Raw genomic sequence first — 56,243 nt, forward strand, 5'->3', positions numbered from 1 at the left:
ACCGGACTTTTAATCACTTTACTATTGCTGCACTTATTAGAGTGGAGTACTGGGAAGCCTTTAGAAAGTTTGTTGATAGTAGCACACTTAATTAATTCAACTACCATTAGTTTGTATGTATTTAACTATTTGTTATATAATAATTTAAAAGCTAATGGGGTGTTAAGCGGAATACTGCTAGCCTTAGCATTACATGTATTCTTCTTATCATCTAACTAAAAATAAGAAATCATAATATGGAAACTAATTTTATAAAAAACATAGACGATAATAATAATAACAACAGTAAAAAAAGAGAAACACTGTATTTGTTTCAGAATATAATAGTAACCGGTCTGTTGGCATTTACCGCTATAGCATTTTTCTTTTACAATAGTTTAGAAGTAGAAAAAGGAATTAAAATCATATTTGCCCCGTTTTTATCTATAGTACCGTTATTGTTTGTACTTAGTATTTTAAAGGATTTAAAAAAAGGTTTTAAGAATGCCGATTATAATAGAGATGAAATTATAAAATTCTCTATGGTTGCTGCTGGGGTTGCTGCATTATTTGTAGGAGTAACGTATCTGTTTTCTAAAATAGATGCATTAGAAATTTTACTGGCCTCTTTAATGGCTGTACTAAGTATTGTATTCTTCTTAAAAAGTAAGATTAAGGATGTTTTGGGAATGGCAATTATTACCGGTATAGCCGAGGGAATAATTGTTTACATGGTGTTTTTATTTTAATAAGTTGCTGCCCGGATAACCTAACCAATCACCGGGCAGCTTCTTTTTTATATAGTTACTCCAAAAAGGTGACCTACTGCAGCACTTAAAACCATAGCAATGGTACCCCACAGTGTAATTCTTAATACTGCTTTTCTTTTTTTTGCACCTCCAGTTTTTGCCGATACGGCTCCTAATATGGCTAGAAAGAAAATGGCGCTAGCATATTGATAATATACCATGTGTTCTAACGGGAAAAAGATTGAAACTAACAGTGGCATTAAAGCCCCAAATGTAAAAGAGGCGCCAGAGGCAAAAGCTGCTTGTAATGGGTTTGCCTTATTTATTTCATTAATACCTAGTTCATCTCTTACATGGGCAGCCAATGCATCATGCTCGGTAAGTTCTTTAGCAACAATCATTGCTGTTTCTTTTTTCAATCCTCTGGTTTCATATATTTTGGCTAAAAGTTGAAGTTCTAATTCGGGTGTTTCTTTAAGTTCTTGTTTTTCTCTTTCTATATCTGATTTTTCAATATCAGTTTGTGAACTTACAGAAACATATTCACCAGCAGCCATAGAGAGTGCACCTGCTACCAAGCCAGCAAGGGTAGCAAGTATAATGGCTTCTCTTTCTGTATTAGCGGCAGCAACACCAACAGCTATACTAGCGGTAGACAGTATACCGTCATTAGCACCTAATACAGCAGCTCTTATCCAATTACTTTTATGAATGTAATGAACTTTAAGGTAGTCGTCTAAATCAGCTTCCATAACAGCATCTAGTTTAATAGTATAAGTTAGTTAATTAGCTTGTTTTAAACTAAGGTGTTTACACTTTATTAGTAGTGAAATTTCAATTTATAATAAGACAAGATAAATACATTATAAAATAAAACATCCCGAAGGGAGGGGACCCTCGGGATGCTTAACAATCACCAAAAGTTGTAATTGCTATCCATTTCCATTCACAACCTCATTCTTAACAACTTTTGGCTTCACTCTAAACTTGTTTCTTCTAGGTCTAAGTTTACCAAACGACCCTATACTAATTTTTCCTTTTTTAGATTTTCTATCTCCTTTTCCCATAGCTATTTATTTTTTTGATTGTTGATCTTTTATAGTTGCATCATCCAAATCAAAATCATTAGTGGCTACGTTACGGTTGCCCGTTGGGTTTGTAGGATTGCTTTGTTCTACGTTTCTTTTAAACTTTCTTTTGTCTTTTATAGTTCCCATATCATTCGTTTTTAATTACATTATAAAAGTACAATTGATAGAGCAGAAACTGTATTAAAGCTTTTCTAAACTATTGTTAATACCTATTAATGGGCAGCATTACTCATGTCTACTTTACCGGCTCCTTTTTTAATAAGCATTACAAATGGTACACATAATAAAAATAAAATACCTAGGTATAAGAAAACATCCATATAGGCTAAAACGGTGCTTTGGCGTGTAACCGACAAATCTAATAGCTGGTATGCTTTATCCATAGCTTCGTTAGGGGCAAAACCTCTACTAATAAACATTTGTTTATAGCCTTGTAGTGTTTGCTGTACTCTAAAGTTAATAGCTGTTATGTTAGGTATTAAATCTACCCTATGCTGTATGGTAATTCTAGTAATAAAGGTGGTAATAATAGCAATACCAAACGATCCTCCTAACTGTCTCATCATTCCTGTAAAGGCAGCACCATCACCAATATCTTTACCTTGTAGGGTAGATAGGGATAGGGTAGTAATAGGTACAAATAATAAACCTAGCCCAATACCTCTTACTACTAATGGCCAGAAGAAGTGCTCGGCTCCAGTATCTGGTGTCATTAATAAGAACATCCATAAGCTATATAGAAAGAAAATGGTAAATCCACCAATAACTAGATATTTCTGTGGTACGCCCCGTTGCAATAATTTACCAATAATAGGCATCATTAAACCGGTGGTAATAGAACTTGGTATTAATAATAAACCAGCATCGGTGGCTGTCCATCCTAAAATTGACTGCGTGTAGATGGGGATAATAAAGGTAGAACCATAAAGTCCGAAACCTAAAATAAAGGTCATAATAGTACCTACCCGCAAGTTGCTATCTTTTAATACTCTAAGGTTTACTACCGGATGGTCGTACACCAGCTCACGCCATATAAAACCAACCATACCAAAAAGAGATACAACACTTAAGGCAACTATTAAAGGTTCTTCAAACCAATCGTCTTGTTGCCCGTGTTCTAATACAAATTGTAACGAACCAATACAGGCGGCTAATAGCCCAATACCTAACCAGTCTACTTGGTTGGCTTTAAGTTTATCACCGTATTTAGGACTTTTTACAAACAGAATAGTTAATATGGTTGCTGCTATACCTACGGGAATATTAATATAAAAAATATCTCGCCAACTGTAATTGTCTACGAGGTACCCTCCTAATGGAGGTCCTAAAGTGGGGCCTACAATTACTCCCATACCGTAAATGGCTTGGGCCATACCACGTTTTTCTATAGGGTAACTTTCGGTAATGATAGTTTGTGCTGTAACTAACAACGCTCCACCACCCATACCTTGAATAAAACGGAAGGCTACTAACTCCCATATATTGGTAGCGTTACCACATAAAAAGGAAGTAACGGTAAAAATAATAATGGAAGCAGCAAAGTAATTACGTCTTCCAAATTGTTTAGAAAGCCAGCCCGTCATGGGTATAATAATTACATTGGCAATGGCATATGCGGTAATAACCCATGCCACATCTGTTAACGTAGCACCCAAACTACCTCTAATATCATTTAGAGCTACGTTAACAATGGTAGTATCTATAATCTCTAACAAGGCGCATAGAATAGCCGTAATGGTAATAATAACCCTTTTAAAGCCGTATTCTACTAAGTCGTTAGGATCTGTAACTTGTGCTTTTACTTCAGACATATCTTATTTTAATTGTACATCTACCAATACATTCATACCAGAACGTAATTTTGCAATTTTTTCAGGTGCATTTTCTTTCGTAAAATCAATTTTTACAGGAAGACGCTGGATAGTTTTTACAAAGTTTCCGGTAGCATTATCGGGTGGCAATAAAGAAAAGCGAGCTCCTGTTGCTGGCGAAAATGCGGTAACTTCTGCATGAAATTCTTCCCCTGGGAAAGCATCTACTTCAATCATTACTTTTTGTCCTATTTTAAGGTCTTGTAATTGGGTTTCTTTAAAGTTAGCTACCACCCATTTGTCTTTCGTATTTACTAAGTAAAATAAAGATTGACTAGGAGATACAAACTGACCAGGTTGTAAGTCTACCGAAGAAAGTTGTCCATCAATAGGAGCAGTTACTACCGTATACCCAACATTTAGTTTTGCAGCACTTAATTGTGCTATAGCAGCTTGTACATTAGCTTCGGCTACGGCTACACGTTTTTCTGCAATTTCTGACTGAGAAATAGCTGCAGAACGTTGGCTGTTAGAAGCTTTTTGTTGGCTTTTTAAAATTTCAAGAGATTTTTCGGCTTCTTGTTTAGCAGCTAATGCTTGCTCGTACTGTTGTTTGGTAATAGATTTTTTGTCGTATAAATCTTGGTAACGTTCAAAGTCATTTTTAGCTCTCCACAATCTAATTTCGGCATTTTCTATATTTCCTTTGGCACTGTTCACTTGAGCGGTACTAGTGCTTACCCCTGCATTAGAAGCGTTAATACTTGCTTTAGCTACTAAAAGTTGACTTTCTGCAGCAGCTAAATTGGCTTTGGCTTGTTCTAATTGTACCATATAATCGGCATCGTCTATCACAAATAGGGTATCACCTTTACTTACGGTTTGGTTATCGGTTACAGCAACCTTTGTAATGTACCCACCAACGTGAGGTATAATAGGGTTCATATTAGCTTCAATTTGGGCATCATCTGTTACTTCATGTGCTAATGAATGCATGAAAGAATAACCTCCGTAAACAAGTCCTATCACTACCAAAACAGAAATGATAATGATAAATTTTTTATTTGTCTTTTTCTTTTGTTCCATGATTTTAAGCTAAAAATTGTGTTGTTAATTTAATTTGGCTGTTAATTGTCCTTGTGCGTTTAATAATTCGTAATAGGCTTTGGTAATATCTGCTTTCGCTATTTCTAAGTCTAATTTTGTTTGTAGTTGTTGTACATCTGCTTCTAGCAGGTCATTTGTATCTACCAAGCCGTTGTCATATTTATCTTTTACAATTCTGTAGTTTTCAACAGCTTGCTCTACCGATTTTGTATATACATTCAACTTTTTAAGTGCTAACTGATAATTTTGCTCTGCGTTTTCAATTTGAATTTTTACATTATCGTTAGCTTGCTCAATGGCATATGCTAAAGAAGAAGCTCTGCTTTTGGCAACTTTAATATCGCTTTTTGCTTTAAAGATATCCGCAATGTTGTATGAAATACCAACACCAACATTTACTGCATTATTAATAGCAACTACATTTTGTACGTCGGCCGCTATATAACCACCTGAAAAGAAAATAGAAGGGTAGTACTTACCTTTGGCTACTTTTACTTGTGATTCTGCAGCTTTTAATTGCATTTCCATAGCCTGAATATCATATCGGGATGTTTGTACATCCGGATTGTTTTCAGCAATACCAAAAGTGTTTTCTGTAGTTTCAATAGTAGTTCCTTCTGGCAATTTTAAGAAAGTGACTAGTTGATAGTTGATGATGTGCTTATTTTTCTTTGCCTCTTCTAAAGCTATTTCAAAGTTAGCTTCTTGAAGTTCTGCTTTCAAACGGTCATTTTTAGCCAATAAACCATTGTTTTCCATGTTGGTAAAATCTACCACACGTTGGTGAGCACTTTTAAGATTCTCGTTCAGTAGCTCAATAGTTTTAGTTGCTTTGTATAAATTAATATATCCGTTAATGGTCATTAAGGCTATATTTTCTTTTTCATTTTTAGCATTTAAAACTTCAGCTTCGTAATTGCTTTTACCAGCTTTAATACTGTTAGATATACTAAAACCAGAGAAAATAGGCATTTGCACAGTAGCCATACCAAACATTAATTGGTTAACATCAGGAGTGCCGCCACCAGACTCTTCACCTGCAGTATCTTGCCCTGTGGCTAATTTAAGGTCTATATTAGCATTGGTCAGGTACATATACTGTCCAGAGATATTAAAGTCTGGATACTGATTGTTTTTAATTACATTTAATTCACTTTCTGCAGTACGTACATTACTATCAGAAATTTTAATTTCAGTGCTGTTTTCTAATGCTAGCTTCACAGCATCTTCAATACTAAGGGGTTTGGTTTGTTGGGCATAAGTTAGACCTGCGGTCAAAACCATGAACGTTAGGTACAAACAATTTTTAATTCTCATACGTTAATAATGCTTTAATGGTTTTTTGTATGTGGTTTGTTAAGGTGTTATAAACAAAGTCATCAATATCTTCTTCTTTAAGATGATAGATAATCATGAACATTTTTTTGTTATAGTAGAAATTAAAGTAACTCCCTATGATGGTTGGCACAATAAGGGGTATTTCAACATTTTTAGAGAAGACACCTATGCTTTGTCCTTCTTTAATAAATTTTTCAATAAGAGTATAGCTTTTTAATTTCCGTTGTATGTGTTTATCTATATTTATATTTCTACATCCGTTGGAGTACTCAAAGTGTAAAATTTTGTGAATGCGTCTTTTGCTATGTATTCTTTGGGTTAAGAGCGCTATCATGGTATCAATTTTATGAAGATGGTCTAAATTGGTATCTTCAATAATTTGAGCTATTTCTTTTCTAAAATCAAAGTTTCTGTATTCCAATAAAGTTTCCAAAAGCTTTTCTTTAGAGCCAAAGTAATAGGATATCATGGCAATATTGATATCTGCCTCTTTGGCTATTTGGCGAACAGAAGTAGCATCAAAACCATGTTCGGCAAAAAGCTTCTCGGCTATTTCTAAAATTTGTATTTGTTTATCACTTAAGTCCATAACAACTTATTTAATCTTGGACAAAGTTAAACAACTGTTTAAATTAAACGTTTGTTTAATTTATGATTTTAAAAAATTTAACAATATAACGTTGTCGTTAATTTTATAGACATCGATTTACTTGTCTAAAAAGTTGATAGCATCCGCCAAGGTTTGAAATTTCTTGATAGCAGGAAGATTGTTATTACCAAAAAATAGTTTTTCAAACATGAGGTTTGTTAAGCTGGTTGAAGAGTTGTAGGTAACTATTAAGTAAGCTTTTATAGTGTATCGGTTTTTAAAAAATCGAATCCAATCTTTAGGAATGATAGAATATTTATAAATACGATTAGATATGTAATAAGGTTGACATCCTTTACCATAGATGCGTTCTGCTATATCGATAACTATTTTTGCTTTTTCCCAATTGAATAGCACCTCTTCATGAATTTCACTAATAACCAAATTATCAAAAAAGTAAAAATCACCAAATTCAAGCTGGTGTTCTTCTATTACCTGTGCATAAATGTGGTGATCTTTAACTTTCAAAATTGATTATGGGGTTTTTATGAGGGAAGTCTTAGGCAAAGATAAAAAAATCTTTAATCTTACCTATTGGGTGGTTGGTAATGTGTTTAACAAACGCCGACCCAATAATACCTCCCTTAGCATAGGTGGTAGCCTGTTCAAAGGTTTCTTTATTGCTTATTCCAAAACCAACTATTTGTGGTGTTTTCAAATTCAAATTGTTTATTCTTTCAAAATAAGCCTTCTGTTGTTCTCCAAAAGTATTTTTGGCTCCAGTAACACTGGCAGAACTTACCATGTAAATAAATCCGTTTGAGATACTGTCAATATAGCGTATACGTTCGTCACTAGTTTGTGGAGTTATTAAAAAGATATTGGTAAGGTTATATTTCTCAAACAGGCTTTTGTACGCTTCATCATATACATCTACCGGAAGGTCTGGTATAATAAGCCCATCTATACCTATTTCATTACATTTTTTGCAAAATTCTTCAACACCATATTGTAGCATAGGATTAAAGTAACCCATAATAATTAAAGGTATGTTTACGGTACTTCTAATATCCTTTAATTGCTCAAACAATACCTCACTGTTCATACCATTTTTTAAGGCTTTGGTAGAACTTTCTTGAATGGTAGGTCCATCCGCTAATGGGTCACTAAAGGGTAATCCTATTTCAATAATGTCAGTCCCTGCTTTTTCAAGGTTTTCTATAATGCTTTTTGTATCTGTTAAAGTAGGATAGCCCGCTGTAAAGTAGATAGATACTAACTTTTTATTTTCTTGTAATTTTTGTTGAATTCTATTCATAATGAAATTCTTTATGCAATTTTTTTAAAACGTTTTGTTGTGCTGTAGAAAGGTCATCTACAGTAAAGATAGAAACTCCTTGTGCTCCTTTTTCTTTTGTTAACCGTATGGCTTCTTCTAGGTCTTCGGGAGTTTTTAAAGCCGGACTATAGAGTCCTGCAATAATGGGAAAGTCAACACTTTGTACTCCTTGTTCTGTAGCAAAGCCTATCCAATTGATATTTTGTTTATAAAAGTTTTGATACAGCATAGGAAAGGCTATGTCTAAATCCCAATCGTTCCAGGCTTGTCTTACCATTTGTCTAGACATTTCTGGGAACGGAAATACAGCTGCTGTAAGTTTAACTTCTTTTTGGTGTGCCATAGCTGCAATTTCATTGACCAAACTGGTAACAGCATTTAAGCGGTATTGTCTCCATTCCGTGCTTAGTTCTGGGTGTTCCATAGTTATAGGGTCTATGCTAAATATTTCTTTAAAGCCTTCTCTTGCAATGGGGTGATAACCATAATCATATTCGGGCATTTCATGGTCTTGTACCAAACCATATTTTGGTTGCAAATCGGCGCCTAATATTACATCTACATAACGCACATAATCTAAGTGAACAGAAGCTAGGCCTTCAATGGCTAGTAGTTCTTCCGCATTCTTTTTAATGTAGGCTCTTGCTTCTGGGTGAAACGGACTTAACCATTGGTAATAATCTACATAAGCACGGTACTCTAAAGAGTTGTCGCCATTTCTGTTTACTGCATACCAATCAGGGTGCTTGTTTGCAATAGTGTCGTTAGGGCGGTTAAGGGTCCACATCCAGGCGTGTACTGCTATATTGTGTTTATTGGCAATAGGAATAATTTGTTTCAGTATGTTTGGTTGTGCACCTACCTGTATTTGACTTATTCCTAAGGAATCATAATGATTAAATTTTTGTTCCCATTCCTCTTTATTAAAAGTATTACCAGCATGCACCCAACTAGCAAAAACAAAATTGTCTTCAGCAGTAGAAGTTTCAATAATAGGTTTGGTTGATGAGGTATTACAACCAATCAATACTAAGAGAATACCTATTTGTAATACTATTTTTTTCATGCCTTTATCAGTTTTAAAACGCCTTCTTCATTAATAACATAAATACTAGAAGTATCCGTATTAGTCACCTTAAACTCAAAACCAAACTGCGTTTTTGTAAAAATGGCTACTACTTTTTTATTACCATCATAGGTAACTTCATAGGTTTTTGTGAAACCTGGAGTTTCTCTGTTCAGTTTTTTCAAACTACCATAGCTAGCTTCTCTAAATAGTGCATAGGTGGCTTGTTTTATTTTTAAATCTTGCTCTGGAGTATAGGTGATTTCTTTTGCTGAGGTTTTCTCTGTAAATTGTAAATATCCCCATTTTTCAGGTTCGTGCATGTTAATCACCTTTTGGTTACTCCATACCCAATTGTATTCCGGTAGATATTTACCATGTACCTTTTTGCGCTCATATTTTCCGTCAATCAAATCAAAATCCCATTCTACTCTAGAGAAGTTGATACGCCAAAAATCGCCTTCTTTAGGTATATTACCACTACCTTTGAGCTCATTAATAGCTTTTAAGGGAATAGCCATTTCAACTGTCCATTTGGTATCTGTATCGGTTGCATTGTTAAGTGTGCCATAAACTTTAACAGCTGACTTCAGTTCTTTTAAATCCCAATGGTTATTAGGTTTTCCACTAACACGATAAGGTTTGTCTAAATGCAAGTCCCATACGGTATTGTTCGCGTTTATTTCTATCTCACCATAGTTTTTGGTGGTGTTAGATGGGTCTATAAACACCTCAAAATCGTTGTTGTAGAATATAATCGTATCGCGCTGTTTTAAAGTGGCCCAAATATGAGGTTCCTCTAATTCAGCATACAAATATAAGTACGTATCATCCCATAGCATTTTAACTTTGGTGTCGTACTTAGGTTTTTTAATTCCTTCAATATCTATAAAACTACTTGTAAACCTGGCTTCTTTCCAAGCAGTTTCGTCAGCAATGCCATCAATTATTATATTGCTTTTAGCTTTGGTAACTATATAGTGATTAGGAGTTACCATCAGGTTAGAAACATCTAATGTTTCTACTTGTGCATAACTTGTTACAGACCAACAGAAAGTACAAACTAAAAGGCTATTTAAAAGATGTTTCATTATAGGTTGAAATATTTAATATAGGTATCTAAATCTTTATCGCCTCTACCAGAAAGATTTATAATCACAATATCATCTTTTTTAAATTCTTTTTCTTTAAGAACAGCAAAGGCGTGAGAACTTTCAATAGCAGGTATAATACCTTCTAGTTTGGTAAGTTCTAAACCAGCTTGCATGGCTTGGTCGTCGGTAATGGCAATAAACTCAGCTCTACCAGTTTTAAATAAATGAGCATGCAACGGACCAACACCAGGGTAATCTAATCCTGCAGAAATAGAATAAGGTTCTGTTATTTGCCCATCTTTGGTTTGCATTAAAAGGGTTTTACTACCGTGAATAATACCTTCCTTCCCTAAAATAGAAGTAGCTGCACTTTCACCACTATCAACACCATGCCCAGCAGCTTCTACAGCAATAAGATTTACTTTTTCCTCATCTAAAAAATGATAAAACGCCCCAGCTGCATTACTACCACCACCTACACAAGCAATCACATGGTTAGGGAATGCCGTATTTTCTTGTTCTAAAAGCTGTTTTTGTATTTCTTCTGATACAACACTCTGAAATCTTGCCACCATATCAGGATACGGATGAGGGCCCACAACTGAACCGATAATGTAGTGCGTATCTACCGGGTTGTTAATCCAGTCTCGTATAGCCTCATTGGTAGCATCTTTTAATGTTTTACTACCCGATGTTGCTGGTACTACTTTAGCCCCTAGCATTTTCATTCTGGCAACATTGGGAGCTTGCCTAGCAATATCAATTTCCCCCATGTATACAATACATTCTATACCCATAAGGGCACAAACAGTAGCAGTAGCCACACCATGCTGTCCGGCACCGGTTTCAGCAATAATTCTATTTTTGCCCAAACGTTTAGCCATTAATATCTGGCCTATGGTATTGTTTACTTTATGAGCACCTGTATGGTTAAGATCTTCTCTTTTTAAATATATTTTAGTATTATATTTTTCAGATAGTCTTTTTGCAAAATAGAGCGGGGAAGGTCTACCTACATAATCTTTTAATAACTGATGGAACTCTTTTTGAAAAGATTCCTCTTGCATTATTTTTAGATAGTTTTGGCGTAATTCTTCTACGTTAGGGTATAACATTTCAGGAATATAAGCTCCGCCAAATTCTCCATAATATCCTTTTTCATCTACGTGATAACTCATAAGTTTTATATTAAGTTAACGGCTGCAAGTTCCGTTTTAAATTTTTTTAAAAGTTCAATGTTTTTTAATCCTGGTGCTGTTTCAAATTTACTATTTACATCTATAGCAATACATTTTTCAGATGCGGGTAAATTAAAAAAATCTTTAAGATTAAGTAATGATTCTATTCCAATACCACCACTTAAAAAATAAGGTTTGGTGGCATTATAGTTTTTTAAAACACTCCAATCAAAAGTGTATCCGTTACCCCCTGGTAGTTTTCCCTTGGTGTCAAATAAAAAATAATCTACATAAGGTTCATAAGCCGTTAACTTCGTAAAGTCAAAATCATCTTTTATTGAAAACACTTTTATAATTTGGGTATTGTGTAATACAGTTTTTAAGTATTTACAAAATTCTACAGACTCATTACCATGTAATTGAATAGCCCTTAATTGATGTGTGTCTATTCTATCTATGATAAACTCAACCGGACTATTCACAAATACCCCTGTTTTCATAATTGAATCTGGTAGAGTAGGTGTTGTTTGAGTAACGTAACGACTCGATTTATCGTAAAAGATAAAGCCCATATAATCTGGGTTTAATTTAGATAGCTCCAGAATATTATCGTTATCTCTCATACCGCAAACCTTCAGTTTCATGCTTCAATATTTTTAATGAATTCAGTGGCACTTTTTCCTGGGTTTTCAGTCTTCATAAAATTCTCTCCAATAAGAAAACCTTTAAAACCATAAGGCTGTAGTTGCTTAATAGCTGCAACACTACTGATGCCGCTTTCAGAAACCTTTACAAAATCATTAGGGATGTAATTAGATAAGTTTTGGCTAGTTTCTAAATGAACCTCAAAGTTTTTTAAGTTTCTATTGTTAACTCCTAGCATATCAATACTAGGCATTACCGACATATCTAACTCTTCTTTATTATGTACTTCAAGCAGTACTTCAAGTCCAAGGGATTTTGCTGTTTTAGATAATAATTCTATTTGTTTTCTGTCTAGTATGGCAGCTATTAATAAAATAACATCAGCTCCGTAGGCCTTCGCTTCTAATAGTTGGTATTCATCTATTACAAACTCTTTTCTTAAAAGCGGTAATAGGGTAGCAGCTCTGGCAAGTACTAAATCATCCAACGATCCTCCAAAGTATTTACCATCTGTTAATACAGACATACCACAAACTCCTGCTTGCTCATAACCCATAACTACGTCGGCTACATTTAAGGAGTGGTTGATAACCGATTTAGAAGGCGAACGTCTCTTATGTTCGGCTATAATACCACTATTACTTTTTCGTAATGCTTGTGCTAATGAAATAGTTTCTCTTTCAAAAAGAGTTGCTTTCTCTAAACTTGATTGGGGGATGATAGATTTTTTTAAGGCTACTTCCTTTCTTTTATCTATCACTATTTTATCTAGAATATTCATGGCGTTTTTAGTTTTGACTTAGGGTTCTAAGGGTTTCAAAAGATGCAAGTGCTTTACCCGATAAAAGCGATTCTTTAGCTATTTCAAAACCTTCTTTTGGAGACAGCTGTTTTACGGTAGCTATTGCAGTACCGGCATTGGCACATACTACATTCATTTGAGCATCGGTTGCATTACCTTTTAATACATTCATAAAAATTTGAGCAGTACCTTCAATAGTATCCGCTCCTTTTATAGCTTCTTGTGAATGTGCTTTTACTCCAAAATCTTCAGCTGTTAGCATTTGCTCAGCATTATTGGTAATCGCTTTAGTGACTCCTGTTAAAGATATTTCATCGTACCCATCTAAAGCGTGTAAAATGGTATAATTTTTATCTGTTTTTTGATAAAGATAACTATATAATCTGGCTAGTTCTAAGCTAAAGACACCTACCATTTGATGTTTAGGAAATGCTGGGTTAATCATGGGACCAAGCATGTTAAAGAATGTTTTAACACCAAGTTCTTTACGTATTGGTCCAACATTTTTCATAGCAGGGTGAAACAATTGTGCATGCAAGAAGCAGATATTAGCTTTTTCTACCGAACGTTTTAGAAAATCTACGTCACTCGTAAATTTAATACCTAAGTGCTCCATTACGTTACTAGATCCACATTTAGAAGACACTCCGTAATTACCATGTTTTGCTACATGTACACCAGCACCTGCCGTAACAAAGGATGATAAGGTAGAGATATTAAAGGTATCTTTGCCATCTCCTCCTGTTCCACAAAGGTCTATAGTTTCATACCCTCCAAGGTCTACAGGTATGCAAAGTTCTAAAAGGGCATCTCTAAAACCTTCTAGCTCATCTGTAGTAACGCTACGCATCATGTATACTGTTAAAAATGCAGCTATTTGACTGGTATTGTAGGCTCCGTTAGATATATTTACCAACACATTTCTTGCTTCTTCTTTAGAAATGGTTTCGTGATGTATAAGTCTATTTAATATTGTTTTCATGACATTTTTTGTATTTAATTAGTTTCAAAAGTTTTATCTGTTTTACATGTGATTAAGAACTTTGAAGCCAATTTTCTAATATTTTTTTGCCATGTGGGGTTAGTACCGATTCTGGGTGATATTGTACACCACTTACATCATATATGGCATGTCTTAACGACATGATTTGGTTGTTTTCATCTATAGAGGTGATTTCTAAAACCTCTGGTAGTTGTTCATTAGCTACTACCCAAGAGTGGTATCTGCCTACTTCAATTTCTCTAGGTAAATCTTTAAAAAGTACATCTTCTTTAGTTATGGTTACTTTTGTAGCTACTCCATGATAAACTTTGTTGAGGTTGGTAATGCTACCACCAAAAACTTCACCAATGGCTTGTAGGCCTAAGCATACTCCAAAGATACTTTTAGTAGGCGCATATTCTTTTATGATTTCTTTTAAAAGTCCTGCTTCGTCTGGTATTCCAGGCCCTGGAGAGAGTACTATTTTTTCAAAAGGTTCAACTTCATCTAAGGTAAGTTGGTCATTTCGCTTTACAGTAACATTGCAACCAAGGTCTTCTAGGTAGTGTACCAAATTGTAGGTAAAGCTGTCGTAATTATCTATCACTAAAATGTTCATTGTCTTAAATTTCTTTTGCTATTTCAATAGCCTTGGTTAATGCTCCTAGCTTATTATATACTTCTTGTAATTCTGATTCCTCGTTAGATTCCGATACCAAACCAGCACCTGCTTGGTAATGTAATTCATGGTTTTTGCTTAAAAATGTACGTATCATAATGGCATGGTTAAAATTGCCTTTAAAATCCATAAACCCGATGGCACCACCGTAAAAATCCCTATTGGTTTTTTCGTACTTCTCAATTAGTTGCATAGCCATGTGCTTTGGCGCTCCACTTAATGTACCAGCAGGGAAAGTGTCGGCAACCACCTGCATGGTTGGTATTTCAGGTTTTTTAGTTCCAGTAACTTTAGATACTAAGTGGATTACATGTGAAAAGTACTGAACCTCTTTATAAGTATCAACGGTAACATTGGTTCCGTTTCTGCTTAAATCATTTCTGGCAAGGTCAACAAGCATTACATGTTCTGCATTTTCTTTTTCATCAGCGGCTAATTTTTTAGCCAATTCAGCATCCTGAACATCGTTACCTGTTCTTTTAAAGGTACCGGCAATAGGGTGTATTTCTGCAATATTGTCTTGTACTACTAATTGTGCCTCTGGTGAGCTACCAAATATTTTGAAGTTACCGTAATCAAAATAAAACAGGTAAGGAGAAGGATTAATGCTTCTTAAAGCTCTGTATACGTTAAATTCGTCTCCTTTAAATTTTTGAGAAAAACGTCTGCTTAATACCAGTTGAAAAATGTCTCCTCTGTGGGCATGTTTTTTAGCAAGTTTTACGTGTTCTTTATATTCTGCATCAGTTAAAACAGAAGTAGGATCCCCTTCTGGTGTAAAGTTATAGGTAGTAAAATTACGTGCATTCAAGAGGGTTTCTATTTCTGCAATATTGTTTTCTTCTTCATAGCAATGCGCAAAAACATAAGCCTCATTTTTAAAATGATTAATGGCAATGATGTTTTGATATACAGAGTAAAAAGCATCAGGGATATTTAAAGAAGCTGGTTTTTTAGAAACCGTTACATCTTCAAAGTATTGTACTGCATCATACGCTAAATAACCAAACAAGCCATTATTTATAAATTTAAAAGTAGTTTCTTCTGCTTCAAATTGACTTGCAAAAGAGTTGATATGAGCCGGTACATTTACATGTTGGTCAATGCTCAACTCTTCTGAAGTACCATCAGGAAACGATTTTCTAATCTCATTATTCTCTAGAGAAATAGAAGCGATGGGATTAAAACAGATATAAGAAAAACTATTATTATTAGCGTGATAGTCACTACTTTCTAATAATATACTATTAGGGTAATGATCTCTAATTTTAAGGTATACACTTACCGGAGTAAGGGTGTCTGCCAGTAGGTGTTTGTAGTGTGTTTTGAGTTTAAATTTTTTCATTTTCGTTCATTTTTGACATAAAAAAAAGGCTTGTCGTGAAATTGACAAGCCTTTTAAAATATATTGTAATACTTATATAGGTGCTTTGCTCACGACTTTTGACGTAAGTTTATCCACCACCAAGTATTTGTTAATCTAATGTTCATTTTTGTTTTTTGTATAGTCAAAGATAGAAAGGTTCTTTTAAATAACCAATAGAAAAATATATTTTTAAACAAACAAACCGCCTTTAAGGCGGTTTGTTGTAACGTAAGTTTTATTAAAATGGGGGAAAAGGCTAATAAAAATTGATTTTTGGGGGCATCAATATTTTTTAGAATTGTAAGTCAACAACTAAGTCAAACTCATCATAGATAGTTTTATCTCCTAAACCATCAAAGAAACTACCAGATCCGTATCTTACATCATACTTAGAACGGTCAACTTTTAAGGTTGCAGTAGCTTTACTTCCGTATACAGACATATCAAAAGTAATAGGCTCTGTAGTTTTCTTAATAGTTAGGTTACCAGTTACTTTATAGCTGTTTTTACCAGTAGATTTCACTTTAGTAATAACTAACTTAGCAGTTTTGTAAGTGTCAGTACCAAAGAAATCTGCAGATTTTAAGTGACCATCAAGTTTACCTTTCATATCACCTTCTAAATCGGTAGCTCCGATAGTAGTCATATCAACAACAAACTCACCACCAGTTAATTTATCACCGTCAAATTTTAAAGTACCACTTTTAAGGTCAATAGTACCTTCGTGAGATCCTGTTACTTTGTAACCTTTCCAAGTGATTTTACTTTCACTTGCTTTCACTGTTTTTGTTTGTGCACTTACAGTAACAACTGCAACTAATGCTAAAGCTAATGCTGCTAACTTTTTTCTCATCGTTTTGTTTTTAAATTAATTTAATTATATAGTTGTAAATAAATCCTCTGTTGATTTTCTAACTTTTGCTGCATCTTTAGTTACGTCTTCTTCGCTTCTGTAACCAAGGGTAGCGATAACAGCAGTATGTAAACCTTTTTCTTTTAAGCCTAAAACATCATCAAAACCATTTGCATCAAAACCTTCCATAGGGCATACGTCAATTTTTAGCGTAGCTGCTGCAGATAAAAGGTTCCCTAGAGCAATATAAGCTTGTTTAGCAGACCAAGTAGCTTTTACTTCTTGTGGTAAGGCAACAACAGCACCATTTATCATTCCGCTAAATCCTTCTAAATTTTCTAAAGGCACGTTTCTAGTTTCACTAACAAGTTTCATGTAAGTATCTACATCTGCCGATGTAACATCAGTCTTAGCTGCAAAAACAAAAAGGTGAGAAGCTTCAGTAATTTGTGGTTGGTTGTAGCCAACAGCTCTCAGTTGTTCTCTTACTTCTTCGTTTTGTACATCAAAAACTTCATAAGGCTGCATTCCGTAAGAAGAGGCAGTTAATCTTACAGCTTCTTTTAAGATGTTAAGGTTGTCAGTGCTAATTTTTTTTGAGGAGTCAAATTGCTTAGTAGCATATCTCCACTCTAAACTTTCAATATAAGTACTCATAGTTATGATCTAAATTTTTCTAATAATTTATTTAACGTGTCTAATTCTTCTTCATTTAATTTATTGGTAAAATGTTCTTCATGTGCCTTTACTAAAGGGTCTAAAATTTTTAATAATTCTAAACCTTTGTCGGTAATAGAAACATCCATTTTACGTCTATTGTCTTTACAAACTCTTCTAGTTACCAGTTCTTTCTTTAAAAGTTTATCTACTAACCGAGTAGTGTTACTTGTTTTAGCAATCATTCGTTCTTGAATATCAGACATATTAAGAGCGTTTCCTTTTTGACCTCTCAAAATGCGTAAAACGTTAAATTGCTCGGTAGACATATCGAAGGGTTTCAGTGCTACGTAAAACGTTTCATTCAATTTAGAATTTGAATACATTACATTTAGTATCACTTTTTTTGAAATATCAACGTTTTCCGATTTTATGATTTCTTCGATTCTCATTTGTTGTTACAATATTTGTATATACAAATGTATGTATATTTTAGATACGAAAACTAAATGATATGTTAATTTTTTATAATTAGCAGTAATATCATCAGTATCAGTTATAAAGTAATAATAAAGTTTTGATAGAAATCTTGTGACAGTGTAACTTGAAAGAAAAAATATGCAAACATTTCTACAGAATTGGGGTGAAGCTGCTTATACAAGTGCTGGCTTTTTTTGGATGTCTGTGTGGGCATTCATGTTGGGTTATTTAATAAGTAGTTTTATTCAGGTATTTGTAACTGAGAAGCGCATGCAAAGTGCTATGGGACAAAAGGAATCTAAAGGAGTACTTTTGGGAAGCTTGTTTGGCTTTATAAGTAGCTCTTGTAGTTTTGCAGCATTAGCCTCAACAAAATCGTTATTTAAAAAGGGCGCTAGTTTTGTTTCTTCTATAGCGTTTTTACTAGCATCTACCAATTTAGTAATTGAATTGGGAATCATCATTTCTATTTTCTTAGGATGGCAATTTGTAGTTGGGGAGTATGCCGGTGGAGTTTTATTAATTCTAATTTCTTGGTTGCTTATTAAAATTATTAAACCTAAAAAACTAATAGAAGAAGCACGTAAGAATTTAGGAGAAGTAGATGAGGATAATAACAATAGTAAGACCTCTTTTTCTGAAAAAGTCCAATCTGAAGAAAACTGGGCTAAAGTGGCAAAGCAGTTTGGTATGGAATGGAAAATGGTTTGGAAAGATGTTACTGTAGGTTTTACAATTGCAGGAATTGTAGCTGCTTTTGTACCTGATTCATTTTTTCAAACCCTATTTATAAATACTGGAGGAGAAAATACAGATTATGGTTTCTTTACCATTTTAGAGCATATTGTTATTGGTCCGGTAGTGGCTTTTATTACGTTTATAGGGTCTATGGGTAATATACCTTTGGCTGCCTTACTCTTTGGTAAGGGGGTAAGTTTTGCAGGTGTTATAGCGTTTATATTTAGCGATTTGGTAGTGTTTCCGGTACTGAGAATCAACGCTAAGTATTATGGGTGGAAAATGGCTTTATTTATTATGTTATTATTGTTTGTATCTCTTATTGGTGCTTCGTTGGTACTTTATTACGGTTTTGAAGCCTTTCAATTATTACCAGACCCATCACAAGTGACAATAAGTAGTCAAGAGTTTTTTAAAGTAAACTATACCTTATTCTTAAATATAGGCTTTATACTACTGTCTGGATATTTATTTTACTTGGCTCATGTGAAGTATAAAGACATGATGTATATGAAAGAGATGGCTCCTAAAAGTAAAGTTTTAGAGCAGGTTTTAAGGTATGCTGCAATAGTTTGTTATGTTTGGTTAATTGGAGGGCTTGTTGTTAAAGTATTTATAAACTCTTAATAATCTAGGTTTCACCTTGTTTAAAATATTTAATTTTAACACTTATAGATAAAATAAGCTGGAAAATGTAAGTGATATTACTTTGGATTTTAGATGGGTAAATGCTTCTTATTCTAGTTTTTGTGTAAAATTATATAATGATAAAAAAAATACGTTCTATCACTTTTTTAATGCTACTAACACTAGGCGCATTTTCGTGTGATTCTAAACCAGAGCATAAAGAGAAGGATAATAAAACGGCTTCTGAAATAACAGAAACGAAACCAGAGGAATCTACAGACTTACCTAAGTTAATCAATAGTGGTGATAAGGAAATTAGAGTCATGAACTTCTCTGAACTTCAAAAAGAAGTACTAAGTGTGAATGACGATAAAACTTATGTAATAAACTTTTGGGCAACTTGGTGTGGTCCTTGCGTTAAAGAATTGCCACATTTTGAAGAGTTAAACGCTAAGTATGCTGTAGATAATGTAGAAGTTATATTGGTAAGTTTAGATTTTCCTAATAAGGTAGAAACCCAATTACTACCCTTTTTAGCTAAAAAGGATATTCAAAGTAAAGTGGTGTTTTTAAATGATACGCATATGAATGAGTGGATTCCAAAAGTATCAAAAGATTGGTCAGGGGCAATTCCTGCCACCCTTATTTATAATAAGGATAAACGAGCCTTTTATGAACAATCATTTACCTTTTTAGAATTAGAAGAAACCGTAAAGAATTATTTTTAAGATATGAAAACATTTAAAATATTAGCAGGACTTTCCTTAGCCATTCTGATAATGGCTTTTGTGCCAAAGTCAATTAAAGAAATTGGCAAGTCGAACGGATACCAAATAGGAGATGTAGTAACTACTTTTAAACTTAAAAATGTAGATGGTAAAATGGTTTCTTTAGATGATTATGCATCTAAGAAAGGTGTGATAGTAGTTTTTACTTGCAATAGCTGCCCTTTTGCTAAAGCATACGAAAGTAGAATAATGGATTTAGATAAAAAGTATGCTGCTAAAGGGGTGCCGGTATTGGCTATTAACCCAAACAATCCGAAAGTAAAACCAGAAGATAGTTTTGAAAACATGCAAGAACGTGCCAAGACTATGAATTATACATTTCCTTATTTATTAGATGAGAAACAAACCGTATATCCTCAGTTTGGCGCTACCAAAACGCCGCATGTGTTTTTATTACAGAATACAAAAGAAGGAAGTGTGGTAAAATATATAGGAGCAATAGATGATAATGCGTTTGATGCAACCCAAGTAGAAACTAAGTTTTTAGAAAATGCAGTAGATGCAATGTTAAGTGGAAAAGCAATTACTACCGAAACTACAAAAGCGATAGGATGTACTATTAAAGTGTAACAACTATTGATATTTAAGTAAGAGAATAGTATTTTTGATTAAAACAAAAATTATGAATTTATCACAAGAAGAGTGGGCAGAGCAATTTAAAAATGATGATAATGCCTTTTTATTAGATGTTAGAACTCCTGAAGAGTTTGAAGATACACATATACCTGGGGCTACCAACATAGATATATATAAAGGACAAGGATTTATTTATGAAGTTGATGAATTAGATAAATCTAAGAACTTTTATGTGTATTGCCGTTCTGGAGCACGAAGCGCAAAGGCTTGCCAAATATTAGAAGAAATGGGTATTGAGAATACGTATAATCTTTTAGGAGGTATCATGGAGTGGGAAGGCGAAACTGAATAAGGAAAACCACATAGAATAGAATAAAAAAATCCCGTATTTACACGGGATTTTTTTATTGTGGTATCTATGAAAGAAGATTTTCTACATTTTCTCTGGAAGTTTAAGAAACTTGATTTTACGCAGTTAAAAACAACTGAGGGATGCAATCTTTATATTGAACGTTTTGGAACTTACAATACCTTGTCGGGTCCAGATTTTTCTAATGCTATAGTAATTATAGATAGGCAGTATTGGGCTGGTACTGTAGAAATGCATTTAAAGTCTTCAGACTGGTTTGCGCATGGACACGAGAAAGACCCTGCTTATAACAATGTAATACTTCATGTGGTATGGGAGCATGATGTAGAAGTATTTAATAGTAACAACCAAACCTTACCCGTATTAGAATTAAAGCACTACACCAGTTTAGGTATACTTAACGATTATCAAAAGTTACTTTACCATAAATATCATTTTATCAACTGTGAGAAACAGTTACAACATACAAACGATTTTGTGCGCTCATCATGGTTAGAACGTTTGTACTTTGAAAGATTGGAAGAAAAGTCAAAATTAGTAAAGCAGCTACTTAAAGAAACAGATAACAATTGGGAGGCCGTTCTATTTCAAATGTTAATGAAAAGTTTCGGAGGTAATATAAACGGAGCATCGTTTTTGTCTATAGCACAGAGTGTAAACTTCTCCCATGTACAAAAGTTGTTTCAGAACCCAGTACAGTTAGAAAGTGTATTTATGGGACAGGCAGGGTTGTTGTCGTCTGAAATTCCATCTGCTTATGAGAAGCTTCTTAGGAAAGAGTATGCCTATGTAAAGCATAAATTTGGTTTAAGTAATACAGGAGTTTTACCTCCTCAGTTTTTTAAATTAAGACCTTATAATTTTCCAACACTCAGACTATCTCAATTAGCACAATTGTATCATCAGCATCAGCAGTTATTTTCTTTGGTGATGAGTTTAGATAAAATCTCAGATTATCATAAAGTGCTAGAAGTGCCAACTTCTGAGTTCTGGGAAGACCATTATACGTTTCAAAAACAGTCGAAAAGAGTAAAGAAAAAACTTTCTTCAAATTTTATTCAGTTATTAATAATAAATACGCTTATACCTTTACGGTTTAGTTTTATGAAGTATAAAGGAGAGGAGGATATGGAAAAATTGATGAATTTAATGATGGCACTACCAGCAGAGAAAAATGCGGTAGTTGCTGGATTTAAGTCTTATAAATTAAATGTTCAAAATGCTTTAGAATCGCAATCCCTAGTTCAGTTATATCATCAGTATTGTAAAGCCCATAAGTGTTTACAATGTTCTTTAGGGGTGAATATTTTAAAATAAAATTTGAATTTATTAGTATCTTTACCCGTATGAAATGGTTTGATAATATTAAGTACTTTTTTGAGAGAAACGGTTTTGAGGTTTCCACTAGGTTTGCAGAGCGACTTGGAATGAAGGCTAAAAATGTACGTTTGTTTTTTATCTATCTAACGTTTGCCACTTTTGGAATTTGGTTTGCGGTGTATTTAACCTTGGCTTTTTTATTAAAGTTAAAAGATCTTATTTATACAAAACGTACTTCTGTATTTGATTTGTAATATATGTTTAAACTTTTTAGAGCCAGACTTTATATTGCAATCTCCCTATTTCTGACAATGATAGTTAGTGGGGTAGTGGGGTATCGTGTTATTGCCGGATACTCATGGGTAGAGGCAACTTGGATGACTATAATTACGGCATCTACCGTTGGGTATAGTGAAATACGACCTACCGATGAACCTACCAAAATATTTACCGTTGTTTTTATTGTTTGTAGCCTTTTTGTTATCGCTTTTGCAGTTTCTGTAGTTACTGAATATTTACTGGCACGTAGTACGATCTATAATGTTAAACATCGACGCATGAAAAAGAAAATTGACTCTTTAAAAAATCACGTTATAATTTGTGGATATGGACGAAATGGGAAGCAAGCTGCTGAAAAATTAAAAGCTTATAAGCGTCCGTTTGTTATTGTAGAAAAGAACGAAGAGATATCTAACCAAATACCAGACGATGTATTGTATATTTTGGGTAACGCCAATGAAGATGAGCTGCTAAAAAGTGCAGGAGTAGAAAGAGCGGCTTGTTTAATCTGTGCTTTGCCCGATGATGCCTCCAATTTGTTTGTGGTACTATCGGCTAGGCAATTGAATAAAAACATGACCATAGTCAGCAGGGCATCAGATGAAAATTCTTTGCGTAAATTAAAGTTAGCAGGAGCAGATAAAACCGTGATGCCAGATAAAATAGGAGGAGACCACATGGCAGCAATGGTAGTTTTGCCAGATTTGGTTCATTTTATGGATCAGTTAGCTTTTGATGGTAAATCAAATATTAATTTAGAGGAAATTTCTATTGATGAAATTTCAAAAGGGCAAGAAGCTAGTTCTATACTAGATTTAGATATTCGTAAAAAAACAGGGTGTAATGTGATAGGTTATAAAAAACCGAATGGAGAATATATAGTAAATCCTGAGAGTACGCAACTACTTGAAGCTCATTCTAAACTTATAGTTTTAGGTAGACCAGAACAAATAGTGAAATTAAATGAACTGTTCAGGATTAATTCCAACGAATTTTATCACAATTAAGACGTTTAACTTGATTATTGGTTAAATTTTTAAGAAATTGCCACCATCTTTTAAGTAAATTTAACTAAAAAATATAATAGAGACTGATTTTATGAAGAAAAAACTTCTAACCTTTCTACTAGCAATACTTCCAATTTTAAACTTTGCTCAGGAAAGCTCAACAGAGAATGAATTGAGTACCTCAGAAAAAATAGACGCCACTTTTAAGAGTTATACAGGTTGGTTTGTTGAAGGTATTTTTTCAGAAATTAAATTTGGTTCTGTCGATGCCAAAGTTACTTTAGATTTAACTAACGAAACACCAGATAACTACTCTAGAGAAATAGTAGGTGATACCTTATTTGTAAGTAATATTTTAATGCCTAGTGCAAAAATAGCAGAGGAAGTAGAAACAACAGCTCAAAACGTTACCGTTAAAGAGGGTGCTGTTTTAGCAATACCTACTGCTGCCTTGGCACAAACAAGTGAAGTAACGGTAGACGCTTGGTCTCCGTATGCTAAAATTCCTTGGGTGTTAATTGTATTGATTGGTGGAGCATTGTTCTTTACAATTTACTTTAAGTTTATCAATTTTACTGGGTTTGCAACCTCTATTAGAGTTGTACAAGGTAAATATGAAGATATAGAAAAGCATGGTGTAGATACCTTATATGGTGAAGATACTACACAAGATGAAGCTTTAGAGGCAATTGAAGAAGATGGAGCAGATGGAGAAGTTTCTCACTTCCAAGCATTAACTGCTGCATTGTCTGCTACAGTTGGTTTAGGTAATATTGCAGGGGTTGCTGTAGCATTGTCTATAGGTGGTCCTGGGGCTACCTTTTGGATGATTGTTGCCGGATTATTAGGGATGGCTTCTAAGTTTGCCGAGTGTACTTTAGGAGTTAAATATAGAGATGTAGGACCTGATGGTACTGTATACGGAGGACCAATGTACTACTTAACTAAAGGATTAAAAGAAAAAGGAGCTGGAGGTTTTGGTAAAGTATTGGCAATTATATTCGCAATCTTTGTTGTAGGAGGTTCGTTTGGTGGTGGTAACATGTTCCAAGCAAATCAGGCAGCTGCTCAGTTTGTGAAATTATTAGGTACTGAAAATGAAAATGCCGGAATGTATTTTGGTATGGTAATGGCAGTTATTGTTGCTGTGGTTATTATTGGAGGTATTAAAAGAATTGCTTCAGTAACCGAAAAAATTGTGCCATTTATGGCTGGTATCTATGTAGTGGCATCTTTAGTAATTTTAGGATTCCATTTCGATCAGATAGGTGATGCATTTGGACTGATATTTGAAGGAGCATTTTCAGGTTTAGGAATTGCAGGTGGACTTATAGGGGTAATGATTCAAGGTATTAGACGTGGTGCTTTCTCTAACGAGGCAGGTGTTGGTTCTGCTGCTATTGCGCACTCTGCTGTGCGTACCAAGTATGCAGCTAGTGAGGGTATTGTAGCTTTATTAGAGCCGTTTGTAGATACTGTAGTTATTTGTACAATGACAGCATTGGTTATTATCATTACTAATTTTGATGGTTCTGTAATGCAGTATGGTGTAGAGGTTAAAGAGGGTGTTGAGAAAACAGCTATAGCTTTTGATAGTGTAATTCCTCATTTCTCTATTGTGTTAACTATAGCGGTTATCTTGTTTGCTTTCTCTACCATGATTTCTTGGTCTTACTATGGTATGCAAGGATGGAAGTTCTTATTTGGTAAAGGAAAAATAACAGATTTAATCTATAAGATTTTATTCTTGATGTTTGTTGTGGTAGGTGCTTCTATTAGTTTAGGTGCTGTAATTGACTTTTCAGATGCTATGATTTTTGCTATGGTTGTGCCTAATATTATAGGGGTAGTGTTATTATCTCCTGTAGTAAGAAAAGAGCTTAACAGATATTTAAACGCTATACATAAAAAGCATGAAGCATTAGAAGAAGGTGCTGATGATTTAGCAAAATAATAATAAGATATATAATGAGTACAAAATCCCATTTCCAATTTCAGAAGAAAGAGCGAAATGGGATTTTGCTTTTAGTGCTACTTATAGTGGTTATACAAGCCATTTATTTTGTAGTTAAATTTACAGGTGTTTCCAATGCTTATAATGAAGAAGCTTCTTTAGAAGTTAATGGTTTTATAGATAGTCTTATTCTTAAAGAGCAGCAAAAGAAATATACCATTCAACCATTTAACCCAAATTATATAACCGATGCAAAAGGATATACCTTGGGTATGTCAGTAGAAGAAATTGATAGGTTACTCTCTTTTAGAGAAAGTAATAGCTTTGTTAACTCGGCAAAGGAGTTTCAAGAGGTTACACAGGTTTCTAATAAATGGTTAGATAGCATATCTCCCTATTTTAAATTTCCGGAATGGACACAAAAGAAATCAGCTTTAAGTACTAAAGAAACAAATACCATAGTATTAGATTTTTCAGAGTCAAATGAAAAGAAGATGGATATTAACCAGGCTTCGGAGGAAGATTTAATAGCGGTTAAAGGAATAGGAAAAGTGCTTGCTGAGCGTATTATAACGTATAGAGTAAAGTTGCATGGTTTTTCTTTAGATGATCAACTATACGAAGTTTGGGGTATTGATGAACCTACAATAAGCAAGGTGTTAGAAACCTTTACAGTTATTTCTAGTCCTGCTATTGAAAAGGTAAATTTGAATACGATTTCTCTAAAAAGACTAACAGAAAATCCGTATTTGACTTACAAAACTGCTAAATCTATTTTAAAATTTAGGAGTAGTCACGGAAATATTACTACATTTGAAGAACTGCTGAACGCTCAAATAATAACAGAGAAACAATTTAGCAGGCTTCCCCTTTATTTCTATTTAACTAACTAATAACCACTACTGCTTTGAAAAATACAAATAGTTTGTACTGTTTATATTTTTGTCTAAAGTAAACATTGATATATGGATATAGATACTTCATTGGATATGAATTTTGAGTATTCTGAAACTCAACAAATGGTTGCAGAATCTGCAAGAGATTTTTCTTTACAGTTTATAAAGCCTCATGTGAGAACATGGGATGAACAACAAATATTTCCCGTAGATGTTTTTAAAAAGGCTGGAGAGTATGGCTTTATGGGAATTTTGGTTCCTGAGCATTACGGTGGTTCTGGTTTAGGATACCATGAATATGTTGCTATTATAGAAGAGATATCTAAAATAGACCCTTCTATTGGTTTGTCTGTAGCAGCACATAATTCACTTTGTACAAATCATATTCTATCTTTTGGTAACGAAGATCAAAAGGCGAAGTGGTTGCCTAAATTGGCTACAGGAGAATGGATTGGTGCCTGGGGATTAACTGAACATAATACAGGTTCTGATGCTGGCGGTATGAATACGACTGCTGTGAAAGATGGTAATGAATGGATTATTAATGGAGCTAAGAATTTTATAACACACGGTAAAAGTGGTGATGTAGCTGTAGTTATTATAAGAACTGGAGAAAAAGGAGATAGTAGGGGTATGACCGCTTTTGTGATAGAAAAAGGAACACCTGGTTTTTCTAGTGGTAAAAAAGAAGATAAGCTTGGTATGCGTGCTAGTGAAACTACAGAACTTGTTTTTCAAGATTGTAGAATTTCAGATGAAAATAGGTTAGGAGAGGTAGGAGAAGGTTTTATTCAAGCGATGAAAATATTAGACGGAGGGCGCATATCTATAGCAGCATTATCTTTAGGTATTGCTAAAGGTGCTTACGAAGCCGCTTTACAATATTCTAAAGAAAGAGTACAGTTTGGTAAGCCAATTAGCGCTTTTCAAGGGGTTTCTTTTAAATTGGCAGACATGGCAACGCAAATTGAAGCTTCAGAGTTACTAATACATAAAGCAGCTTCTTTAAAAAATAAACACCTTCCTGTTACTAAAATTGGGGCTATGGCTAAAATGTACGCTTCTGAAGCTTGCGTAGCAATAGCCAATGAAGCGATACAAATACACGGAGGTTATGGATACACCAAAGATTTTCCTGTAGAGAAGTTCTACAGAGACGCTAAATTGTGTACCATAGGTGAAGGCACTACAGAGATTCAAAAAGTAGTTATCTCAAGAAATATACTTTCCTAAGTACTTCTTAATTTAAGAAGTTATTAACACTATAACGTTTAAGTTAATCCTTTATTGGTTTATAGGTATTTTTGCACTGGTTTATTTTATAAATTCATAAAAAATAAACCAGTATATTATGAAAAAATCAATTTCATTTATTTATTTACTATTCTTAGTGCTCACTTTAAGTTGTAGTAAAAACGATGTAGAATTCGAAGAAGCTGCAATTGACAATCCCTTTGACAAAGAAAATGCTTTAAACACCAATGCGCAGCGCAGTATGGGTTCTGGAGTAATGATGCAGGCCTTTTATTGGGATGTACCAGATGGTGGTACGTGGTGGAATACCGTGTCTACTAAAGTTGCTGATTGGAGTAATGCGGGTATTGATGCTATTTGGTTACCACCAGCAAGCAAAGCTCAAAACGGACCTTTTTCTATGGGGTATGATCCTTTTGATTATTATGATTTTGGTAATTACAATCAAATGGGAAGTACTGAAACCAGATTTGGGTCGTTAACAGAGCTTCAAAATTTAATTACTACAGCTCATAACTCAAACGTTAGCGTTATTGCTGATATTGTAATTAATCATAATAGTGGAGGAGGGTCTGAAGCGAATCCGTTTACAGGCGGGAATACTTGGACCGATTTTCAACCAGCATCCGGTAATTTCCTAAGATCTAGTTATGATTTTCACCCTAATGATTACCATAGCAATGATTATGGTGCTTTTGGAGGCTTCCCAGATTTATGCCATCACAAATCTTATGTACAAGATTGGTTATGGAACAATTCTAACTCTGTAGCAAAATACTATAAGAATACTATAGGTTTTGACGGTTGGCGTTTTGACTATGTGAAAGGTTTTGAGCCATGGGTAGTAAACTCTTGGGTAAATGCTGTTGGTGGTTTTGCTGTTGGTGAATATTGGGATAGCAATGTGTCTACTTTAGACTGGTGGACTAGTCAAGCAAATGCAAGTGCTTTTGATTTTGCTTGTTACTATGCCATGAGAGATGCATTTAGTAATAACGACTTAAATAACCTTAATAATAATATGTTATGGAAGGTAAATGGTAGTAAAGCTGTAACTTTTGTGGCAAACCATGATACCGATGAAATTTTTAACAATAAAATTTTGGCTTATGCCTACATTTTAACCCATGAAGGGTATCCTACTATTTTTTACAGAGATTATGAAGAATGGCTAGATAAGAATAAATTAAATAATTTAATTTGGATTCATAATAACTTAGCTAGTGGTAGTACCGATATTTTACATGTAGATAACGATGAGTATATTGCTAAAAGAAACGGATACAACTCTAGTGGGTTAATTGTATACATTAATAATAGTGATAGTTGGTTAGAAAGATGGGTGCCTACTAATTGGAGTAATACAGTAATTAAAGATTATACAGGAAATTCATCTTGGGAACCTACCACACAATCAGGTACTTGGGTTAAAATTCAGGCACCACCACACGGGTATACAGTATGGTCTACAAAATAATTTAAAAAAATATTTGGTATATTAAAATTATTTCTAATTTTGCACTTCCAAACGAAAGGAGGTGGTAAAGATATGTTGATTATACCTATAAAAGAAGGAGAAAATATAGATAGAGCGTTAAAACGCTACAAGAGAAAATTCGACAGAACGGGAACTATGCGTAAGCTAAGAAGCCGTCAGCAGTTCACGAAACCTTCTGTTGCTAAAAGAGCTCAGATTCAAAAAGCACAATATGTGCAACATTTGAGAGATCAAGAAGAAGTGTAAGCTTTGTCTGCATCATATAATTAAAATCCCGCTATTAGCGGGATTTTTTTGTTTATATTAGTTTGTAAAACATAAAAAAATGGAATCGTTAGAGGCTTTTATTAGGTATTTAAAATCAGAGAAAAATTATTCTCCTCATACCATATTGGCTTATCAGAAAGATATCGAGGCTTTTAAGTTGTATTGTATTTCTACTTATGAAGTGGAAGCTTTGGAAGAAGTAACTTATACTTATATAAGGGGCTGGATAGTTGAAATGGTTGAAGATGGGGTGTCTAATAGAAGTATTAATAGGAAGATAGCTTCTTTAAAAGCATTTTATAAATTTCTTATAAAAGTCAAAAAGATTTCGGTGAACCCTCTGGCTAAACATGTGGCGTTAAAAGTATCACAAAAAGCGGAGGTACCTTTTTCTGAAAAAGAAATAGATAAGGTGTTTTCTATGTTGGCTGAAGATACTTCCTTTGAAGGCTTACGCAATAAATTAATGGTAGAAATTTTGTATGGTACCGGTATACGAAGGGCTGAGTTAATTAATATTAAAGTTTCTGACATAGATTTGACCTCTAGTACTTTAAAGGTTTTAGGGAAAAGAAATAAAGAACGAATAGTTCCGCTGTTGCCGTTTATAATAGAGAGTTTTTATAAATACATGAGATTGCGTGAGAATATTGCAATAGAAGGTGATGTTAATTATTTATTTGTTGTAGAAGGGGGAGTTAAAGTTTCTGAAACGCTTGTTTATCGATTAATAAATAACTACTTTAGTATAGCATCAAGTAAGGTAAAAAAGAGTCCGCATGTGCTTAGGCATAGCTTTGCAACTCATTTATTAAACAATGGTGCAGATCTCAATTCTGTAAAAGAATTATTAGGGCATGCAAGTTTGGCATCAACTCAGAATTATACGCATACAAGTATTGCAGAACTAAAAAAGAGTTATTCAGGCGCGCATCCCAGAAGTAAAAAATAATTTTTTACAGAATATTAAAAATAATGTTGAACTTTAAATGTTGAGAAAATGAAAGTAAACACGCAATCTGTAAATTTCACGGTAGATGGAAAATTAGTCGATTTTATTCAAAAGAAAATGGATAAGCTAGATCAATTTTTTGACAAAGTAATTTGTGCTGATGTCTATTTAAAGGTAGAGAATACCAGTGATAAAGAGAATAAGATAGTGGAAGTGAAGGTGTCCGTTCCGGGCGATGAGTTTATTGTTAAAAAGCAACGTAAATCCTTTGAAGAGGGTATTGATTCAGCAGCAAATTCTTTAGAACGTATTCTATTGAAAAGAAAAGAAAGAGTAAGGGCGAGTGTTTAATGAAAATATTTTTCAAAAAATGTTTTGATTAAAAAAATAAATATATACATTTGCAGTCCGTTAGAAATAGCGGACTTTTTTTATGAAATATGCCGATGTAGCTCAGCTGGCTAGAGCAGCTGATTTGTAATCAGCAGGTCGTGGGTTCGAGTCCCTCTATCGGCTCTAAAAAAGTTCAGGAAAATATTGATAATGTTTGAGGGGAGATACTCAAGCGGCCAACGAGGACAGACTGTAAATCTGTTGGTTTTTACCTTCGCAGGTTCGAATCCTGCTCTCCCCACAATAAACGCGGGAGTAGCTCAGTTGGTAGAGCGTCAGCCTTCCAAGCTGAATGTCGCGAGTTCGAACCTCGTCTCCCGCTCTGAGATTTATTGTTTAAAAGCCGACGTAGCTCAGGGGTAGAGCGCTTCCTTGGTAAGGAAGAGGTCACGGGTTCAATTCCCGTCGTTGGCTCGATGCAAAGCAAAATTTTGAACACTAATATATAACTAAGATTAAAATTATTAAATCATGGCAAAGGAAACTTTTGATCGTTCCAAACCGCACTTAAATATTGGTACTATTGGACACGTTGACCACGGTAAAACTACTTTGACTGCTGCTATTACAACTGTATTAGCTAACGCTGGTCTTTCTGAATTACGTTCTTTCGATTCTATCGATAACGCTCCAGAAGAAAAAGAAAGAGGTATTACTATTAATACATCTCACGTAGAGTATCAAACTGCTAACCGTCACTATGCGCACGTTGACTGTCCTGGTCACGCCGATTACGTTAAAAACATGGTAACTGGTGCTGCTCAGATGGATGGTGCGATCTTAGTGGTTGCTGCAACTGATGGACCAATGCCACAAACTCGTGAGCACATCTTATTAGGTCGTCAGGTTGGTGTTCCAAGAATCGTTGTTTTCTTGAACAAATGTGATATGGTTGATGACGAAGAGTTATTAGAGCTTGTTGATATGGAGGTAAGAGATTTACTTTCTTTCTATGAGTATGATGGAGATAACGGGCCTGTTATTCAAGGTTCTGCTTTAGGAGCTTTAAATGGTGAGCAAAAATGGGTTGATTCTGTAATGGAATTAATGGATGCAGTTGATAACTGGATTGAATTACCTGAGCGTGATGTAGATAAGCCATTCTTAATGCCTGTAGAAGATGTATTTACAATTACTGGTCGTGGTACTGTTGCAACTGGACGTATCGAAACTGGTGTTGCTAATACTGGAGATCCTGTAGAGATTATTGGTATGGGAGCTGAAAAATTAACTTCTACTATTACAGGGGTTGAAATGTTCCGTAAAATATTAGATAGAGGTGAAGCTGGTGATAACGTAGGTCTTTTATTAAGAGGTATCGAGAAAACTGATATCAAAAGAGGTATGGTTATTTGTAAGCCAGGATCTGTAACTCCTCACACTAAATTCAAAGCAGAGGTTTATATCCTTAAGAAAGAAGAAGGTGGACGTCACACTCCATTCCATAACAACTACCGTCCACAGTTCTATTTAAGAACAACTGACGTTACTGGTACTATTACACTTCCTGAAGGAGTTGAGATGGTTATGCCAGGTGATAACTTAACTATTACTGTTGAGTTATTAAGCGCAGTAGCTTGTTCTGTAGGTCTACGTTTCGCTATCCGTGAAGGTGGTAGAACAGTAGGTGCTGGTCAGGTAACTGAAATTTTAGAATAATTCTCTAATATAGAATCAAAGGTGTCTCTTTGAGACGCCTTTTTCTTACGGGTGTAGTTCAATGGCAGAATAGCGGTCTCCAAAACCGTTGATGGGGGTTCGAATCCCTCCACCCGTGCAAAATAAATAAACTAAGAATGGCAGGTTTTGTAACGTATATTAAAGAATCTTACGACGAGTTAAAACACCATGTTACATGGCCTACATGGGCAGAAGGACAGAAGTTAATGGTAGTTGTTGCTGCTTTTTCTGTGATTTTTGCTTTGGCAATTTTTGGAGTAGATAAGGTGTTGGAATTTTTGATGAGTTCTTTCTTCGGTCTATTTAATTAATCTTATAAATTCTTGAACAATGGCAGAGGGTATTGTAAAACAGTGGTATGTAGTTAGAGCTGTAAGTGGCCAGGAAAATAAGGTTAAAACGTATATCGAAAATGAAATTTCTCGTTTAGGCTATGCTGATTATGTAGACGAGGTATTAGTACCTACAGAAAAGGTAGTTCAAATTCGTAACGGAAAAAAAATAAATAAAGAGCGTGTTTATTTTCCAGGGTATATTATGGTGAAAGCTAACCTTGGGGGAGAAGTTACGCATATTATAAAATCTATTACTGGTGTAATCGGATTTTTAGGAGAGGTTAAAGGAGGAGATCCTGTCCCTTTAAGAAAATCTGAAGTAAACCGTATGTTAGGTAAGGTAGATGAATTATCTGTGAGAACGGATAATGTTGTAATTCCTTATAATGTTGGTGAAACTGTAAAAGTAATAGATGGACCATTTAACGGTTTCAACGGAAGTGTTGAAAAAGTAAATGAAGAAAAACGTAAGCTTGAAGTAATGGTGAAGATTTTTGGTAGAAAGACCCCTTTAGAGCTTAGTTATATGCAAGTAGAAAAAATATAATTTTATTATAGAAAAGTGTATTTGCCAATAAATACACTTTTTATTAAATTTTGAACAATGGCAAAAGAAGTTAGTAAAGTAGTTAAACTACAAGTTAAGGGAGGTGCTGCGAATCCGTCGCCACCGGTTGGACCTGCTTTAGGAGCTGCCGGAGTTAACATCATGGAATTCTGTAAGCAATTTAATGCACGTACACAGGATAAACCAGGGAAGACACTTCCTGTTGTTATCACGGTTTACAAAGATAAGTCATTTGACTTTGTAATTAAGACTCCGCCAGCAGCAGTTCAATTATTGGAAGCGGCTAAGATTAAAAAAGGATCCGGAGAGCCAAACCGTAAGAAAGTAGCTAGCGTTACCTGGGATCAGGTAAAAGCTATCGCGGAAGACAAAATGCAAGATCTTAATGCGTTTACTGTAGAATCAGCAATGAGCATGGTTGCAGGTACAGCAAGATCTATGGGATTAACTGTTTCGGGTGATAAGCCTTTTTAAATCTTAAACGACTGGAAAAATGGCAAAATTGACAAAAAAGCATAAAGAGGCTTTAGCTAAAATAGAACCTAACAAATTGTACACTGTACAAGAGGCTTCTAACTTAGTTAAAGAAGTAAGTTACGTAAAGTTTGATGCATCTGTAGATGTAGCAGTACGTTTAGGAGTAGATCCGCGTAAAGCAAATCAAATGGTAAGAGGTGTAGTAACATTACCTCACGGAACAGGTAAAGATGTAAAGGTTTTAGCGTTAGTTACTCCTGATAAAGAGGCTGAAGCTAAAGAAGCTGGAGCAGATTACGTAGGATTAGATGAGTACCTTCAAAAAATTAAAGAAGGTTGGACAGATGTTGACGTTATCGTTACGATGCCTAGCGTTATGGGTAAATTAGGACCATTAGGTAGAATTTTAGGACCTAGAGGTTTAATGCCTAATCCAAAAACTGGTACAGTTACTATGGATGTAGCTAAAGCAGTTGCTGAAGTTAAAGCTGGTAAAATTGACTTTAGAGTTGATAAAACTGGTATCGTTCATGCTGCTGTAGGTAAAGCATCTTTTACTCCTGAGCAAATTGCGGGTAACGCAAATGAATTGATTCAAACATTAATTAAATTAAAACCAACTGCAGCTAAGGGTACGTACATTAAGTCGATCTATTTCTCAAGCACAATGAGTCCTAGTATCCCTGTAGATCCTAAAGCAGTTTAATTGGTAGTTATAAAATTTAGATCATGACTAGAGAAGAAAAATCATTGGTAATTGAAGATTTAACTGCGCAGTTGGCTGAAAACACTACTATTTATTTAGCAGATATATCTGGTTTAGATGCAGATACTACTTCTAAATTACGTAGAGCTTGTTTCAAAGCAGATATTAAATTAGCTGTAGTTAAAAATACATTGCTTGCTAAAGCAATGGAAGCTTCAGATAAAGATTTTGGTGAACTTCCTGAAACTTTAAAAGGTAGTACATCATTAATGTTCTCAGAAGTTGGTAATGCACCAGCTAAATTGATTAAAGATTTTAGAAAAAAATCTGAAAGACCAATCCTTAAAGGAGCTTTTGTAGAAGAAGCTGTATTTGTAGGGGATAATCAATTAGACGCATTAGCTAACATGAAGTCTAAGGACGAAGTTATTGGAGATATCATCGGATTACTTCAATCGCCTGCTAAAAACGTTGTTTCTGCTCTTAAGTCGGGTGGAGGTAAACTTGCAGGTATCCTTAAAACATTATCTGAGAAGTAAAAAACAGTATAGTATATACGCACTTTAATAATTATATATTTTAAAAAATTTAAACGATAGAAAAATGGCAGATTTAAAAGATTTCGCAGAACAATTAGTTAACTTAACAGTTAAAGAAGTAAACGAGTTAGCTGATATATTAAAAGAAGAATATGGTATTGAGCCTGCTGCTGCTGCTGTAGCTGTTGCTGCTGGTGCTGCTGGTGGTGGAGAAGCTGCTGCTGAAGAAAAAACTGAATTTGATGTAGTATTAAAAGCTGCAGGTGGTTCTAAATTAGCAGTTGTTAAATTAGTTAAAGAATTAACAGGTGTTGGTTTAAAAGACGCTAAAGATATCGTAGATGGTGCTCCTTCTACAATTAAAGAAGCTGTTTCTAAAGATGAGGCTGAAGGTCTTAAGAAGTCTTTAGAAGAAGCTGGAGCTGAAGTAGAGCTTAAGTAAGTTTTATAACAGCTGCCAAAGCTGTAAAATTTTGGTTTAGGTCTTGGGATAAGTATCTCCAAGACCTAAACCCTTTTACGTATATAATGATATGCGTTTTATATTTATTCTAATCTAAATTTTGTCCATTGATGTTATTAAATCAGACTGAAAGATTGAGTTTTGCCTCAGCAAAGTACACTCCTGAATATCCGGATTTCTTAGACATTCAAATTAAGTCTTTCCAGGATTTTTTTCAGCTGGATACCAAATCTGAAGAAAGAGGCAATGAAGGTCTATACAATACCTTCAAGGAAAATTTTCCAATCACTGATACCCGCAACCAGTTTGTACTAGAGTTTTTAGATTATTTTGTAGATCCTCCAAGATATTCTATCCAAGAATGTATAGAAAGAGGTCTTACATATAGTGTACCTTTAAAAGCTAGGTTAAAACTATATTGTACCGACCCTGAACATGAAGATTTTGAGACCATTGTACAGGATGTTTATTTAGGTGTAATACCTTATATGACTCCTAGTGGTACTTTTGTTATTAACGGTGCAGAACGTGTTGTTGTATCTCAGTTACACCGTTCACCTGGGGTTTTCTTTGGACAATCTTTCCACGCAAATGGTACTAAATTATACTCTGCTCGTATTATTCCTTTTAAAGGATCATGGATAGAGTTTGCTACCGATATTAACAGCGTTATGTACGCTTATATCGATAGAAAGAAAAAATTGCCTGTAACTACTTTGTTCCGTGCAATTGGTTTCGAAAGAGATAAAGATATTTTAGAAATTTTTGACCTTGCAGAAGAGGTGAAAGTTTCAAAAGCCGGTTTAAAGAGAGTTTTAGGACGTCGTTTAGCTGCACGTGTATTAAATACATGGCATGAAGACTTCGTAGATGAAGATACCGGAGAAGTTGTATCTATTGAAAGAAATGAGATTGTTTTAGATCGTGATACAATTTTAGAAAAAGAGCATGTAGAAGAAATTCTTGAAGCTGACGTTAAAACTATTCTTTTACATAAAGAAGAGAGTCAGTCTGCTGAATATGCCATTATTCACAATACATTACAAAAAGACCCTACGAACTCTGAAAAAGAGGCAGTAGAACATATATACCGTCAATTACGTAATGCTGAACCGCCAGATGAAGAAACGGCGCGTGGTATTATTGACAAATTGTTCTTCTCTGATCAACGTTATAACTTAGGTGAAGTTGGTCGTTATAGAATGAACAAAAAGTTAGGACTTGATATTCCTATGGATAAGCAAGTTTTAACTAAAGAAGATATTATTACCATTGTAAAATATTTAATTGAATTAATTAACTCTAAAGCAGAGATTGATGATATTGACCACTTATCTAACCGTCGTGTACGTACAGTAGGTGAGCAGTTATCAGCTCAGTTTGGTGTTGGGTTAGCACGTATGGCTCGTACTATTAGAGAGCGTATGAATGTAAGAGATAACGAGGTATTTACCCCGATTGACCTTATTAATGCTAAAACATTATCATCGGTTATTAATTCGTTCTTTGGTACTAACCAGTTATCTCAGTTTATGGATCAAACCAATCCATTAGCAGAGATTACACATAAGCGTCGTCTATCGGCTTTAGGACCAGGTGGTCTTTCTCGTGAAAGAGCAGGTTTCGAGGTTCGTGACGTTCACTATACACACTATGGTCGTTTATGTCCTATTGAAACACCTGAAGGACCAAACATTGGTCTTATCTCTTCATTAGGGGTATTTGCTAAAGTTAACAATATGGGATTCATTGAAACTCCATATCGTACAGTAACAGATGGTACCGTAGATTTAAGTAAATTTGATTACCTAAGTGCTGAAGAAGAAGAGGATAAGTTAATTGCTCAGGCAAACATTCCACTTGATGAAAATGGTAAGATAATTGTAGATAAAGTAATTGCAAGAGAAGAAGGTGACTTCCCTGTTGTTGAACCTAGTCAGATTCATTATACAGACGTTGCACCTAACCAAATTGCATCTATATCTGCATCGTTAATTCCATTCTTAGAGCACGATGATGCGAACCGTGCGTTGATGGGATCTAACATGATGCGTCAGGCAGTTCCTTTATTACGTCCGCAAGCACCAATTGTTGGTACAGGATTAGAAAGAAGAGTAGCTTCAGATTCTCGTGTGTTAATAAATGCAGAAGGAGATGGAGAAGTAGAATATGTAGACGCTCAAAAAGTTACGATCAAATACGATAGAACTGAAGAACAACGTATGGTTAGTTTTGATTCAGATTCTAAAACATATGATCTTATTAAATTCCGTAAAACTAACCAAGGTACTTCTATTAACCTTAAACCTATTGTTAGAAAAGGTGATAGAGTTGCTAAAGGTCAAGTATTATGTCAAGGGTATGCTACCGAAGGTGGTGAGCTAGCTTTAGGACGTAACATGAAAGTTGCGTTTATGCCTTGGAAAGGATATAACTTTGAGGATGCGATTGTAATTTCTGAGAAAGTTGTTAGAGAGGACATCTTTACATCTATTCACGTAGATGAGTACTCATTAGAAGTAAGAGATACCAAACTAGGAGCAGAAGAGTTAACAAATGATATTCCTAACGTATCTGAAGAAGCTACTAAAGATCTTGATGAATACGGAATGATTAGAGTAGGTGCAGAGGTGAAACCTGGTGATATCTTAATTGGTAAGATTACTCCAAAAGGTGAATCAGACCCTACTCCTGAAGAAAAATTATTACGTGCTATTTTTGGTGATAAAGCAGGTGATGTTAAAGATGCATCATTAAAAGCTTCTCCATCATTAAATGGTGTGGTAATTGATAAGAAGTTATTCGCTAGAGCTATTAAAGATAAGCGTAAGAGAGCTAAAGATAAAGAGGATATTTCTAAATTAGAATTAGAATACAGCTCTAAATTTGAAGCTTTAAAAGATTTACTTATTGAAAAACTATTTGTTTTAGTTAATGGAAAAACTTCGCAAGGAGTTATGAATGACTTAGGCGAAGAAGTTTTACCAAAAGGTAAAAAGTATACGCTTAAAATGCTTAACTCTGTAGAAGATTTTGCTCACTTAGTACACGGAAACTGGACTACTGATGATGCTACTAATGCTATGGTTGCAGATTTATTACACAACTATAGAATTAAATTAAACGATCTTCAAGGAGCTTTAAGAAGAGATAAGTTTACTATTTCTGTTGGGGATGAATTACCATCAGGAATTATGAAACTAGCTAAAGTTTACATTGCTAAGAAACGTAAGCTTAAAGTAGGTGATAAAATGGCGGGTCGTCACGGTAATAAAGGTATTGTAGCACGTATTGTACGTGAAGAAGATATGCCTTTCTTAGAAGACGGTACACCTGTAGATATTGTACTTAACCCACTTGGGGTACCATCACGTATGAACATTGGTCAGATTTATGAAACTGTATTAGGTTGGGCTGGTCTTAAACTTGGTAGAAAGTTTGCTACACCAATTTTTGACGGTGCATCGTTAGATCAAATAAACGAGTTAACTGACGAAGCAGGTATTCCTAGATTTGGTCATACACACTTATATGATGGAGGTACAGGTCAACGTTTTGATCAGGCAGCTACTGTTGGTGTAATCTACATGCTGAAATTAGGTCACATGGTTGATGATAAGATGCACGCACGTTCTATTGGACCTTACTCTCTTATTACTCAGCAACCTCTTGGTGGTAAAGCACAATTTGGAGGTCAGCGTTTTGGAGAAATGGAGGTATGGGCATTAGAGGCTTATGGTGCTTCTAGTACGCTTAGAGAAATTTTGACAGTTAAATCGGATGACGTTATAGGTAGAGCTAAAACTTACGAGTCTATCGTTAAGGGTGAGCCAATGCCAGAACCAGGATTACCAGAATCGTTCAATGTATTAATGCATGAACTTAAAGGTTTAGGTTTAGACATCAGATTAGAAGAATAAAAAGTTTCAGGCCTTGTGCCTGAAACTTCATTAAATTACACTTAATTCATTATCACCATATACTATGGCTAAAATAAAAGATAAGAATACAGTAAAGAGATTTAATAAAATCTCAATAGGTTTAGCGTCTCCCGAATCAATTCTTGCTGAGTCGAGAGGAGAGGTGCTTAAGCCTGAAACAATTAACTATCGTACTCACAAACCTGAGCGCGATGGTCTTTTCTGTGAGCGTATTTTTGGTCCTGTTAAAGATTACGAATGTGCTTGTGGAAAATACAAAAGAATCCGTTATAAAGGGATTGTTTGTGACCGATGTGGTGTTGAAGTTACTGAGAAAAAAGTACGTAGAGACAGAGTTGGTCATATTAACTTGGTAGTACCAGTTGCACACATTTGGTATTTCCGTTCTTTACCAAACAAAATAGGATACTTGTTAGGATTACCATCTAAGAAATTAGATATGATTATCTATTATGAGCGTTATGTGGTTATTCAACCAGGTATTGCTAAAGGTCCTGAAGGTGAAGAGTTAAAACGTTTAGACTTTTTAACTGAAGAAGAGTACTTAAATATTTTAGATACCCTTCCTCAAGAAAATTTATATTTAGAAGATTCAGACCCTAACAAGTTTGTTGCTAAAATGGGTGCTGAGTGTATTGAAGAGTTATTAAGAAGAATAGACTTAGATAGTTTATCTTATGACTTAAGACACAAAGCAAACAACGAAACTTCTAAGCAACGTAAAACAGAAGCATTAAAACGTCTTCAGGTTGTTGAAGCTTTTAGAGAGTCTCAACGAAACCGTGAAAACAATCCGGAATGGATGGTGATGCGTGTTGTTCCTGTGATTCCACCGGAATTACGTCCGTTAGTACCATTAGACGGAGGACGTTTTGCTACTTCAGATTTAAATGACTTATATAGACGTGTTATTATTAGAAATAACCGTTTAAAGAGATTAATGGAGATTAAAGCTCCTGAGGTTATTTTACGTAACGAAAAACGTATGCTTCAGGAATCTGTAGATTCATTGTTTGATAATACTCGTAAGTCATCTGCTGTTAAAACGGAATCTAACAGACCATTAAAATCACTTTCAGATTCATTGAAAGGTAAGCAAGGTCGTTTCCGTCAAAACTTATTAGGTAAGCGTGTTGACTATTCTGCTCGTTCTGTAATTGTTGTAGGACCAGAAATGAAGTTGTTTGAGTGTGGTTTACCTAAAAACATGGCAGCTGAGCTTTACAAGCCTTTCGTAGTTAGAAAATTAATTGAAAGAGGTATTGTAAAAACGGTTAAGTCTGCTAAGAAGATTATAGATAAGAAAGAGCCGGTAGTTTGGGATATTCTTGAAAACGTAATTAAAGGTCACCCAGTATTACTTAACCGTGCCCCTACGTTACACCGTTTAGGTATTCAGGCGTTCCAACCTAAATTAATAGAAGGAAAAGCGATTCGTCTGCACCCATTAGTATGTACCGCATTTAACGCGGATTTCGATGGTGACCAGATGGCGGTTCACTTACCTTTAGGGCCAGAGGCTATTTTAGAGGCGCAATTATTAATGTTAGCTTCTCATAATATTCTTAACCCTGCTAACGGTTCTCCTATTACGGTACCATCTCAGGATATGGTCTTGGGTCTATATTATATGACCAAACAAAGAAGATCTACCGAGAATGAAACCGTTGCAGGTGAAGGGTTAACATTCTATTCTGCTGAAGAAGTAAGTATTGCTTTTAACGAGAAGAGAGTTAACTTAAATGCTGTTATTAAGGTAAGAGCTAAAGATTACAACGAAGAAGGAGAGCTTGTATACCAAATTATAGAAACAACTGTAGGTAGAGTATTATTCAACCAAGTTGTTCCAGAAAAAGCAGGTTATATTAATCAGGTATTAACTAAAAAATCTTTACGTGATATTATTGGTAATATCCTTAAAGTTACTAGTGTGCCTGAAACTGCTGATTTCCTTGATAGAATTAAGGATATGGGTTATAAGTTTGCGTTTGAAGGTGGGTTATCATTCTCATTAGGGGATATTATTATTCCTCAAGAAAAACATGGAATGATTGCTGAAGCTAACGAGCAAGTAGATGGAATTATGATGAATTATAACATGGGTCTTATTACAAATAATGAGCGTTATAATCAGGTGATTGATGTATGGACATCTACAAATGCGATGCTTACAGAGCTTGCAATGAAACGTATTAGAGAAGATAATCAAGGGTTTAACTCGGTATTTATGATGCTTGACTCAGGGGCTCGTGGATCTAAAGAACAGATTCGTCAGTTAACTGGTATGCGTGGATTAATGGCGAAACCTAAGAAATCTAACTCTGGTGGAGGTGAAATTATTGAAAACCCAATTCTTTCTAACTTTAAAGAGGGACTTTCAATTTTAGAATACTTTATTTCTACGCACGGTGCTCGTAAAGGTCTTGCGGATACGGCATTAAAAACTGCCGATGCTGGTTACCTTACTCGTCGTCTTGTAGATGTATCTCAAGATGTTATTATTAACACAGAAGATTGTGGTACATTAAGAGGTTTAGAAGTAGAGGCACTTAAGAAGAATGATGAAGTTGTAGAATCTTTAGGAGAACGTATCTTAGGTAGAGTTTCTTTACATGATGTATTTGATCCGTTAACTGAAGAGTTATTAATTGCTGCAGGAGAAGAAATTACTGAAGTTCATGTGAAGAAAGTAAACAACTCTCCAGTAGAATCTGTAGAAGTACGTTCTGCATTAACTTGTGAAGCTGAACAAGGTATTTGTGCTAAGTGTTACGGTAGAAACCTTTCAACTGGTAAAATGGTTCAAAAAGGTGAAGCTGTAGGTGTAGTTGCTGCTCAGTCAATTGGTGAGCCTGGTACACAGTTAACACTACGTACCTTCCACGTTGGGGGTACTGCAGGTAACATTTCAGAAGAAAACAAGTTATTTGCTAAGTTTGATGGTCGTGCAGAGATTGATGATCTTAAGACTGTTAAAGGTGAAGATGCTGAAGGAAATGCAGTGGATATTGTAATTTCTAGAACAACAGAATTGAAATTAATAGATGAGAAAACAGGTATTACTTTAAGTACAAGTAACATTCCTTATGGTTCTCAAATATTTATAGATAACGGAGTTAAGCTTTCTAAAGGAGATGTAATCTGTCAGTGGGATCCATATAACGGTGTAATTGTATCTGAATTTGCAGGTAAAATTGCATACGATGGAATTCAACAAGGGGTTACTTACCAAGTAGAGATTGATGAACAAACTGGTTTCCAAGAAAAAGTAATTTCAGAATCAAGAAATAAGAAAATTATTCCTACGTTATTGATTCAGGATGCTAAAGGAAACACGTTACGTTCTTACAACTTACCGGTAGGTGCGCACATTATGGTAGATGACTCTGAGAAAATTAAAGAAGGTAAAGTTCTTGTAAAAATACCACGTCGTTCTGCAAAAGCAGGGGATATTACAGGGGGTCTTCCTCGTGTTACAGAATTATTTGAAGCACGTAACCCATCTAACCCAGCGGTTGTTTCTGAAATTGACGGTGTTATTTCTTTCGGTAAAATTAAAAGAGGTAACCGTGAGATTATCGTTGAGTCTAAATTAGGAGAGATTAAGAAGTATCTTGTGAAACTTTCTAATCAGATCTTAGTTCAAGAGAACGATTATGTTAAAGCGGGTATGCCACTTTCTGATGGATCAATTACTCCAGATGATATCCTTAAAATTAAAGGGCCATCTGCAGTACAACAATATCTTGTAAATGAAGTACAGGAAGTATACCGTTTACAAGGGGTAAAAATTAACGATAAGCACTTTGAGGTTGTAGTACGTCAAATGATGCGTAAAGTTAGAATTGAAGATCCGGGAGATACATTATTCTTAGAAGGACAATTAGCTCATAAGATTGACTTTATTAAAGAAAATGATAGCTTATTTGGTAAGAAAGTTGTTGAAGATGCTGGAGATTCTGGTAAATTAAAACCAGGTCAAATTATTACATTACGTGAATTAAGAGATGAGAATTCTATCTTAAGACGTTCTGATAAGAGTTTAGTTGTAGCTAGAGACGTTATTACGGCTACTGCAACTCCGGTATTACAGGGTATTACTAGAGCCTCTCTACAAACTAAGTCGTTTATTTCTGCGGCTTCGTTCCAGGAGACAACTAAAGTATTAAATGAGGCTGCTGTTAACGGTAAAGTAGATGGCTTAGAAGGTCTTAAAGAGAATGTTATTGTAGGACATAAGATTCCTGCAGGTACTGGTATGAGAGAATATGATAACATCATTGTTGGTTCTAAGGAAGAATATGATGAAATTATGTCTCGCAAACAGGAAATTAATTTTTAAATAGTGTTTTATCATGAGTGAACAAGAAAAAAAACAAGGACAGATTAACATAGAACTTGATGAAAAAATAGCAGAAGGTACTTATTCTAACCTAGCTATCATTAATCACTCTGTGTCTGAGTTTGTAGTTGACTTTATTAGTATGATGCCTGGTACACCAAAGGCAAAGGTTAAGAGTAGAATTGTTCTTACTCCTCAACATGCCAAGCGTTTATTAAAGGCACTTAATGATAATGTTCAGCGCTTTGAGAGAGCTCATGGTGAAATTAAAGATTATGAACAACCACCCATTCCAATGAATTTTGGACCAACTGGTGAAGCATAATCCATAAAATCAAAACCCTGAACTAGCAGTTCAGGGTTTTTTATTTCTATAAATAGCAATAGCTACAATTTTATTAATTTTGTAAGCTTAAAGAGAAAATAATGAAAAGAGTAGTAGTAGGACTTTCAGGTGGAGTAGATTCGAGTGTTACCGCATACTTGTTACAACAACAAGGCTATGAGGTGATTGGGCTGTTTATGAAAAACTGGCACGATGATTCGGTTACTATCTCAGATGAATGCCCATGGTTAGAGGATAGTAACGACGCTATGATTGTGGCAGATAAATTAGGGATTCCTTTTCAGACAGTAGATCTTAGTGAAGAATATAAAGAACGTATAGTAGACTATATGTTTAATGAATATGAAAATGGTAGAACGCCTAACCCAGATGTACTTTGTAATAGAGAAATTAAGTTTGATGTTTTTATGAAAATAGCATTGGGCTTAGGTGCAGATTATGTGGCTACCGGGCATTACTGTAGAAAGGGTATTATCGAAAAAGATGGTAAGGAAATATATCAATTGCTTGCTGGTATAGATAACAATAAGGATCAGTCTTATTTTTTATGTCAGTTATCGCAAGAGCAGTTGGCTAAAACATTGTTTCCTATTGGAGAATTAACGAAGCCAGAGGTGAGAGCTATAGCTGCTGAAGCTGGTTTAATTACAGCAGAGAAAAAAGATTCACAAGGGCTATGTTTCATAGGTAAAGTGAGATTGCCAGAGTTTTTACAACAAAAACTAAAACCTAAGGAAGGTGTTATTGTTGAAGTCCCTGATAGCATAGAAACTTATCATAAGGCAGTTCCAGAATTTCAAACAAAGGAAGAGGAATTAAGCTTTTATGCTGCTAAACCTACCTACCATTTAGCCGATGGTAAAGTAGTGGGGAAACACCATGGTGCTCATTATTTTACAAAAGGTCAGCGTAAAGGGTTAAATGTAGGAGGTACGGTAGAACCTTTGTTTGTAATAGATACTGATGTAGAAGAAAATGTAATTTATACAGGACAAGGTAAAATGCATCCTGGACTGTATAGAAGAACTTTATTTGTGAAAGATGAAGAATTACATTGGGTAAGAGAAGACTTAGCTCTTAAGGATGGAGAAACCATGGAAGTAATGTCTAGAATAAGATATCGTCAACCCTTGCAAAAAGCTATTGTTTACAAAACAGAAGGCGGAGCTTATGTAGATTTTGAAGCACCACAGAGTGCTATTACCGAAGGTCAATTTGTTGCCATGTATATAGCCGATGAATTGGTAGGTTCGGGAGTTATTTCATAAATTGCTGAAAAATATTCATTTTGAGAAATTATTTATTTGTACTTATTTTTTTATTAGGAGCCTATACTACATGGGCACAAGAACATGCTTGGGTATATTTTACAGATAAACCAAATGCGTCTGTTGCTTTGGCTAGTCCGTTATCTATACTTACTCAAGATGCTTTAGACCGTAAAGCGGCTCATAACATAAGTATTGATGTTAGGGATGTTCCTGTAGATGAAACCTATATTACTACTATTAAGAACCAAGCTGGTATTACGGTAATGGCAAAATCTAAATGGATGAATTGTGTACATGTAATAGGAACTCAAAGTGATATCAATGCATTAGAAAGTTTAAGTATTGTAGACAGTGTATTTTTTGCTGATAATAGCTTAAATGCAAAAGTTGCTGCTACGGCTAAAGATTTAGAGCAAACCAATAAGTTTGATCTAATGGAAAATTTTGTCTACGGTAATACAGATAATCAAGTAACCATGCTTAATGTGGATGTGTTACACCAAAACGATTATACTGGTGAGGGGTTGGTGATTGCGGTGTTAGATGCTGGTTTCCCTAATGTAAACACGCTTAACGGTTTTCAAAGATTAAGAGATAATAATGATTTGCTAGGGGGATATGATTTTGTATTAAGAAGTACAGATTTTAATAATCCGTCTTTAAGTCAGCATGGTACTATGGTACTATCAGATATGGCGGGTTATGTACAAGATATGTTTGTAGGTACTGCACCAGATGCCAGTTATTATTTATTTAGAACTGAAGATGCGCCAAACGAGACCCCTGTAGAAGAATCTTATTGGGTAGAAGCAGCAGAACGTGCAGATAGTTTGGGGGTAGATATCATAAACAGTTCTTTAGGGTATACTACTTTTGATGAAGTCAGATATAATCATACCATGGCAGATATGGATGGTAATACAGCCTTTGTAACCAAAGGAGCTAATATAGCCGTAGAAAAGGGTATTTTAGTAGTGAATTCTGCTGGTAACTCAGGTAATAGTAGTAGCTTTTATAGTATTGGAGCCCCTGCTGATGGAAATGTGTTTACTATTGGGGCGGTGGATGCTAATGGTAATTATGCTTCATTTAGTTCTATTGGTCCTAATGCAAACGGAACGGTGAAACCAGATGTAATGGCAAAAGGGGCTGGAAGCGCTATTATCAATTATCAAGATCTTTTAACAACGGCTAGTGGAACCTCTTTTTCATCGCCAATTATGGCTGGTTCTGTAGCTTGTTTGTGGCAGGTAGCCCCAAGTAAAACTAATTTAGAAATTATGCAGCTGGTAAGAGAATCGGCTTCTCTATATAATAATCCAACAGATTTAATGGGATACGGTATACCAGATTTTAGCATGGCAATGAATAATTTATTGGCAGTGAATACGGTAGAAGCAGATTTTAATGTTTACATATATCCTAACCCGGTAGCCGATAAGTTATATATATCAAATAGCAGAAATAGTTCTTTTAGTATTCAAATTTTTAATACCTTAGGGAAACAAGTTTTGGCAGTTACTAATACCAAAGAACCGTTTGTAGATGTGTCTACTTTAAAAAGAGATATTTATATAGTAAAAATACAGGTAGGTGACTTAGCTAAAACAATTAAGCTAATAAAAGAGTAAATGCAACTCAATACCATAACGTCACTGTTTAAGATACACTATCCTATTGTTCAAGGAGGAATGATTTGGGCAAGCGGATGGAAGTTGGCATCGGCAGTTAGTAATGCTGGTGGATTAGGTTTGTTAGGAGCTGGGTCTATGTATCCAGATGTACTTCGAGAACATATTGAGAAATGTAAAAAAGCAACCGACAAGCCATTTGGGGTAAACGTTCCTATGTTATACCCTAATATTGAAGAAATCATAGAAATAATTATTGAAGAAGGGGTGAAGATTGTATTCACTTCTGCTGGAAATCCTAAAACTTGGACTACTTATCTAAAAGATAAGGGGATAACCGTTGTGCATGTGGTTAGTAGTGTAAAGTTTGCCAAAAAAGCAGAAGAAGCTGGTGTAGATGCAATTGTAGCAGAAGGTTTTGAAGCAGGTGGACATAACGGAAGGGATGAAACCACCACATTAACGTTAATACCTATGGTAACAAAGGCAGTTAAGATTCCTGTTATTGCCGCAGGAGGTATTGCTACAGGTAGTGCTATGCTTGCTGCAATGGCTATAGGTGCTAGTGGAGTTCAATTAGGAAGTAGGTTTTTGGCTAGCCCTGAAGCATCATCGCATATAAATTTTAAAGAAAAAGTTGTAGCTGCCAGTGAAGGCGATACGTTGTTAACGTTAAAAGAATTAGCTCCTGTTCGTTTATTAAAAAATAAATTCTTTGAAGAAGTACAAGCACTTTATCAAGAAGGAGCTTCTGTAGAAGCATTAAAAACGCATTTGGGTAGAGGACGTGCTAAACTTGGAATGTTTGAAGGTGATTTAGAAAATGGAGAATTAGAAATAGGTCAGGTTTCTGGTCTTATAGATGATATTAAGCCAGTAGCTGAAATTATTAAAGATCTCATTGCAGAGTTTAAAGAGGCACAGCACCGTATAACATCTATTGAACTTTAATAATTATGGAAAAGGTTCAATTAATTGAATGCCCAAGAGATGCCATGCAAGGCATAAAAGAGTTTATACCTACTGAAAATAAAATACAATATATACAAGCGTTATTAAGGGTAGGTTTCGATACTATTGATATAGGAAGCTTTGTTTCGCCTAAAGCCATTCCGCAAATGGCAGATACCGCTACCGTAATAAAAGCACTCAACTTAACAACTACAAATAGTAAATTATTAACTATAGTTGCAAATGTTAGAGGTGCTGTAGAGGCTTGTAGCATGGATGAAATTACTTATCTAGGCTTTCCTTTTTCTATTTCTGAAATTTTTCAAATGCGTAACACGCACAAGACTATATCAGAATCGTTAAAGACATTGGAAGAAATAAGTAGTTTAGCGTATAAAAATGATAAAAAAATAGTAACTTACCTATCTATGGGGTTCGGAAATCCGTATGGAGATCCTTGGGATGTGGATATTGTAGCAAATTGGACTGACCGTTTACATGAAATGGGAATTACCATTTTGTCTTTATCAGACACCATTGGAGTGGCCAAGCCCGATACCATAAGCTATTTATTTTCTAATTTAATTAAGGCGTATCCGCAAATAGATTTCGGCGCGCATTTGCATACCTCCAAATTAACCTGGTTTGAAAAAGTAAATGCAGCTTTCGAGTCGGGATGTAGAAGATTTGATGGAGCTATACAAGGATATGGTGGGTGCCCAATGGCTAAAGATGAATTAATAGGTAATATGCCAACAGAAAAATTGGTGTCTTACTTTACATCAAAAAAAGTAGATGCGAATATGAGCGCTATGAGTTTTGAAAGTGCCTATAATGAGGCTTCTAAAATTTTTAAAAAATATAGATAAGATACATTTGCCCTTGAATGGTTCGATTTCTGTTCATATTATTGTTATTTCCTCTTCGGTTGTTGGGGCAACAACCGAATTATTTTATTTCAGATTCTTCTGAGATTTATCTTCAATTAGCAAAAGAAGCTACTTTTAAAGATACAGAAAAAGCAATTTCTTATTTAAATAAGTCAGAGAGCTATCTTAGTAAATCTATAAAAAAGCATAGTAAAGAACTATTGGCTGATATTTTATTGACAAAAGGTAGAATTTACTACGTAAAGGGTGAATATGCTGTTTCTTATAGAGCGGGTACTGCTGCCTACCAATATTATACACAGTTACGTAATGAGTATGGAAAGGCTAGAGCATTAAACTGTCAAGGCTTGGTGTTACAAGCCATAGGTAATCATGCTAGGGCATTGGAACTTTTTAAAAGTTCTTTGGATAGTTATGATAAAAGCCCTTTGAAAGATAATTTCTATGCTGTATATGTAAACATAGCTATAAGTCTTATTGAAAAGCGGCAATACAAAGATGCTAAGACCTATTTAAATGATGTATGGGTGTATGCTAAGCGGTCTAAAGATTATCATTACCAACATTTAGCATATAATAAATTAGGAAGTATAGCGTGTTTAGAGCAAAAATATGAAGAAGCTATAGATTATTTTTCGTTGGTGATAACTGATAAAGCAGAACCTACCATTTGGGAAAAGGCTTTTGCATATACGGGTATAGCTGGAGCTTATGAGGCGTTAGGAAAAACCGATGCAGCTTTAAAATATGGGTCTAAAGGGTTAGAATATGCTAAGGTTATTAATGCTAAGTGGGATTTGCAACAGAGTTATGATGTTTTATTTAAGATAGAAGAAGATCTTGGTAATTATAAAAAAGCCTTACAATATAACAAACTAGCCGAAGCTTATAAAGATTCCTTGTACAATCAAATACGTATTAATCAACTCGATTTGCTAGAAATGCATAGAGATGAAGACGAACGTAAAACTTTAATTGCAGAAAATAAATACAAGGATATTACTATAAAGCGAAATAATATAATCATCATATTTAGTATATGTTCTTTATTATTTCTTACATGGATAATGTACCAGAATAAGAAACGGATAACAATAGAAAAAGAATATACAAGATTAATTCAAATTCAGAATGAAGAAGTAGAGGCTCAGAACGAAACTATTCAGAATCATAACAAGATTTTAGTAAAACATAATCAGGCAAAAGATAAGCTTATATCTGTATTTTCTCATGATCTTAGAGCGCCAATAATTTCTATGGAGCAATTATTAGAGTTGATGGTAGATGGAGAGTTTACCGAAGAAGAGACAAAAGATTTGTTAGAAGAGTTGTTACTGCAAGTAAGGTCTACTTCATTTATGCTTAACGACCTTTTAAAATGGGCCAAAATGCAGTTAGATGGTTTAGAGGTAAACCCAGTACAGGTAAATATTGTAAAAAAGGTAGAGGTAATTATTAGTTCTTTTAATTTGAGTTTAAGACGTAAAGAAATTACGATAGTTCATACACCTGAAGAGCTAGAAGAGCCTTACGTGATGGTAGATGAGGCACATGTAAATATTATTTTACACAACCTCATAGCAAACGCAATAAAATACACCGATGTACATAAGAGTATCAAGGTAACTTATACCCAAAGTAATCAACATATTATTATTTCTGTATTGAACGAAGGTATTGTTATATCAGATGAAATGATTGCTCAAATATTAGGTAGTAATAGAACAGTGTCATCAGAAGAAGGTACTATGAAAGAAAAAGGAGAGGGGTTAGGACTACTGCTTATAAAACGCTTTATTAGTGTAAACAATTGTGAGCTAGATATTAAGTCTTATAAAGGTGTGGGTTCAGAGTTTTTAGTTACACTTCCAAAATTTATATCATAAAAATAATCAATAAGGCTTCTGTTTTTATTTAAATGCCTTATATTTGCATGCAATTTATTATAAATTGCATCATGAAATCACACGTAGCAAAATTTGTAGGAGAAGGACTTACTTATGACGATGTTCTTTTGGTTCCTAACTACTCAGAGGTATTACCACGCGAAGTCAGCATACAGACTAAATTTTCAAGAAACATAACCCTAAATGTACCTGTTGTATCTGCAGCTATGGATACAGTTACTGAAGCTGCTATGGCTATAGCTATGGCTAGAGAAGGTGGTATAGGTGTTTTACATAAAAACATGACAGCTGAAATGCAAGCTGCCCATGTTAGAAAAGTAAAAAGGGCAGAAAGCGGAATGATATTAGATCCGGTTACGTTGCCTTTAACTGCTACTGTTAAAGATGCAAAGTCTAATATGGCAGAGCACAGTATTGGGGGTATTCCTGTTGTTGATGCAGATGGAATACTAAAAGGTATTGTTACCAATAGAGATTTAAGATTTGAAAAAAATGATTCTCGCCCTATTGTAGAAGTAATGACTTCTGAAAATCTTGTTACAGCCGGTGTTGGTATGTCTTTAGCACATGCAGAAGATATTCTACAGGAAAATAAAATTGAAAAATTACCAATTGTTGATGATTCTTATAAATTAGTAGGTCTTATTACTTTTAGAGATATTGCTAAATTAACTAAGAAACCTTTAGCTAATAAAGATGAATATGGTAGACTACGTGTAGCAGCCGCTATTGGTGTTACAGGTGATGCTGTAGACAGAGCAGAGCATTTGGTAAATGCTGGTGTAGATGCTGTGATTATTGATACTGCACACGGACATACTAAAGGGGTAGTATCTGTTTTAAAGTCTGTAAAAGAGAAGTTTCCTAATTTAGATGTTGTGGTTGGTAATATTGCTACACCTGAAGCAGCTTTATATTTAGCAGAGAATGGAGCAGATGCTGTGAAGGTAGGTATTGGTCCTGGATCTATTTGTACAACTAGAATTGTAGCAGGTGTTGGTTTCCCACAGTTATCAGCAGTAATGGAAGTTGCTGCGGCACTTAAAGGTACCGGAGTTCCTGTTATTGCAGATGGTGGTGTTCGTTACACTGGTGATATACCTAAGGCTATTGCTGCAGGTGCAGATTGTGTAATGTTAGGGTCTATGTTAGCGGGTACCAAAGAGTCTCCAGGAGAAACTATTATTTACGAGGGTCGTAAGTTTAAGTCGTACCGAGGTATGGGTAGTGTAGAGGCTATGAAGAAAGGTAGTAAAGATAGATACTTCCAGGATGTAGAAGACGATATTAAGAAACTAGTTCCTGAAGGAATTGTAGGTCGTGTACCGTACAAAGGAGACTTGTTTGAAAGTATGCACCAATTTATAGGTGGTTTAAGAGCAGGTATGGGGTATTGTGGTGCCAAAGATGTGGAAACACTTAAAGAGACCGGACGCTTTGTTAAAATTACTTCTAGTGGTATTAACGAGAGTCACCCTCATAATGTAACTATTACAAAAGAGGCTCCTAATTATAGTAGATAATTAAATAGCTTTAACAATATAAAAAAACGGGTACATTAAGTATCCGTTTTTTTTTGTGCTTATCTTTTTAGAAAGGTATGTGTACAAACAAAAAATCCGATTCATAATTGAATCGGATTTTTCTTTTAAGCGAAATATTGTTAAACGTTTATTATTTTACTTTTTCTACGATTGCTTTGAAAGCTTCAGGGTGGTTCATAGCTAAGTCAGCTAAAACTTTTCTGTTAAGTTCTATGTTGTTAGCTTTAACTTTACCCATGAATTGAGAATAAGATAAACCGTGTAATCTGGCACCTGCGTTAATACGGGCAATCCATAATGCACGAAACGTTCTCTTTTTATTTTTACGGTCTCTGTACGAATATTGCATCGCTTTTTCAACCGCGTTTTTGGCAACTGTCCAAACGTTTTTACGTCTACCAAAGTAACCTTTGGCTTGTTTCATTACCTTTTTTCTGCGAGCTCTACGAGCTACCGCGTTTACTGATCTTGGCATAATTTTTTAAGTTTTTTGTAGTAGGCGGTAATAATTGTATTACACTTTGTTAAGGCCTAACTCCAGGGTTAAACAATTTTAATTTAATTGAACCGAAAGAACAATTGATTACTTTAAACGTAATTGTTCTTTAATGCTGTTAACATCATGATCGTGAACTAATCCACTGTGCGTTAACGCTAGCTTACGCTTTTTAGATTTTTTAGTCAAAATGTGACTTTTAAAAGCGTGCTTTCTTTTAATTTTTCCAGAACCTGTAAGCTTAAAACGCTTCTTGGCACTAGACTTAGTTTTCATTTTAGGCATCTTCTTTCCTCTTTAATTATTTCGCTTAAATCTTTATACTATATAAATAGTTTATTTTGGTGCTTTTTTTGGAGCAATAAACATAGTCATACGTTTACCTTCCAATTTAGGCATTTGTTCTACTTTACCAAGCTCTTCTAATTCTTGAGCTAAACGTAATAATAAAATCTGCCCTTGATCTTTATAAACAATAGATCGTCCTTTAAAGAAAACATATGCCTTTAACTTAGCTCCATCTTTCAAGAACTTCTCAGCATGTTTCTTTTTAAATTCATAATCGTGATCATCTGTTTGCGGACCAAATCTAATTTCTTTTACGACTACCTTAGAGGCTTTAGCTTTTAAAGCTTTATCACGCTTCTTCTGTTCGTACAGAAACTTTCTGTAGTCCATTATTTTACAAACAGGTGGTTTTGCGTTTGGTGATATTTCTACCAAGTCAAGCTCCATCTCTTGCGCTAAAGCAAGTGCTTTTCTAGTAGGATAAACATCCATCTCAACATTATCACCAACTAAACGAACTTCCGGTACACGAATTTTCTCGTTGATTCTATGTTGATCTTTCTCCTCTCTAGGATTCCTGTTAAAATTTCTTCTAATAGCTATGGCTAAAAATTTTTAATTAAACTTTATTTAAACGGTTTTAATATACTATTAATTTCGGTTTTTATCAAATCTGCAAAAGCTTCAATCGTCATAGTTCCTAAATCTTCTCCACCATGCTTTCTAACTGATACAGTTTGTTCTTTAGCCTCGTTCTCCCCAACAATCAACATATACGGTAATTTTTGAGTCTCTGCGTCTCTAATTTTTTTACCCATTGTCTCACTTCGGTTATCAACGAGGGCGCGAATTTCGTGATTTTCTAATAAATTTAAAACATTTTCGGCATATTTTTCATATTTCTCACTAAGAGACAGTATGATACACTGCTCTGGCATTAACCAAATTGGGAAATTTCCGCCGGTATGTTCTAGTAAAATTGCTACAAAACGTTCCATACTTCCAAATGGTGCACGGTGTATCATAACAGGTCTGTGTAACTTATCATCGCTACCTTTATAAGTAAGATCAAAACGTTCTGGTAAGTTATAATCTACTTGTATAGTACCTAACTGCCAACTTCTACCCAAAGCATCTTTAACCATGAAGTCTAGCTTTGGTCCGTAAAATGCAGCTTCTCCAGTTTCAACAACGTAGTTAAGTCCTTTTTCTTTAGCAGCGTTGATAATAGCAGTTTCTGCTTTTTCCCAATTTTCATCGCTACCAATATATTTATCTGGGTTTTCAGGATCTCTTAATGATACTTGTGCAGTAAAGTTTTCAAATCCTAACGATCCAAATACATATAATACTAGGTCAATTACATTTCTAAATTCTTCATCTAATTGTTCTGGTGTACAGAAAATGTGAGCATCATCTTGAGTAAACCCTCTAACTCTGGTTAACCCATGTAATTCTCCACTTTGCTCATATCTGTATACAGTACCAAATTCTGCAAAACGTTTTGGTAGTTCTTTATAACTCCAAGGTTTAGAATTGTAAATCTCACAATGGTGAGGGCAATTCATTGGCTTTAATAAAAACTCTTCACCTTCCGCCGGTGTATGTATAGGTTGAAAACTATCAGCTCCGTATTTAGCATAGTGACCAGAAGTTACATATAGTTCTTTTTGACCAATATGAGGAGAAACTACTTGTTCGTATCCTGCTTTTTGTTGCGCTTTTTTCAAAAATTGCTCTAAGCGTTCTCTTAAGGCAGCTCCTTTAGGTAACCATAACGGTAACCCTTGACCTACTTTTTGTGAAAAAGTAAACAATTCTAATTCTTTACCTAATTTTCTGTGGTCACGTTTTTTTGCTTCTTCTAATAACTCTAAGTATTCTTTAAGTTCTTTTTGTTTAGGGAACGATATTCCGTAAATACGGGTAAGCTGTGGTTTATTTTCATCACCTCTCCAATATGCTCCAGCAACGTTTAGTAATTTTACAGCTTTAATAATACCAGTGTTAGGTATGTGTCCTCCACGACATAAATCTGTAAAAGTATCATGGTCACAAAAAGTAATAGTACCGTCTTCAAGGTTTTCAATTAATTCAACCTTAAATTCGTTATTCTGATTTTTGTAGTAGGCTAAAGCATCTGCTTTTGTTACTGCACGCATTTTGTAATCATGTTTTCCTCTAGCTATTTCTAACATCTTGTTTTCAATGGTAGGGAAATCTTTTTCAGAAATGCTGTGCTCACCAAAATCTACATCATAGTAAAATCCATTATTAATAGCAGGTCCTATAGTTAGCTTTACGCCAGGATAAAGTTCTTCTAGAGCCTGAGCCATTACGTGAGAAGTAGAGTGCCAAAAGGCTTTCTTCCCCTCGTCGTTGTTCCATGTATATAATATAAGAGAACCGTCGGTGGTTAATGGAGTGGTGGTTTCAACGGTGGTACCGTTAAATTTTGCTGATATTACATTTCTTGCCAAACCTTCACTTATGCTTTTGGCTACATCCATTGGAGTTGAGTTTGCTTCGAACTCTTTGACTGATCCGTCCGGTAAAGTTATTTTTATCATTATATTATAATTATAAGGTCTGCAAAGATAATAGGTTGTTTGAATGATTACAATAATATTCTATTATATATTATAGGTATTTGTATTTCTGTGTAGGATATTAAAGGTTTAATCAGTTTTATGTTGTCTCTACAAAGAGTTGTATGTAATCTGTACTATATATATGTGTATTCTTGTGTAGTTTTATATTGTGATTTCAGAAGTGTGTATGGATAAAAGTATAGTAGGTTAGAGGATGTTTAATCCTTTTTTAAAAAAGATTTGTTTGTAACTAGCTAGTTAACAGTGTCTAGTGTTTTTTATTTAAAAAAAGGTTAAGAAAAGCTTGGAAAAAGGTTAATAATGTTTCTATATTTGCACCCGCTTTCAGGGAAAGCAGTTCTTTAAAATATTGAGTAAGTATAAAGCTTTGAGTGATTTTTTTAAGAGACGGAAGTTTCGAAAAAAAAGATGAAAAAAGATTTGGATTAAGAGGAATAAAGTTTTTATATTTGCACCCGCTTTCGGAGAGAAGGCGAAAAGATAAAGAAGATAAGTTCATTGAAAATATTGTTGACAGCACGACTTTGTAGAA

57 protein-coding genes and 5 tRNA genes (1 of these 62 cut by a window edge) are annotated in these 56,243 nt (G+C 34.7%); 37 read left to right on the top strand and 25 right to left on the bottom strand.

Annotated features, from left to right (window positions below):
• Positions 1–219, top strand: partial view of a hypothetical protein gene (locus tag Y10_RS16540; RefSeq protein WP_281766536.1) — the final stretch only. It extends 252 nt beyond the left edge of the window; the window shows 219 of its 471 coding nt (coding positions 253–471); its start codon lies off the left edge, out of view; it ends in the stop codon at positions 217–219.
• A gap of 17 nt (positions 220–236) precedes the next feature.
• The gene (locus tag Y10_RS16545; protein WP_281766537.1) at positions 237–728 is read left to right on the top strand and encodes a hypothetical protein; all 492 of its coding nucleotides are present in this window, start codon (positions 237–239) and stop codon (positions 726–728) included.
• A 47-nt stretch (positions 729–775) separates the two neighbouring features.
• Here Y10_RS16545 and Y10_RS16550 read toward each other — a convergent pair whose 3' ends face one another.
• The 20 genes from Y10_RS16550 to Y10_RS16645 all read right to left on the bottom strand — a co-directional run bounded on the left by Y10_RS16550 (position 776) and on the right by Y10_RS16645 (position 17,777).
• On the bottom strand, positions 776–1,480 hold the full coding sequence (locus Y10_RS16550; RefSeq protein WP_281766538.1) for a VIT1/CCC1 transporter family protein: 705 nt from the start codon (positions 1,478–1,480) through the stop codon (positions 776–778).
• Positions 1,481–1,660: 180 nt separating this feature from the next.
• Entirely contained in the window at positions 1,661–1,795 is a 135-nt protein-coding gene (locus Y10_RS16555) for a 30S ribosomal protein THX (protein WP_281766539.1), read from the bottom strand.
• A 6-nt stretch (positions 1,796–1,801) separates the two neighbouring features.
• Complete coding sequence (locus tag Y10_RS16560; protein WP_281766540.1) at positions 1,802–1,945, bottom strand: hypothetical protein; 144 nt, start codon at positions 1,943–1,945, stop codon at positions 1,802–1,804.
• Positions 1,946–2,031: 86 nt separating this feature from the next.
• Positions 2,032–3,630 carry an MDR family MFS transporter gene (locus Y10_RS16565; RefSeq protein WP_281766541.1) on the bottom strand — a complete coding sequence of 533 codons (1,599 nt, stop codon included), beginning with the start codon at positions 3,628–3,630 and terminating at the stop codon, positions 2,032–2,034.
• Between the two features lie 3 nt (positions 3,631–3,633).
• On the bottom strand, positions 3,634–4,716 hold the full coding sequence (locus tag Y10_RS16570) for an HlyD family secretion protein (RefSeq protein WP_281766542.1): 1,083 nt from the start codon (positions 4,714–4,716) through the stop codon (positions 3,634–3,636).
• Between the two features lie 24 nt (positions 4,717–4,740).
• Entirely contained in the window at positions 4,741–6,021 is a 1,281-nt protein-coding gene (locus Y10_RS16575; protein WP_281766589.1) for a TolC family protein, read from the bottom strand.
• 22 nt (positions 6,022–6,043) lie between these two features.
• Entirely contained in the window at positions 6,044–6,664 is a 621-nt protein-coding gene (locus tag Y10_RS16580; protein ID WP_281766543.1) for a TetR/AcrR family transcriptional regulator, read from the bottom strand.
• A gap of 117 nt (positions 6,665–6,781) precedes the next feature.
• Positions 6,782–7,192: a hypothetical protein gene (locus Y10_RS16585; protein ID WP_281766544.1), complete on the bottom strand. Its 411-nt coding sequence runs from the start codon at positions 7,190–7,192 to the stop codon at positions 6,782–6,784.
• 31 nt (positions 7,193–7,223) lie between these two features.
• On the bottom strand, positions 7,224–7,982 hold the full coding sequence (trpA, locus tag Y10_RS16590) for a tryptophan synthase subunit alpha (protein WP_281766545.1): 759 nt from the start codon (positions 7,980–7,982) through the stop codon (positions 7,224–7,226).
• The gene (locus Y10_RS16595) at positions 7,975–9,069 is read right to left on the bottom strand and encodes a family 10 glycosylhydrolase (RefSeq protein WP_281766546.1); all 1,095 of its coding nucleotides are present in this window, start codon (positions 9,067–9,069) and stop codon (positions 7,975–7,977) included. Before Y10_RS16595 ends, trpA begins: the two co-directional genes overlap by 8 nt.
• Positions 9,066–10,160 carry a carbohydrate-binding family 9-like protein gene (locus tag Y10_RS16600; protein WP_281766547.1) on the bottom strand — a complete coding sequence of 365 codons (1,095 nt, stop codon included), beginning with the start codon at positions 10,158–10,160 and terminating at the stop codon, positions 9,066–9,068. The genes Y10_RS16595 and Y10_RS16600 overlap by 4 nt, the downstream gene beginning before the upstream one ends.
• Positions 10,160–11,341 carry a tryptophan synthase subunit beta gene (gene trpB / locus Y10_RS16605; RefSeq protein WP_281766548.1) on the bottom strand — a complete coding sequence of 394 codons (1,182 nt, stop codon included), beginning with the start codon at positions 11,339–11,341 and terminating at the stop codon, positions 10,160–10,162. Before trpB ends, Y10_RS16600 begins: the two co-directional genes overlap by 1 nt.
• 5 nt (positions 11,342–11,346) lie before the next feature.
• On the bottom strand, positions 11,347–11,985 hold the full coding sequence (locus Y10_RS16610) for a phosphoribosylanthranilate isomerase (RefSeq protein WP_281766549.1): 639 nt from the start codon (positions 11,983–11,985) through the stop codon (positions 11,347–11,349).
• Positions 11,982–12,767 (bottom strand): indole-3-glycerol phosphate synthase TrpC, encoded by a 786-nt coding sequence (trpC, locus tag Y10_RS16615; protein WP_281766550.1) that lies wholly within the window; start codon positions 12,765–12,767, stop codon positions 11,982–11,984. The genes Y10_RS16610 and trpC overlap by 4 nt, the downstream gene beginning before the upstream one ends.
• A gap of 7 nt (positions 12,768–12,774) precedes the next feature.
• A complete protein-coding gene (gene trpD, locus Y10_RS16620; protein WP_281766551.1) occupies positions 12,775–13,770 on the bottom strand; it encodes an anthranilate phosphoribosyltransferase in 996 nt (331 codons plus the stop codon).
• A gap of 52 nt (positions 13,771–13,822) precedes the next feature.
• Positions 13,823–14,389, bottom strand: coding sequence for an anthranilate synthase component II (locus tag Y10_RS16625; RefSeq protein WP_281766552.1), 567 nt, complete (start codon positions 14,387–14,389; stop codon positions 13,823–13,825).
• A 4-nt stretch (positions 14,390–14,393) separates the two neighbouring features.
• A complete protein-coding gene (locus tag Y10_RS16630; RefSeq protein ID WP_281766553.1) occupies positions 14,394–15,794 on the bottom strand; it encodes an anthranilate synthase component I family protein in 1,401 nt (466 codons plus the stop codon).
• A gap of 313 nt (positions 15,795–16,107) precedes the next feature.
• The gene (locus Y10_RS16635; RefSeq protein ID WP_281766554.1) at positions 16,108–16,668 is read right to left on the bottom strand and encodes a YceI family protein; all 561 of its coding nucleotides are present in this window, start codon (positions 16,666–16,668) and stop codon (positions 16,108–16,110) included.
• A gap of 24 nt (positions 16,669–16,692) precedes the next feature.
• The gene (locus Y10_RS16640) at positions 16,693–17,325 is read right to left on the bottom strand and encodes an NAD(P)H-dependent oxidoreductase (RefSeq protein WP_281766555.1); all 633 of its coding nucleotides are present in this window, start codon (positions 17,323–17,325) and stop codon (positions 16,693–16,695) included.
• A 2-nt stretch (positions 17,326–17,327) separates the two neighbouring features.
• On the bottom strand, positions 17,328–17,777 hold the full coding sequence (locus tag Y10_RS16645; protein WP_281766556.1) for a MarR family winged helix-turn-helix transcriptional regulator: 450 nt from the start codon (positions 17,775–17,777) through the stop codon (positions 17,328–17,330).
• A gap of 166 nt (positions 17,778–17,943) precedes the next feature.
• Between Y10_RS16645 and Y10_RS16650 the strand changes: the two genes are divergently transcribed.
• From Y10_RS16650 to guaB, 35 genes are all read left to right on the top strand, one after another.
• Positions 17,944–19,170, top strand: a complete 1,227-nt coding sequence (locus Y10_RS16650) for a permease (protein ID WP_281766557.1) — start codon at positions 17,944–17,946, stop codon at positions 19,168–19,170.
• 137 nt (positions 19,171–19,307) lie between these two features.
• Positions 19,308–19,898: a TlpA disulfide reductase family protein gene (locus tag Y10_RS16655; RefSeq protein ID WP_281766558.1), complete on the top strand. Its 591-nt coding sequence runs from the start codon at positions 19,308–19,310 to the stop codon at positions 19,896–19,898.
• A gap of 3 nt (positions 19,899–19,901) precedes the next feature.
• On the top strand, positions 19,902–20,528 hold the full coding sequence (locus tag Y10_RS16660; protein WP_281766559.1) for a thioredoxin family protein: 627 nt from the start codon (positions 19,902–19,904) through the stop codon (positions 20,526–20,528).
• A 52-nt stretch (positions 20,529–20,580) separates the two neighbouring features.
• Positions 20,581–20,886, top strand: a complete 306-nt coding sequence (locus Y10_RS16665; protein ID WP_281766560.1) for a rhodanese-like domain-containing protein — start codon at positions 20,581–20,583, stop codon at positions 20,884–20,886.
• Between the two features lie 66 nt (positions 20,887–20,952).
• The gene (locus Y10_RS16670; RefSeq protein ID WP_281766561.1) at positions 20,953–22,221 is read left to right on the top strand and encodes a DUF2851 family protein; all 1,269 of its coding nucleotides are present in this window, start codon (positions 20,953–20,955) and stop codon (positions 22,219–22,221) included.
• A 29-nt stretch (positions 22,222–22,250) separates the two neighbouring features.
• Entirely contained in the window at positions 22,251–22,478 is a 228-nt protein-coding gene (locus Y10_RS16675; RefSeq protein ID WP_281766562.1) for a PspC domain-containing protein, read from the top strand.
• A 3-nt stretch (positions 22,479–22,481) separates the two neighbouring features.
• Positions 22,482–23,510: a potassium channel family protein gene (locus Y10_RS16680; RefSeq protein WP_281766563.1), complete on the top strand. Its 1,029-nt coding sequence runs from the start codon at positions 22,482–22,484 to the stop codon at positions 23,508–23,510.
• Positions 23,511–23,601: 91 nt separating this feature from the next.
• Complete coding sequence (locus Y10_RS16685; protein ID WP_281766564.1) at positions 23,602–25,464, top strand: alanine/glycine:cation symporter family protein; 1,863 nt, start codon at positions 23,602–23,604, stop codon at positions 25,462–25,464.
• Positions 25,465–25,478: 14 nt separating this feature from the next.
• On the top strand, positions 25,479–26,357 hold the full coding sequence (locus Y10_RS16690) for a ComEA family DNA-binding protein (protein WP_281766565.1): 879 nt from the start codon (positions 25,479–25,481) through the stop codon (positions 26,355–26,357).
• 96 nt (positions 26,358–26,453) lie between these two features.
• On the top strand, positions 26,454–27,593 hold the full coding sequence (locus Y10_RS16695; RefSeq protein WP_281766590.1) for an acyl-CoA dehydrogenase family protein: 1,140 nt from the start codon (positions 26,454–26,456) through the stop codon (positions 27,591–27,593).
• A gap of 118 nt (positions 27,594–27,711) precedes the next feature.
• Entirely contained in the window at positions 27,712–29,091 is a 1,380-nt protein-coding gene (locus tag Y10_RS16700; RefSeq protein WP_281766566.1) for an alpha-amylase, read from the top strand.
• Positions 29,092–29,163: 72 nt separating this feature from the next.
• Positions 29,164–29,358, top strand: a complete 195-nt coding sequence (gene rpsU / locus Y10_RS16705) for a 30S ribosomal protein S21 (RefSeq protein WP_281766591.1) — start codon at positions 29,164–29,166, stop codon at positions 29,356–29,358.
• 79 nt (positions 29,359–29,437) lie between these two features.
• The gene (locus Y10_RS16710; RefSeq protein WP_281766567.1) at positions 29,438–30,331 is read left to right on the top strand and encodes a tyrosine-type recombinase/integrase; all 894 of its coding nucleotides are present in this window, start codon (positions 29,438–29,440) and stop codon (positions 30,329–30,331) included.
• Between the two features lie 48 nt (positions 30,332–30,379).
• A complete protein-coding gene (hpf, locus tag Y10_RS16715; RefSeq protein ID WP_281766568.1) occupies positions 30,380–30,682 on the top strand; it encodes a ribosome hibernation-promoting factor, HPF/YfiA family in 303 nt (100 codons plus the stop codon).
• 91 nt (positions 30,683–30,773) lie between these two features.
• A tRNA-Thr gene (locus tag Y10_RS16720) sits at positions 30,774–30,847 on the top strand.
• A gap of 35 nt (positions 30,848–30,882) precedes the next feature.
• Positions 30,883–30,965: transfer RNA gene (locus tag Y10_RS16725), tRNA-Tyr, on the top strand.
• A gap of 8 nt (positions 30,966–30,973) precedes the next feature.
• Positions 30,974–31,046: transfer RNA gene (locus tag Y10_RS16730), tRNA-Gly, on the top strand.
• A 20-nt stretch (positions 31,047–31,066) separates the two neighbouring features.
• Positions 31,067–31,138: transfer RNA gene (locus Y10_RS16735), tRNA-Thr, on the top strand.
• 57 nt (positions 31,139–31,195) lie between these two features.
• The gene (tuf, locus tag Y10_RS16740; protein WP_281766569.1) at positions 31,196–32,383 is read left to right on the top strand and encodes an elongation factor Tu; all 1,188 of its coding nucleotides are present in this window, start codon (positions 31,196–31,198) and stop codon (positions 32,381–32,383) included.
• A gap of 47 nt (positions 32,384–32,430) precedes the next feature.
• A tRNA-Trp gene (locus tag Y10_RS16745) sits at positions 32,431–32,501 on the top strand.
• A 19-nt stretch (positions 32,502–32,520) separates the two neighbouring features.
• Entirely contained in the window at positions 32,521–32,715 is a 195-nt protein-coding gene (gene secE / locus Y10_RS16750) for a preprotein translocase subunit SecE (RefSeq protein ID WP_281766570.1), read from the top strand.
• Positions 32,716–32,734: 19 nt separating this feature from the next.
• Positions 32,735–33,286 (top strand): transcription termination/antitermination protein NusG, encoded by a 552-nt coding sequence (gene nusG, locus Y10_RS16755; protein WP_281766571.1) that lies wholly within the window; start codon positions 32,735–32,737, stop codon positions 33,284–33,286.
• Between the two features lie 57 nt (positions 33,287–33,343).
• Positions 33,344–33,781: a 50S ribosomal protein L11 gene (gene rplK / locus Y10_RS16760; protein WP_281766572.1), complete on the top strand. Its 438-nt coding sequence runs from the start codon at positions 33,344–33,346 to the stop codon at positions 33,779–33,781.
• Between the two features lie 19 nt (positions 33,782–33,800).
• Complete coding sequence (gene rplA, locus Y10_RS16765; RefSeq protein WP_281766573.1) at positions 33,801–34,490, top strand: 50S ribosomal protein L1; 690 nt, start codon at positions 33,801–33,803, stop codon at positions 34,488–34,490.
• Between the two features lie 23 nt (positions 34,491–34,513).
• Complete coding sequence (gene rplJ / locus Y10_RS16770; protein ID WP_281766574.1) at positions 34,514–35,029, top strand: 50S ribosomal protein L10; 516 nt, start codon at positions 34,514–34,516, stop codon at positions 35,027–35,029.
• Between the two features lie 64 nt (positions 35,030–35,093).
• Positions 35,094–35,471 (top strand): 50S ribosomal protein L7/L12, encoded by a 378-nt coding sequence (gene rplL / locus Y10_RS16775; protein ID WP_281766575.1) that lies wholly within the window; start codon positions 35,094–35,096, stop codon positions 35,469–35,471.
• Positions 35,472–35,602: 131 nt separating this feature from the next.
• Entirely contained in the window at positions 35,603–39,412 is a 3,810-nt protein-coding gene (gene rpoB, locus Y10_RS16780; RefSeq protein WP_281766576.1) for a DNA-directed RNA polymerase subunit beta, read from the top strand.
• A gap of 64 nt (positions 39,413–39,476) precedes the next feature.
• Entirely contained in the window at positions 39,477–43,775 is a 4,299-nt protein-coding gene (gene rpoC / locus Y10_RS16785) for a DNA-directed RNA polymerase subunit beta' (RefSeq protein ID WP_281766577.1), read from the top strand.
• A 13-nt stretch (positions 43,776–43,788) separates the two neighbouring features.
• Positions 43,789–44,100 carry a DUF3467 domain-containing protein gene (locus Y10_RS16790; RefSeq protein WP_281766578.1) on the top strand — a complete coding sequence of 104 codons (312 nt, stop codon included), beginning with the start codon at positions 43,789–43,791 and terminating at the stop codon, positions 44,098–44,100.
• Between the two features lie 98 nt (positions 44,101–44,198).
• Positions 44,199–45,389, top strand: a complete 1,191-nt coding sequence (gene mnmA, locus Y10_RS16795; RefSeq protein WP_281766592.1) for a tRNA 2-thiouridine(34) synthase MnmA — start codon at positions 44,199–44,201, stop codon at positions 45,387–45,389.
• A 20-nt stretch (positions 45,390–45,409) separates the two neighbouring features.
• The gene (locus Y10_RS16800) at positions 45,410–47,023 is read left to right on the top strand and encodes a S8 family serine peptidase (protein ID WP_281766579.1); all 1,614 of its coding nucleotides are present in this window, start codon (positions 45,410–45,412) and stop codon (positions 47,021–47,023) included.
• Positions 47,024–47,974 (top strand): NAD(P)H-dependent flavin oxidoreductase, encoded by a 951-nt coding sequence (locus tag Y10_RS16805; RefSeq protein ID WP_281766580.1) that lies wholly within the window; start codon positions 47,024–47,026, stop codon positions 47,972–47,974. It begins immediately after the preceding gene.
• Positions 47,975–47,979: 5 nt separating this feature from the next.
• On the top strand, positions 47,980–48,843 hold the full coding sequence (locus tag Y10_RS16810) for a hydroxymethylglutaryl-CoA lyase (protein ID WP_281766581.1): 864 nt from the start codon (positions 47,980–47,982) through the stop codon (positions 48,841–48,843).
• 17 nt (positions 48,844–48,860) lie between these two features.
• Positions 48,861–50,750, top strand: a complete 1,890-nt coding sequence (locus tag Y10_RS16815; RefSeq protein ID WP_281766582.1) for a tetratricopeptide repeat-containing sensor histidine kinase — start codon at positions 48,861–48,863, stop codon at positions 50,748–50,750.
• A gap of 71 nt (positions 50,751–50,821) precedes the next feature.
• Positions 50,822–52,294, top strand: coding sequence for an IMP dehydrogenase (gene guaB, locus Y10_RS16820; RefSeq protein WP_281766583.1), 1,473 nt, complete (start codon positions 50,822–50,824; stop codon positions 52,292–52,294).
• Positions 52,295–52,445: 151 nt separating this feature from the next.
• Here guaB and rplT read toward each other — a convergent pair whose 3' ends face one another.
• From rplT to Y10_RS16845, 5 genes are all read right to left on the bottom strand, one after another.
• Positions 52,446–52,790, bottom strand: coding sequence for a 50S ribosomal protein L20 (gene rplT / locus Y10_RS16825; protein WP_281766584.1), 345 nt, complete (start codon positions 52,788–52,790; stop codon positions 52,446–52,448).
• A gap of 108 nt (positions 52,791–52,898) precedes the next feature.
• Entirely contained in the window at positions 52,899–53,096 is a 198-nt protein-coding gene (rpmI, locus tag Y10_RS16830) for a 50S ribosomal protein L35 (RefSeq protein ID WP_281766585.1), read from the bottom strand.
• Between the two features lie 51 nt (positions 53,097–53,147).
• The gene (gene infC, locus Y10_RS16835; protein ID WP_309297845.1) at positions 53,148–53,696 is read right to left on the bottom strand and encodes a translation initiation factor IF-3; all 549 of its coding nucleotides are present in this window, start codon (positions 53,694–53,696) and stop codon (positions 53,148–53,150) included.
• A gap of 29 nt (positions 53,697–53,725) precedes the next feature.
• On the bottom strand, positions 53,726–55,669 hold the full coding sequence (thrS, locus tag Y10_RS16840; protein ID WP_281766586.1) for a threonine--tRNA ligase: 1,944 nt from the start codon (positions 55,667–55,669) through the stop codon (positions 53,726–53,728).
• A gap of 289 nt (positions 55,670–55,958) precedes the next feature.
• Positions 55,959–56,243: hypothetical protein (locus Y10_RS16845; RefSeq protein WP_281766587.1), on the bottom strand; the 285-nt coding region annotated here is incomplete at its 5' end.

This window comes from Neptunitalea lumnitzerae (assembly GCF_027924185.1).
GTDB lineage: Bacteria > Bacteroidota > Bacteroidia > Flavobacteriales > Flavobacteriaceae > Neptunitalea > Neptunitalea lumnitzerae.

Excerpts from the sequence above, each read along its gene's own strand:
- Y10_RS16545 (WP_281766537.1), top strand. The coding sequence starts at position 237 with ATGGAAACTAATTTTATAAAAAACATAGACGATAATAATAATAACAAC.
- Y10_RS16570 (WP_281766542.1), bottom strand. The coding sequence starts at position 4,716 with ATGGAACAAAAGAAAAAGACAAATAAAAAATTTATCATTATCATTTCT.
- Y10_RS16575 (WP_281766589.1), bottom strand. The coding sequence starts at position 6,021 with ATGGTTTTGACCGCAGGTCTAACTTATGCCCAACAAACCAAACCCCTT.
- Y10_RS16600 (WP_281766547.1), bottom strand. The coding sequence starts at position 10,160 with ATGAAACATCTTTTAAATAGCCTTTTAGTTTGTACTTTCTGTTGGTCT.
- rplK (WP_281766572.1), top strand. The coding sequence starts at position 33,344 with ATGGCAAAAGAAGTTAGTAAAGTAGTTAAACTACAAGTTAAGGGAGGT.
- hpf (WP_281766568.1), top strand. The coding sequence starts at position 30,380 with ATGAAAGTAAACACGCAATCTGTAAATTTCACGGTAGATGGAAAATTA.
- Y10_RS16710 (WP_281766567.1), top strand. The coding sequence starts at position 29,438 with ATGGAATCGTTAGAGGCTTTTATTAGGTATTTAAAATCAGAGAAAAAT.
- Y10_RS16655 (WP_281766558.1), top strand. The coding sequence starts at position 19,308 with ATGATAAAAAAAATACGTTCTATCACTTTTTTAATGCTACTAACACTA.
- Y10_RS16610 (WP_281766549.1), bottom strand. The coding sequence starts at position 11,985 with ATGAAACTGAAGGTTTGCGGTATGAGAGATAACGATAATATTCTGGAG.
- trpD (WP_281766551.1), bottom strand. The coding sequence starts at position 13,770 with ATGAAAACAATATTAAATAGACTTATACATCACGAAACCATTTCTAAA.
- Y10_RS16625 (WP_281766552.1), bottom strand. The coding sequence starts at position 14,389 with ATGAACATTTTAGTGATAGATAATTACGACAGCTTTACCTACAATTTG.
- tuf (WP_281766569.1), top strand. The coding sequence starts at position 31,196 with ATGGCAAAGGAAACTTTTGATCGTTCCAAACCGCACTTAAATATTGGT.
- Y10_RS16685 (WP_281766564.1), top strand. The coding sequence starts at position 23,602 with ATGAAGAAAAAACTTCTAACCTTTCTACTAGCAATACTTCCAATTTTA.
- rplT (WP_281766584.1), bottom strand. The coding sequence starts at position 52,790 with ATGCCAAGATCAGTAAACGCGGTAGCTCGTAGAGCTCGCAGAAAAAAG.
- Y10_RS16805 (WP_281766580.1), top strand. The coding sequence starts at position 47,024 with ATGCAACTCAATACCATAACGTCACTGTTTAAGATACACTATCCTATT.
- Y10_RS16595 (WP_281766546.1), bottom strand. The coding sequence starts at position 9,069 with ATGAAAAAAATAGTATTACAAATAGGTATTCTCTTAGTATTGATTGGT.
- rpoB (WP_281766576.1), top strand. The coding sequence starts at position 35,603 with ATGTTATTAAATCAGACTGAAAGATTGAGTTTTGCCTCAGCAAAGTAC.
- Y10_RS16635 (WP_281766554.1), bottom strand. The coding sequence starts at position 16,668 with ATGAGAAAAAAGTTAGCAGCATTAGCTTTAGCATTAGTTGCAGTTGTT.
- Y10_RS16565 (WP_281766541.1), bottom strand. The coding sequence starts at position 3,630 with ATGTCTGAAGTAAAAGCACAAGTTACAGATCCTAACGACTTAGTAGAA.
- Y10_RS16560 (WP_281766540.1), bottom strand. The coding sequence starts at position 1,945 with ATGGGAACTATAAAAGACAAAAGAAAGTTTAAAAGAAACGTAGAACAA.
- Y10_RS16660 (WP_281766559.1), top strand. The coding sequence starts at position 19,902 with ATGAAAACATTTAAAATATTAGCAGGACTTTCCTTAGCCATTCTGATA.
- Y10_RS16700 (WP_281766566.1), top strand. The coding sequence starts at position 27,712 with ATGAAAAAATCAATTTCATTTATTTATTTACTATTCTTAGTGCTCACT.
- nusG (WP_281766571.1), top strand. The coding sequence starts at position 32,735 with ATGGCAGAGGGTATTGTAAAACAGTGGTATGTAGTTAGAGCTGTAAGT.
- rpmI (WP_281766585.1), bottom strand. The coding sequence starts at position 53,096 with ATGCCTAAAATGAAAACTAAGTCTAGTGCCAAGAAGCGTTTTAAGCTT.
- trpC (WP_281766550.1), bottom strand. The coding sequence starts at position 12,767 with ATGAATATTCTAGATAAAATAGTGATAGATAAAAGAAAGGAAGTAGCC.
- Y10_RS16670 (WP_281766561.1), top strand. The coding sequence starts at position 20,953 with ATGAAAGAAGATTTTCTACATTTTCTCTGGAAGTTTAAGAAACTTGAT.
- guaB (WP_281766583.1), top strand. The coding sequence starts at position 50,822 with ATGAAATCACACGTAGCAAAATTTGTAGGAGAAGGACTTACTTATGAC.
- Y10_RS16645 (WP_281766556.1), bottom strand. The coding sequence starts at position 17,777 with ATGAGAATCGAAGAAATCATAAAATCGGAAAACGTTGATATTTCAAAA.
- trpA (WP_281766545.1), bottom strand. The coding sequence starts at position 7,982 with ATGAATAGAATTCAACAAAAATTACAAGAAAATAAAAAGTTAGTATCT.
- Y10_RS16555 (WP_281766539.1), bottom strand. The coding sequence starts at position 1,795 with ATGGGAAAAGGAGATAGAAAATCTAAAAAAGGAAAAATTAGTATAGGG.
- Y10_RS16580 (WP_281766543.1), bottom strand. The coding sequence starts at position 6,664 with ATGGACTTAAGTGATAAACAAATACAAATTTTAGAAATAGCCGAGAAG.
- rpoC (WP_281766577.1), top strand. The coding sequence starts at position 39,477 with ATGGCTAAAATAAAAGATAAGAATACAGTAAAGAGATTTAATAAAATC.
- Y10_RS16630 (WP_281766553.1), bottom strand. The coding sequence starts at position 15,794 with ATGAAAAAATTTAAACTCAAAACACACTACAAACACCTACTGGCAGAC.
- Y10_RS16695 (WP_281766590.1), top strand. The coding sequence starts at position 26,454 with ATGAATTTTGAGTATTCTGAAACTCAACAAATGGTTGCAGAATCTGCA.
- secE (WP_281766570.1), top strand. The coding sequence starts at position 32,521 with ATGGCAGGTTTTGTAACGTATATTAAAGAATCTTACGACGAGTTAAAA.
- Y10_RS16675 (WP_281766562.1), top strand. The coding sequence starts at position 22,251 with ATGAAATGGTTTGATAATATTAAGTACTTTTTTGAGAGAAACGGTTTT.
- Y10_RS16810 (WP_281766581.1), top strand. The coding sequence starts at position 47,980 with ATGGAAAAGGTTCAATTAATTGAATGCCCAAGAGATGCCATGCAAGGC.
- Y10_RS16815 (WP_281766582.1), top strand. The coding sequence starts at position 48,861 with ATGGTTCGATTTCTGTTCATATTATTGTTATTTCCTCTTCGGTTGTTG.
- Y10_RS16690 (WP_281766565.1), top strand. The coding sequence starts at position 25,479 with ATGAGTACAAAATCCCATTTCCAATTTCAGAAGAAAGAGCGAAATGGG.
- Y10_RS16650 (WP_281766557.1), top strand. The coding sequence starts at position 17,944 with ATGCAAACATTTCTACAGAATTGGGGTGAAGCTGCTTATACAAGTGCT.
- Y10_RS16665 (WP_281766560.1), top strand. The coding sequence starts at position 20,581 with ATGAATTTATCACAAGAAGAGTGGGCAGAGCAATTTAAAAATGATGAT.
- Y10_RS16790 (WP_281766578.1), top strand. The coding sequence starts at position 43,789 with ATGAGTGAACAAGAAAAAAAACAAGGACAGATTAACATAGAACTTGAT.
- rplA (WP_281766573.1), top strand. The coding sequence starts at position 33,801 with ATGGCAAAATTGACAAAAAAGCATAAAGAGGCTTTAGCTAAAATAGAA.
- rplJ (WP_281766574.1), top strand. The coding sequence starts at position 34,514 with ATGACTAGAGAAGAAAAATCATTGGTAATTGAAGATTTAACTGCGCAG.
- thrS (WP_281766586.1), bottom strand. The coding sequence starts at position 55,669 with ATGATAAAAATAACTTTACCGGACGGATCAGTCAAAGAGTTCGAAGCA.
- trpB (WP_281766548.1), bottom strand. The coding sequence starts at position 11,341 with ATGAGTTATCACGTAGATGAAAAAGGATATTATGGAGAATTTGGCGGA.
- Y10_RS16550 (WP_281766538.1), bottom strand. The coding sequence starts at position 1,480 with ATGGAAGCTGATTTAGACGACTACCTTAAAGTTCATTACATTCATAAA.
- rpsU (WP_281766591.1), top strand. The coding sequence starts at position 29,164 with ATGTTGATTATACCTATAAAAGAAGGAGAAAATATAGATAGAGCGTTA.
- Y10_RS16640 (WP_281766555.1), bottom strand. The coding sequence starts at position 17,325 with ATGAGTACTTATATTGAAAGTTTAGAGTGGAGATATGCTACTAAGCAA.
- Y10_RS16680 (WP_281766563.1), top strand. The coding sequence starts at position 22,482 with ATGTTTAAACTTTTTAGAGCCAGACTTTATATTGCAATCTCCCTATTT.
- rplL (WP_281766575.1), top strand. The coding sequence starts at position 35,094 with ATGGCAGATTTAAAAGATTTCGCAGAACAATTAGTTAACTTAACAGTT.